Origin of the sequence: Amphritea atlantica (assembly GCF_900111095.1) — a bacterium.
Lineage (GTDB): Bacteria > Pseudomonadota > Gammaproteobacteria > Pseudomonadales > Balneatricaceae > Amphritea > Amphritea atlantica.
The window spans coordinates 88,883-145,005 of record NZ_FOGB01000007.1 but is presented as its reverse complement, the minus strand read 5'-3'; the positions used below and the strand labels follow the sequence as shown (position 1 = coordinate 145,005).

Below are 56,123 nucleotides of genomic sequence, written 5' to 3'. Positions count from 1 at the left end.
TAGAATGCGGGGAGGAATGGGAGTGCCTCATTTATTCCAAGCAGATCTACGTAAGTTTAATATATTGGTACCGCCTAAAAAAGAACAGCAACAAATCGCCAACTTCCTCGACCACGAAACCGCTAAGATCGACACCCTGATCGATAAGCAGCAGCAACTGATTAAACTGCTGAAGGAGAAGCGTCAGGCGGTGATCAGCCATGCCGTCACCAAAGGCTTAAACCCCAACGTCCCGATGAAAGATTCAGGTGTTGAGTGGTTGGGAGATGTGCCTGAGCATTGGGATGTTTCTCGTATAAAGCACCACACAAGGTTATTTGAACAAGGCTGGAGTCCTCAGTGTGACTCACGCCCAGCTGATGGTAATGAATATGGTGTATTGAAGGTTGGTTGTGTAAATAATGGCACATTTAACTCGATGGAGAATAAAGCCTTGCCTGCGGAGCTTACGCCTCAGCTGCAGTACTTAATTCGAAAGGGTGATTTGCTTATTTCAAGAGCAAATACGAAAGAGTTAGTTGGAAGCGCTGCCGTTGTAGAGGAATCACACAATAATCTAATTCTATGTGACAAACTATACAGGCTTCGATTTGATCAGAATGTAAATTCACAATTTATTTCATATTACTTGGCACTTCCAATCGTCCGACAGCAAATAGAACTGGGGGCAACCGGTGCAAGTCATTCTATGCAAAACATTGGTCAATCTACTATTAAAGAATTACCTGTTTTGATTCCACCAATTTCAGAAGCCAATGCGCTCTTTGAAGAGTTAAAGATAAAAACCAATAAATTTGACGACATTCTTTTAAAATCTGAAGCAAGCATCATACTGTTAAACGAGCGCCGCACAGCTCTAATCTCAGCCGCCGTCACAGGTAAAATCGACGTGCGTAACTGGACGCCTGAACAATCTCAACCCAGCATGGAAGCCACCGCATGAGCGATATCAAACTCTTCTCGATTAACGCCGACAGCGTTTATGAACTGGCGGGGCGCAGTGCGCTGCTGGAAAAAGAGCTGCAACAACTGATCGAAAGTCAGCTGGAAACCTTTCTCGGCGTGCGTTTTCTTGCCAGCGAATACAGTACCGGCAAGACCCACAAAGGGCGGATCGATTCGCTGGGGTTGGATGAAAACAACTGCCCTGTGATTATCGAATACAAACGCCATAGCAATGAGAATGTGATCAATCAGGGGTTGTTCTACCTCGACTGGTTGCTGGATCATCAGGCGGAGTTCCAGTTGCTGGTGATGAAACAGTTGGATAAAGAGGTGACCGAATCAATCGAGTGGAGCGGTACACGACTGATCTGCATCGCGGCGGATTTCAACCGCTATGATGAACATGCGGTACAGCAGATCAATCGGAATATCGAACTGATGCGCTACCGTTACTTTGGTAATGACCTGCTGTTGCTGGAACTGGTGAATGCGCAAACCGCCGATGCCAGCACCCCGAAGAAGGTTGCGTCTCAAAGCAGCAGGGCAACATCAAATACAGACAGCCGGGGCAGGTCAGGGGATAAATCCCAGGAAGAGCGGCTGGCTGAATCATCCCCGGAACTGATCAGCCTCTATAATCAGGTTTGCGAATACGCCAACGGTCTGGGTGACGAGGTGCAGCGGAAAGAGCTAAAACTCTACACCGCCTTTAAACGGATTAAGAACTTCGTCAGCGTCCTGGTATCGCCGCAAAACAAAGACCCCAGAATTCAGCTATTCCTCAAGCTCACCCCCACAGATGAGCTATTAAAACTCAATCCCACAGGCAAACCCCATGAACCTGAGTTTATCCGCGATGTATCCAACATTGGGCATTGGGGAACGGGTAATATTGAACTGAACCTACGCAGCGCCGCTGAACTCGAAACCGCCTTTGAGCTGATTTCACAAAGTTATCAGGCCAATTGAGCAGATGAAAACAACAGTATTTCAGCTGGTGAATCCAACTTTTGAAAAAGAGCTGGAAGTTTTTGGCCCTCAGGAAACTGTTTTCAGAATCCCTACACTCCCTGCTTATTCAATTATCGATTATTCCCTTGATGGAGACTATTCTCCCTATGAATCAGGAAACTATCGCGCAGTTTTTAGTCTTGAGGGCGATAGTATTCGTATCCAAGGGGTTCAAAACAAGCTCTTTCGTTCAGGTAAAGATCGCTTTGTAATTCATTACGCAGGTATTCGCGATTATTCTTTACTGTTCCCTCATATAAACGAGTCATCGTGTCGTGTGCGCTTGGGTCAATATGCTGAGGAAGCAGACATGTCATTTGAGTCTGGGGCATGGTTGTCTTTTATGATGATGGCAGGCGCTGTTATAGAGGGCTTGTTAGATAACTGCACACCAGCTTCTGCTGATTCATTTAACAAAATGATTATTAAAGCGAGACAGCTTGAAATTCTCTCAGAAGAAGATGAAACCCTCTGCCATAAGGTGAAAGAGGCAAGAAATTTAATTCACGCCAGCAAACACCCCAAAGAGTATGTAACCCGTGCTCTGGCAATGGATACATATGTTTTTTATGATGCATTAATAAAACGTCACTGGGATCACTGAAAGGCTAAGTACCTAAAGTCGTATCAAAATAATAGTAGGGATGCAGAACCAGATGAGCAGTGCTAAGGAAGTTCACTTTCAAAACGATATCATCGAACAGCTGATTGCTAACGGCTGGTTGCTCGGTCAGCCCGCTGGCTACAATCGAAAACTTGCGCTGTATGAAGAGGATCTGCTGGGGTTTGTACAAGAGACACAACCCCTTCAATGGCAGAAATACTGCAAACTCTACCCACAAAACCCTGAACAACAGTTTCTTGAGCGGGTCGCTTCTCAGCTGTCCAAAGCGGACCCGAATGCGGCGAGCAAAGAGTTGCGCACCTTTGGCACCCTGGGCGTGCTGCGTACTGAACTGAAAGACCGCGGTACGCGCTTTCGCCTCTGTCAGTTTAAACCTGATCATGATCTCAACCCCGATACGCTGGCACGCTATCAGAAGAACCGTCTGCGGGTAGTGCCTGAGCTGACCTATAGCCCCTATGCCACGGATGAGTATCTGACTGAAACAGGTAAGCAGGCAAAAAAATGGCGCATCGATTTAGTTCTGTTTCTTAATGGTTTGCCTGTTGCCACACTGGAACTAAAGTCAGAATTCAAGCAGGCCGTTGAAAACGCCATAAAACAGTACAAACTCACCCGTCTGCCGAAAGATCCGGTTACCAATAAACCAGAGCCACTGCTGACCTTTAAGCGCGGTGCTTTGGTGCATTTCGCTGTGAGTCAGTACGAAGTCTATATGGCAACAAAGCTGGAGGGGGAAGACACCTTCTTTCTGCCGTTTAACAAAGGCACTGCCGAGGGGGCTGCGGGTAACGATGTTCCCGCTGATCCGAATGAGTATGCTACGGCCTATCTGTGGAACGAGGTGCTTGCGCCCGATAATCTGCTGAAAATTCTGGCCAAATTTGTTCACCTTCAGATCGAAGACAGAGAGGACTGGCAGGGCAAGAAGACAAAGAAAGAGACGATGATCTTCCCCCGTTACCATCAGTGGGATGTGGTGAATAAACTGGTGGGGGATGCCCGTGATAACGGCCCTGGCCATAAATACCTGGTGCAGCACAGTGCCGGCTCGGGTAAATCAAACTCCATCGCCTGGACAGCCCATCAACTGGCGTCACTTTACGATACGGAGGGTAATAAACGTTTTCATTCCGTTATCGTGGTAACCGACCGCACCGTACTGGACGATCAGCTTCAGGACACTATCTATCAGTTTGAGCACGCCGATGGTGTAGTCGGGCGGATCAATAATAAAGAGGGGCAGGGATCTAAGTCAGAGAAACTGGCCAGCGCGCTGGAAGATGCGCAGCCGATTATTATCGTGACCATTCAGACCTTCCCCCATGTGCTGAAAGCGATTGAGAACAGTGTCAGCCTGAAAGCGCGCAACTATGCAGTGATTGCCGATGAAGCGCACTCATCGCAGTCGGGTTCAACTGCCCGTCAGTTGAAAGAGGTGTTGATGCTCGATGACAAAGAGGAACAGGAGGAACTAACCTCTGAAGATCTGTTAGATGCCACCATCGCCGCCCGTAAAAGCTCTAATAACCTGAGTTATTTTGCTTTTACCGCCACGCCTAAATCGAAAACCCTGGAACTGTTTGGCCGTTTACCCGATCCCGATCTGCCCGCGTCATCAACCAATAAGCCCGAGGCGTATCATGTTTACAGTATGCGCCAAGCGATTGAGGAAGGGTTTATCCTCGATGTACTGAAAAACTACACCAGTTACAAGGTCGCGTATCAACTGGCTGAAAAAGCACGGGAACAGGACAAAGAGGTTGATAGCAAGCGAGCTAAGGTAAAACTGAATCAGTGGGTGCGACTGCACGATTACAATATCGCCCAGAAAGTACAGGTAATCATCGAGCACTTTAAAGCTAATGTGATGGGTCTGTTGGGTGGTCAGGCAAAAGCGATGGTCGTCACCAGCTCCCGCAAAGAAGCGGTACGTTATAAGCTGGCGTTCGATAAATACGTTGCCGAGAACAAATATCAAAACATCACCGCAATGGTCGCTTTCTCGGGTGAGGTTGAGTTTAACAGTGATGATCCGAACTCAGCGGGGTTAATCGGTGAGAAATATACCGAAACCAGTATGAACCCAGCGCTCAAAGGGCGCGATATGCGCAAGGCCTTCGATTCCGATGACTACCAGGTGATGCTGGTTGCGAATAAATTTCAGACAGGTTTTGACCAACCCAAACTCTGCGCCATGTACGTGGACAAGAAACTGGGGGGCGTGGAATGCGTTCAAACCCTGTCCCGCCTGAACCGTACCTACCCGGGTAAAGCAGAATCAGGCACCTTTGTGCTGGACTTCTTTAATGACCCTCAGGAGATTCTGGACGCCTTTCAGCCCTATTATCAGACCGCTGAACTCACGGATGTTTCAGACCCGAATCTGGTCTATGACCTCTGTGAGAAGCTTAAAGCGCAGGGGATCTTCAACTGGAGTGAAGTCGAACAGTTCTGTACCGCTTTCTTTATAAAAAATAAGAGCAATGCTGCGATCGTTAATATCTGCAAGCCCGCAGTTGAACGCTGGCAGAAACGTTATGCTTCGGCTATTGATGCCTATAAGCAGGCCAAAGATATTTTTGAACGTACTAAAAATACAGGTGATGCCACGCTGATCGCCAATGCGGAAAACAGTTTCAGAGAGTGTAAGCAGGAAAAAGATGCCCTGGAAATTTTCAAAAAAGACCTGGGAAGCTTTGTACGCTTTTATGAGTTTATGTCGCAGATAGTTGATTACGATGATAAAGAGCTGGAAAAACTCAGCCTGTTTGCCCGCCACCTTCGGCCCATGCTGCGTGAAAAAATCGATCAGGATGATGATGTCGATCTGAGCAACGTGACTCTGAGCCATTATCGTCTGTCTAAAATTCGCCAGCAAGATCTGAAACTCAAAGAGGATGCGGCAGATTACACCCTCGACCCCAATACCGATATCGGCTCTGCGAAAGCCAAAGATAAAAAAGAGGAGTTTCTGTCGGTTATTCTGAGACGCCTCAATGAGCTGTTCATCACCGATAACCTGACAGATGATGACATGCTCAACTACGCCCGGACAGTGGCTGACAAAGTAGGGGAGAACGAGAAGGTGATGCACCAGATCAGAAACAACTCTTCAGAACAGGCTTTCCTCGGGGACTTTCCTATGGCGCTGGATGAAGCGGTGATGGACAGCTCAGATGCTCATCAGAATCAGATGATGCAGATACTCAGCAACCCGCAGGTGGCACAAGGGTTTGCCCGGGTAGTGTTCGATATGCTTACGAATATTAAGTCTTAATTATCAAAATATTGTATAAGTAATCTGACAATTCACATCACTAAAAACTGGCTGAAAAACTAAAGAAAGCGGGCTTTGACGTGCCTGCTAGATCAGCCAATAAGCCATCACTGCTGGGCGACTAGCATGCCAATATCACCACCATACAGCGCCGCCAGTGCATCGTGTTTACTCATGATCAGACCCGTTTTACTGTCGCATTAACAACTGTCACCCTGAAAGAGATTAAGCAGCTGGATTGGTGGTTAAGCGATATGCTGTTGAATACCATGCCTGCTGGAAATTTTGAAAGCCAACAGAAATCGATTGCTACAAGACAGTGTTTGCCATTCTAAAACTATGGTAATGTATACCACAGTTGGGGAGATTAATATCAGTGAAGATATATGTTACCGATGACTTTGATGATTTCATGGTCAAAGCACAGCTGGACGATAAGATCGTTTTAAAAGTCGCTAACGAACTTAACAATGGTCTGCATGATGGCGATCTGGATATGGGGAGACTGTTCAAAAAAAGAATACCTTCACCCAGGCAAAGTAAACGAGATTCTAACAGGAGCGTGGTAGCAATCCGTAAGGATAATCTCCTTTTTTTATTGATGGCTGGCGCAAGGCAGATGTTCCAAAGAAAGGTAAAGAGATCCCCGATAAGCTACTGGAAACATACAGACTATTGGGTGATAGCTTCCTTAATTTTACAGATAAACAGATCAGGCAAAACATAACAGCGGGTCTGCTGAGAGAGGTTAAAAATGGTTGATACACGTTTAGACAAAATGCACGCAATTGCAAAGCGTTTTAATGACAACGGTACTATCGATCAATTAACGATGCGTAAAATTGATGCATTAGCCATGAGCGCTAAAAATGAAGAGATGACAGCAGCTAGAATTAAATCAATAAGACAGCGAGAGCACATAAGCCAGGGGGTATTAGCGACCGTTCTTAACATGAGCAGTGAAAGTGTTAAAAAGTGGGAGCAAGGCAAAACCCAGCCTCAGGGAGCCGCTTTGCGCTTGCTCAATGTCATTGATAAAAAAGGGATTGAAGCGGTTATATAACTCGCCCTTAAAATTACCCTGAAGACAGGCTGATCGTGACTACTGACCAGTCAGGTTTCAACGTTACAACAGCTGTATCTGCATACTGCCCAGAGCGTTTTCCAGACACGTGTAAATCCAGCTAAGGGATTGTGTTGGGTCCTGTAGACGCTCTGCCTCAGTTAACCAATCGTCAACACCAGACGCTCTGATCCTGTGTATTGCCAGGCTTGCGTTACCTGATCCAGGGTCATCGCTTTGGTGTTGATCTTCAGGCCTGCCGGTTGGGCCCATTCGAATACCTGGCTGATACTTTTAATCAGGTTGCCCGGCGCAACGCTGCCAATGCCGCTGCCCATCAGTACAAGATTTTTGCTTCTGAGGGTGCCTGCATCGAGGGGGAGGTCTGCACCCGCCATCGAGCCAATATTCACATACCTCAGGGGGTTATCCGGCAAGGCGGGTATAGCCCTGAGCAGGCAGGCGGCGGGTATGCCCCATAAATAATCCAGGACGATATCCACGGGAGATGTTTCCAGCAGGTCGCGGAAGGCGGCAGTCAGTTGCTCTGCAGACTGGTTAAGGCTGATAAACTGATCTGCGCCTAATGCCAGCAGGGTGTCAGCATCATCAGGATTGCGGGCAGTGGCAATGATGGTGGAAGCACCCAGATAGCGCGCAATCTGAATAGCTAAACGACCTGATGCGCCAGCAGCACCATTGATCAGAACAGTTTCGCCGACGCTAAAGCTGGCCCGGTACTGCAGGGCTGCTATTGAGGACATTCCCGGGTTAGCAAGAGCCGCAGCGGAAATATCATCAAGGTCATCGGGTATGGGGACACAAAGCACGCTTCTGACGGCGGCCTGTTCAGCCATGCTGCCATCACGAGGAAAAACAAAGAATACCCGGTCACCATTTTCCAGCAGACCTACGCCATCCACACCGGGCACCATAGGTAAGGCAGTGCCGCTGCTGTAATGCAGGCCTGAGGCTTTGGCGCGCACCAGTTGGCTGATGGCAGTTGCACGGGGGAAAACCCTTTGCTCACCGGGCTGTAGGATGAGGTCGGCAATTTCACCGATAACGGGGGGCTGGTTGAAGTCAGTAATGACGGCGGCTTTCATTTAAGTCTCCTGAGTTGGCTGCTTGAAGTTCGTTAAGTCTGCCCATAAACTGATTGGCGAACATCTGAAAATAAGACAACTTATGCAGGAAACCCGACACGATTGGCTGCGTGTACCGTTAATCGTTTTTCCCGAAGGCAAACCCATCCGGCCGGTCAGCGTCCTTTATCGCCAACTTCAGGCTCAAACAGTGGTGGCCGCGCACACGCATAACTGGGGGCAACTGGTGTACTGCCGTCAGGGGGCTCTGGACGTTATTACACCTGCAGCCCGGTATCTGATTCCACCCGATCGGGCCGTTTGGGTCCCCCCCAATCAGCCTCATGAAATCTCATCACTGTACGGCGCAGAACTCACCAGTATTAACATTTTGCCGGTGGCGACAGCTGATTTAGCGCAGGAGTGTCTTGTCCTGGAAGTATCACAACTGCTTCGCGAACTGATTCAGGAAGCGCTTAAACAACCGGTAGATTATGACTGGCATAGCCCGGCTGGACGCTTGTTCCGTACCCTGAGAGATCAGATCTCGGTAGCGCCGCAGGCACCACTATATCTGCCATTACCGGTGGACTCGCGGTTGCGCAACATCTGCTATCAACTGGAAGAAGATCCGTCATTGCAACATACGCTGTCAGAGTGGGGGACGCTGGTAGGCGCATCCGAACGGACATTACAGAGACTGTTTCAGAAAGAAGCCCGTATGACCTTTCAACAGTGGCGTCAACAACTGCGCTTGCAGGTAGCACTGGAGCGACTGGTGACTAGCAGGGACTCCGTTACCATGATTGCTGCTGATATTGGCTATGAGTCCACATCGACCTTTATCAGCATGTTCCAAAAGTACTGCGGTATGACGCCGGGGGAATATCGAAAATCAAAGTCTGGCTGACAGCTATTTTACATTACGCTCTTATCATTCAGAGGGGGTTGCCGGGTAAAAGAGCAATGCGCTAAAAAAGCATGATGCTATTAAAGACCGGCGATCACTGTTGTGTTAAACCTCCAGGCCAGAACTGTCCGCTAATGGCTGATCATTGCAAACCCGGGAATTCATCCAACGGACACCGTCCTTAATACCGCCGAAAGGGTAGAGGTGGTATCCAATATCTCCCAGTTCCTTCTCTGCCAGGCCGCGGACAAGATCTGCCCAGAAGTGATCCGCGACAGACTTACGCAGCAAGGTCGCCAATGACAGCCCGTAACGCCCGGCAATTTCCGTGGATGCGACTACCCCAAACTGCTTTGCATATCGGAGCAGCTGGCTGATACTTGCTGGCCCTGGAACGCCGATATTAACAGGGGCATCGATGCCGCGATCGCGTAGTTGTCTGATCCAGCGCACGATAGCCTCAGTATCGAAACCAAACTGAGTGGTGATCTCCAGCGTGCAATGAGCATCTCGAAGCAATTGATATTTCCATTCCAGTGCGTGCCAGAGTTTATCTGTACTGATCTTCGGATGCCCATCGGGATAGCCGACGATCCCAACATGATGAATGTCATGGCGTTGTAATACCCCACTTGCGAGCAGGGCCAGCGAATCGGTGTATGGACCCGCTGGCGTAGCGGGATCTCCGCCGACGAAAATATAGCGGGACGGGCAGGCTGCGCGGTTTAGCTGCGTAATCAGACTGTTGAGATCCTCTTCCGAGCGTAAGCGGCGCGAAGAGATGATGGGGACAGGCTCAAAGCCGCATTCCCGAATGACTCTGGCGGCATTCACTCGCTGATCAGGGTTCTCATTGCCCAGAAACGCGATGTTGATCGGCGTGCCCGGTGGAATCAGTGGTGCAGCTATTTCGATCTGGCGGATCTCCTTGCCTGTCACTTCCAGCGTGTATGCCGCTGCGCTGGGACTCTTTTCAATGGCCGCTGTGTTGTCCGGTTGTACGATATGCATGAATCCACACTCTATGAAATATGATGTGACCGGCTAGCCCGGTATGAGCTGCGTAATATCAACGTCAGGATATAGGTTATCGGGACGCTGATGAGCCAAATCAACAGTAGCCAGAAAGCGCCTCTGATATTTGATTGGGGCAAGATTACGCCTGAACAGAAAACAGGATCAGGCATAAAAGGAATAATTATAATGAGTACAGATTGGTGGAGGTGGCGAGAGTAACGCGCACTTCACAAATGCGTAGTGCAGGCAGTCCGGGGCACTCCATTTTGCATGCATGCTTATGCCTGGATTGCGTCCGCCCGGCATATTTTCAGCCACTACTATTCAGCAACGACAACAATAAAGAGAGATGCTTTTCTGACAGAGTACTTTAAGAAGAATGAATAACTCGATGTATTATTGATGAATTATACCTCCTGATTTTTAGCACTCGAAGCCCGCTCCATATTATCCGAATCCACATAAAGCTCATCGGTGGTTCTGATGCTGCCATGCCCCAGGTCGGCCTGAACGTGTGCAAGGTTACGACCTGCGGCCACTTCCATCGATGCACCCGTATGCCGCAACCAATGAGTTGTTGCGGCTTGCAGTTCTGATGCTTCGACCTCAAAACCATCCCGTAATAATGATTCACAGCTTTCAATAAAGGCGACTTCTACGATATTACGCAGCTGTCGGGTACCGATACCGCGATTGCGGACTCTGGACTCGATCACAGGTTCTGAAGAGTCTTTAGAGGGAAGGGGGGTTAAGCCCCGGAACTCACGATAGCGCTTTAAGAACTGCAGGTATTCGTTTGAGATGGAGACATCTCGTTCTTTAGAGCCTTTACCGTAGGTACGATACCACCAGTTACCTTCATGGTCTCGATGAAAATGGGACATCACAGGTAACCAGTTAGAACGTTCAGCCAGCTCAGAGATGCGCAGTTTAAGTGACTTTAAGGTGGCGATGACAAACAGAGTTCGTTCGTGCTGTGGATCGGTAGCGGCCATCGATGTTGCCGTGCTCAGGAGGTATTCCCATTGCAGTTCAGAAAGTCGCTTGGCAGTACTGATACCTGTTTCGTGACGGAGGTATGGACAGTTTTTCTTCACAATCGGAACCTGATTGCCCGGCGCATAATCTTCAGCCATAAGGTAATTGAAATAGACACTCAGATTAGAAAACAAACCTTGCCATGATTTTGTATTTAAGCGGCCTTTACCTGCACCGGCTGCCCGAAATGGACGCCAGCGTTCATTAGGCACACGTATCCCGGCAACGGTCAGAAAACGTCTTTCTGTATTGTCTGCCTGCCAGTTGGAGTCAGGCCTGGCGACAAAGTCAGTGTATTCTTCAAGATCCCGCCGGCGGAGCGCTACCACGGACTTACGCTTAATCAGCCAGGACCATAACAGCAGGCGCTCAGAATCGCCACGGAACTTATCGTAAGTATCCTGGCTTTTCTTGCTGTAACTGGTGAGAAAGTCCTTGGTATAGCGATAGTCATCCAGAGCGTCTTCAATGCCGAGGCTGAGTACGAATGCTTCAACGGCGGGTGATTGATCAGGGAATACAGCGTTTCTGGAAATCTGATTGAAATACTTAGCTGAGTCAAAGAGAGGGATGCCAGGAAAGGATTTACTCGACACGGTTAAAGGCCTTAAGCAGATTCAGAATAGTGTCATAAGTATAAGATTCATAAGTGCCAATTACCAGTAGTGTCTACTACTGGTAATTAGATAGAGCACACGTACAACCCCATTAAGAGCGCTAAGCTGCTTTTAATTGCTGCTTTTAGTCATAGTTACTTTACATAGCTACTTTTAATCACATAACTATCTCAACGCTCACGGCATACATCACTGAATTTACATAACAACCACTGGCTTCGCTTTGCTGGACGATACCAATATAGCTACTGTCGAAGATCAACGGCATGTCATGTAGATAGTCCTGTCGCATCAACCAGGCCAAACACTAGGCAGCAATGTCATTTATCCTTTTCACGGGTCAGCCCTTGACGAGATGACAATGAGATCAACAAGACACTGTCAGAGGCTCATCTGAAGCGAACCTGCCGGTTAGATTTCACGGAGTGGCAGAGTCACCCTGAAAATTTAAATCAACGGTACTGTCCGCACGCAATTATCCAAAAAGGAGCTAAGCATAAGGAACTAAGCATTTTGCTTTGATAGAACAATCGATGGAATAACCGGGGAATAATGTCCGGATTGAGAAAACCGTTCGCATTCATGTTTCCGGAACAGAGCATCAAACGCTCCTGGTTTCAGATCGCTCTTCGAATCTCATTTAATCAGATCTCATTTCAGGAGGAAGTGGTGACATGAATCTACGCGTTTGATCATCGCAGGAGATTTCACGCAGCGACAGGATTACCCACAAAACTAAATTCTTCGACGCTCTCCGCACGGTCTGTTTTCACGCTTAAGATCTCAAGTTTCAGACGCGATCTGGCAGCAGGAGATACGACATCAAGAGATCAATCTGAAAGACCAGGTAGTAAGCCTTTTTCATTTCAGGCAACACAACTGAAGCCTGAACAGAGCCTGGTGCAGGGTGATGCTCATCGCAACCAACCAGAACCCCTGTCTCATTTCGAACCACGCTTTCGATCCATACCTTCAAACCATTCTATGGACAGGCTGTGCCTCCAACATCCATCCCCTTAAAAATATCATATTTAACATAATATACATTATACGAAGTGATATATTTATAGAGATTGTCGCTATTCAGGACATTCCAAGCTAGCTAAGGCTTACTACTGGTTTAATAAAAGACGGTGAAATTTGCGTGCGCTACGTGAAAAATCTAACGATCTTTAAGGTAAACACTGCCGAACGCGAGTCTGCGCACGACAAAAAACAGGCGGATAAAAATCCGCCTGCTCTGCTGTGTACTGCTTACGTTAAGAAGGAAAATCCGGGAAAGTCTGGAGAAGAAAATCGCTGATCAGGAGATCAGTATCGGCTGTTCAGGTGATTCATAACTGCACACAAGGAATGGTGAAACCGCAACCAGTTCATGGGTTTGATATGACTGAACAATCAGCTCCTGCGCGCCGCAGGTTTTATCTATTTTGGCCAGCACCTGGTAAGGTGCGCCCCGGCATAGCAAACGCCGGTTGCTGCTGTAAAAGTCAGCATCAAGATAGATCTCATCTCCAACGCGAATTTCACGCCAGAGAAAATCCGCTTCAAGAATAAGCTCAGACTGGTCCTGATCGTACATAGATTACGCCTCAAATTGGCACGCGATTATTGTGCGGTCTGAATGAAATACTCAGGCCTCTACAATACTATGACGGATAGCGATATGTACAAGTTCAGAATTGTTATTGATACCCAGTTTGCGCAGGATATTGGCACGATGGGCGTGTACAGTTTTAGGGCTCAGAAACATCTTTTCAGCGATCTGAGCTGCCGATTGCCCCTGAGCGAGGCATGAGAAAATCTGAAACTCACGCTTAGTGAGCTTGTTGAATGGGGAATTACCGTCCGCTGCGCCCGGAGCCAGCATCTCACGAATACTTTCTGCATAGTATGTGCGCCCTTCTGAGACCTCATACACGGCCTTCAGAAGCTCGTCAGGGGCGCAACGCTTGGTCAGATAACCTGACGCACCCGCCTGAACAACATGCGCGGGGAATGGCTCACTTTCCATAACCGTCAGCACCAGGACTTTGGCTTCAGGATCTTTGGCCCTGATCACCCGTATGGCTTCAAGACCACCATAATTCTGAATTCCATCACCTTCAGAGCCATCGGAAGGCATAGAAAGATCCATGATCACCACATCCGGACAAACGGAAAAGTACTTTTCTACCGCTTCCTGGCCACTACTGGCCTCAGCAATGATATCAATCCCGCTGTCATTATCGAGCAGACGCTGAAACCCCGCTCTGACAACAGGATGATCATCAACCAACAATACCTTGATAGCTCTCATGTATAGCTCAGATCCCTTTGAATATTCTATCTATGGGCCAATTATACCGATCAACGATCAGTAATGCAGTGTCTTGATTAAATGTTGTCGTTATTGTTAATCACACTATCAGCCCCGAAATAGACACCGTGTGTATCAATATCCAGTGCTACAGCGGGAGACACATCATCAGAACTCACCACGACAGGCATAGCAACCAGCTCATCACTGTATCCAATAAGCTTGATGCCTTCCTTTTTACAGTGCTGCAGCACTTTTTCAAGCGCTCTGATAACTGCCGTCTGGCGAGTACTCAGATGGCTGTCGCTTGGCTGATCGTCGGAGGGCTTTTTACTGGTAACCTGGCGGGTAGCATACCCCTGCTCGTCAACCAGCTGCAGAGTAATACCAACCAGTTTCTCCTTAACAAGCACCACCTTGGCAAGATTGAAAACAGGCTCATCAGTACAGCAAACAGCACCGTCAGGATCACAACTTTTAATCCCTTCAAGAATCTCTCCGTACGATGAGCCCTTCTCCAGATATGTATCCATAGTCTCAAATATTCAAGTAGTTATGACTTTAACTTAATGTTTTCCAATAGGGAGTGAAGCCGTTCAACCTCACGCTCTTTTTCTTGTAAACGTACCTCAAGCAATGAATCTACACTGCCTGAATTCAGCTTCTGCTCCATCTCACGATAGCGCATATCCTGCTGACTGATCACCTGTTCCAGCTGATGTTTCTCTTTAAAGCTTTGCCGCTCAACGTCGAGCAGCGCGTCTCTCAACTGACGGTTTTCATCCTGCAGAACCTGATTATGTTTTTCAAGCCTTGAAGTCTCCCCTTCAAGGTACTGATTTTTATGCGGATACTCCAGCACTTCCTGCTGATGATTGCCACCACCACTTCGCTCGAGCTGCTCAAGAGTGATCTCAAACTCTTTTATCTGGCGCCGCAGATCCCGATTTTCGGATTCGAGGCGCATCTCTCGTTCATCCTGCGCCAGCTGCTTTTTTTGCAGCTCTGCGATAGCCGCCAGGCTCTGCTGGTTTTCACTCAGAAGCTTATCAGACAAATCCTGCAGGCGGCGCAAGTCATTATGACTCTCGGTATTACGCCCTTCCAGCTCAGCTTTTAGCGCCAGATAACGCTGTTCAAGCTGCTCCCGCTGATCAGACAGCTGGTGCTCAGCATAAGCCAGCGCCTGCTGCCACAGCGTGTTAGCACTATTAAATACCGGCTCAGGAATATCCGGTCGGGCATTCAGTTCAATCAGCCGCTTACCCAGGCCCTGCCACCAGTCATTCAATGCTTTATTAATGGTCGTCAGGCTGCCAACCCCTAACTCATTGCGCACCATCTGCTGGGTGGGCTTTCGCCCCTCAGCAAGCAGATTGTCGGCTATTTCAAATACTTTGTCGTAGGTCTTGGGTGTCATTGTCATGATATTAAAAATACATAATACATATTAGATACTTATCTTATATGAGCAATCCCGACACTACCAGCTGAATCAGCAGAGACACACAAAATAGTGAACTCTCTCCCCGACGACAACGGTTGTTACTTTGACTTCAGCCATTATCGTCTTATGCTGAAACAAAGCCAATGCAGCAGAAGGAGCATGCCATGACAATCAGAGTAGCGATTAACGGGTATGGTCGTATAGGGCGCAATATTCTTCGCGCCCTGTATGAATCAGGTAAGAATAGTCAGATTGAAATTGTTGCCATCAACGACCTGGGGGATAGCCGGGTTAATGCACACCTCACCGAATTCGATAGCGTACATGGTCATTTCAATTATCCGGTCAGCGCCGAAGGCGATACTATGAAGGTGGCTGGAGACAGTATAAAGATCCTCAGCGAAGCCGACCCTCACTCACTCCCCTGGGCCGAGCTTGAGATCGATATCGTTTACGAGTGCACCGGCCGCTTCACCAGCCGCGAGGCCGCCGCGGTCCATCTGGACCAGGGTGCACAGCGGGTACTGGTATCCGCACCAGCCAAAAACGCTGATGCAACCATTGTTTATGGTGTTAACCAGTCGATTCTTAAACCGGAACACAAGGTGATCTCAAACGCCTCCTGCACCACCAACTGCCTGGCACCGGTGGCGAAGATTCTCAATGATCACATCGGTATCAAAGAAGGCATTATGACCACTATCCATGCCTATACCAATGACCAGCATCTTTCCGATGTTTACAGTAACGATATCTATCGGGCCCGGGCCGCCACCCTGTCAATGATCCCTACCCGCACCGGCGCCGCTGAAGCGGTCGGCATCGTTATGCCTGAACTGAAAGGCCGGCTGACCGGAATGGCGGTAAGGGTGCCGACAGCCAATGTATCACTCGTTGATCTCTGCTTTGTGCCACAAAGAAAGACCTCTACAGAAGAGATCAATCAGTTGATGCTGGACGCTTCAAAAAACAGCCTGAAAAACATTCTGGAATATAATGAGCTGCCACTGGTCTCTGTCGACTTCAACCACCACTCAGCCTCATCGATTTTTGACAGCACTCAGACACGGGTAATGGATGGCCTGGTGAAAGTATTTGCCTGGTATGACAACGAATGGGGCTTTTCCAACAGAATGCTGGATACGACCTTAGAGCTGTTCAGAAACAGAGAGACTGATTGAATCAGAGATACAGAGAGATAAGGAGGAATGTGAAACTGGAGCGGAATATCGGGCTCGAACCGACGACCTGAACCTTGGCAAGGTTCCGCTCTACCAACTGAGCTAATTCCGCTTCACTTACCTTTTTTACACCAGATCGGACGATCTGTAAATGGTGCCCGGAGCCGGACTTGAACCGGCACGGCCTTGCAGCCGGGAGATTTTAAGTCTCCTATGTCTACCGATTCCATCATCCGGGCAAAGCAAATATGGAGGCGCGGGTCGGAATCGAACCGGCGTTCACGGAGTTGCAGTCCGCTGCATGACCACTCTGCCACCGCGCCTTTAGGTAAACCATATTACCCTCAACCCTGCCTGAGCAGGATTGGAGCGGAATATCGGGCTCGAACCGACGACCTGAACCTTGGCAAGGTTCCGCTCTACCAACTGAGCTAATTCCGCATGCTTCCGAAGAAGTGGTGCGTATTATAGACAGCTCACTCTTTATGTCAACAACTTTTCCGCTGTAAAAAAGTGCAATCAGATTAATAAGTTAGATCTGTCTACCGATTGATCAGATATCGTCCGTCAGGTCTGGCCAGGCGGCTTTCAGATAGACATACATCGACCAGAGCGTCAGTACTGACGCAATATAGAGCGCCCCGATACCAATCCAGGAAAACAGTGTATAAGGCACAAAAGCGAGCATGATGAAGATCGACAGCATCTGCAACGCTGTTTTCAATTTGCCGATATAGGAGACGGCGATATTGGCGCGCTTACCCAGCTCAGCCATCCACTCACGCAGCGCTGAGATAACAATCTCCCGGCCAATTATGACGATGGCCGGAGCGGTAATCCAGAAAACGGAATAGGTATCAACCAGCAGTACCAGGGCGGTCGCCACCATCAGTTTGTCAGCGACCGGGTCGAGAAACGCTCCAAAGGGCGAAGTCTGATCCAGCCTGCGGGCCAGATAGCCATCAAACCAGTCAGTAACAGCCGCCAGGGCAAACACCAGGGCAGCCGCCATCGGCCCCCAGGCATAGGGCAGATAATAAACCAATACAAAAACAGGAATCAGAACTATGCGCAGCAAAGTCAGGATATTGGGTATTTTCATCGACGTTCAGCTTTCCTGTAAATACGGGACAGAGTTGGCAGTGAATATTTTGCCATTAAGGATCAGGATGCAGGGTAGCATAAATATCTTCGGCAATTTTGCGGCTTATAGTAGAGACTTTTCCAATTTCTTCAATACTTGCGGTTTCAATCGACTGCACACTGCCAAAATGTTTCAGCAGCTCACGGCGCCGCTTAGGTCCAACCCCGGGTATCCCCTCAAGGGATGATTTCCGCCGGGCTTTACCTCTCCTGGCCCGGTGGCCTGTGATAGCAAAACGGTGTGCTTCGTCGCGGATATACTGAATCAGATGCAGCGCCGGTGAATCCGCACGCAGGGCTACTTCAGCACCGCTATCGCCCATAATCAGGGTTTCCAGTCCGGCCTTCCTGTCGCTACCCTTGGCAACCCCGACAATCAGAACCTCATCAATCTGCAGTTCCGCCAGCACTTCAACCGCCTGAGTCACCTGCCCTTTACCACCATCGATCAGCAGAATATCCGGCAGCTTACCCTCGCCTTTTTTCAGCCGGGTATAGCGCCGGGTGAGCGCCTGATGCATCGCGGCATAATCATCACCGCCGGTAATACCTTCGATATTGAAATGTCGGTAATCGGACTTCAGCGGACCATTGCGATCGAATACAACACAGGACGCTACTGTAGCTTCTCCTGAACTGTGACTGATATCAAAGCACTCCATCCTTTGAGGAATAGTATCCAGTTGCAGTACATCCTGTAGCGCCAGATAGCGGTTGTAGATGTTCTGCTTGCTGGCCAGATGGCTTTTCAGATTCTGCTCCGCATTTGTTTGTGCCAGTTTTTGCCAGCCCGATTTATCTGAACGAACCTTGTGCACCAGCGTGACTTTACGGCCACTGCGTTCACTCAGCGCCGCTTCAAGAACCTCACGATCAGCCGCCTCGTCCACGGTGATCAGCAGCGGCGGGATCTCCCGGCCGCTTGCCAGATACCACTGAGCGATAAACGCCGCGAGCAGCTCCTGTGGCGTCTCTTCAATACTGAATTTCGGATGATAGACCTTACTACCGATAATCCGCCCCCCGCGGACAAACAGCATATGCATACAGACTGCGCCCGATTGCTGAGCACAACCAATCACATCGGCATCACCGCTCTGACCGCTGACATGCTGCTGCTCCTGCACCTGCTGCAGACTGGAGATCTGATCACGATAGATGGCTGCGTCTTCAAAATTGAGCGCCTGAGAGGCCTGGTCCATCTGCTCAGCCAATTCATCCATGATGGTATTGTTTTTGCCCTCCAGAAACATCATTGCATGGCGGATATCCGCCTGATACGCCTCCGGCGTTGGAATGCCTACGCAGGGGCCGCTGCAGCGTTTGATCTGATATTGCAGGCAAGGCCTGGAACGGTTTTTGAAGAAACTTTCCTCACACTGACGAATACGAAATACCTTCTGCATAATTGCCAGGCTATCACGCACCGCTCCACTGCTGGGAAAGGGGCCGAAATAGCGTCCCTTTTGCCGCTTTGCCCCCCGGTGAAAGCGGACAGCAGGATACTGCTGCTCGGTAGACACGAAGATATAGGGGTAAGATTTATCATCACGCAGCAGGATGTTATAGGGAGGACGGTTGGTTTTGATCAGATTCTGTTCCAGCAACAGCGCCTCGGTCTCACTGTTGGTGACCGTTACCTGTATATCAGCAATACGGCTGACCAGCGCCTGAGTCTTAATGTTGAGGCCTGTGGAACGGAAATAGCTGCTGACTCTGTTTTTCAGGTTTTTAGCCTTGCCAACATAGAGTATCTCGCCGTTGCTGTTGTACATCTGATAGATACCCGGCCTGCGGGTCAGCCGGGAAAGAAAACTTTTACTGTCAAAGGATGAGCTACCACCCTGCTGATCCTGCTTATTCAGTTCCGCCAGGGAATCGCCATCATCAACAGCGACGCTGTCAGAAGTGCTTTCAGAGCTGCTGTCATCAGACTCTGCACGGTTCAGATCAGGGCGGTTAGTGTCATTATCAGGAATCTCATTCATCCGCGTATTCTAACTGTGCGCCCTTCTATTCCTCAAGGATATTCAATAGCTTATTGGCATCCATATGGTAATGGGTTGCCTCTGTATGAATTTTTTCCAGCTGTTTACGGGTACCATCGGCGATACCCGCCCCACGGGACAAACTAACTTCAAGGTAGACGCTGATCTCAGCATAATAATAGAGCCTGGCATCGAAGCTGCGTGCACGCTTTAACTTAGAGAGCGAGATTTTAGCGCCATTCAGCATAATGGTGTTGATGTCAGAATCACTCATTAGTGGGTGACGATCTTTTTCATTAGGCAGAAGTTGCTGTTGATTCGCGCGTGTACGTGTATTTGCTGCCATAAGACATCCTGATAAAAGTAGAGTAAAGTTATTGGTATCGTATCACTTTATGAGCTTTTCACATCAATGTGAATATATGATTTATGGGCAAAAATCGCAGCCATAACATCGGTCACTCAGCGAAGGGTTCCATTTCGAAATCCACCATCCTTGAGTCAGGCTCAGTGTATCAGCAGGAAGTGATCCGCGATCTGCACTGGCTGATCTACAGCCCTTCACTAATGACTCCTCCGGACAACGAATCTTCCGACTGGCTTTTCAATATCCCAGAGATCGATTCACACCTTGCCAGACTGGATCAAAACCCTCAGCCACTGATAGATGAGTTGCGCCAACAGGCGCAGTTCAGGCTCGGCTATTATTTCGAAGATCTGGTAAGATTTTACATAAAAACTTTCACTCAACCCATTGAACTTAAATACAATATACAAGTATCAAGAGAGAAAGCTACCGTCGGTGAATATGACTTCCTGATGGCTTTGCAGAACAGCATCAACGTGCATATTGAAGCCGCAGTAAAGTTTTATCTGTGCACAACCACTGATGTAAACCACTGCAATCTGAAGGACTTCATCGGCCCTAACCGCTCTGACCGACTGGATCGTAAATGGCAACGGCTCACCGAACATCAGCTGCAGCTGTCGAAAACCGATGCCGGAAAAACTCAGGCGATGGAGCTGGGGCTTCTGCCTGACCGACACTCACTCTTACTACGGGGCTATCTGTTTTACCCCTTCGCCCAGTGGCAGGCATACAACCCTCCTGCCCCGGTCAACCCGGATCATCTTAAAGGCTGGTGGATCAGAGCTTCTGAAACGGATGCTCTGGGGGACCATTATCAGTATATTGTTCTGATGAAGCCCCGCTGGCTGGCCCTGGCCCGCTGCTGTTTTCAGGAAACCCTGTCGCGTGCTGAGCTTGCAGAGATAACTGATCGTAGCATTACCACACCGATGCTGATCGCCCGCCTGGTGTTTAAAGAGAGTCGCTGGCATGAAGCTGACCGGGGTTTTATTGTGCCTGATAACTGGAACTTGCAGATCTGACCCCGATCTGCACTACGTACCCCCACCCGACAGAAAACAGCAGGCACAAAAAAAGCAGCCAGGAGCTGCTCTTTTCAAAAAGACGGCTTATTATTCAGCGCGCTGAGCGGCTTTAGCAGCGTCTTTGGCAATGCATTTACGCAGGTAGTAAATAGCAACGAAGGTTCCAACAACCATTGCAGCAACAATTGCCATGCTGGGTGCGAAAGAGATCATAGTGTATTTATCGGCCATAGAACTGTCCTCATGGGTTATCGTAATCAATGATTACGTATAATTTCAGGTTTATCTGTTTTAGTTATAGGGCGCGATTATAGAGCATCCACCCTCAGGCACAATAGTCAAAAAGATCTATTAATAAATTTCAGGCAGACGCCTATCTACCCAACCCTGGTTTTGAAAACCGCCTGGCAGCTAAGGTTTCGGGACAGATTAAGAATCGAGCCGTTTCACCAGACTGGAGGTATCCCAGCGATTGCCACCCATCTTCTGCACCTCTGAATAGAACTGATCAACCAGCGCAGTTACTGGCAACTGAGCACCATTACTGCGTGCTTCATCCAATGCAATTTTCAGATCTTTACGCATCCAGTCGACGGCGAAGCCGAAATCAAACTGATCATCAATCATAGTCTGATGACGGTTAACCATCTGCCATGACCCCGCAGCTCCATGCTGAATAACATCAAACACAGCGGCGGCATCAAGGCCAGCCTGTTTTGCAAAATGAACTCCTTCAGCCAGCCCCTGGACCAGCCCCGCAATACAGATCTGATTAACCATCTTGGCCAGTTGACCACTGCCTGCCGGGCCGAGTAATTTGGCAGATTTTGCATAGCAATCAATAACCGCCGCCGCTCGTTCATACACCGCGGGCTCGCCACCAATCATGATACTGAGAACACCGTTTTCAGCCCCGGCCTGGCCACCGGATACCGGAGCATCGAGAAACTGAAGCCCTTTGTCGGCAGCGATAACCGCCAGTTCACGGGCGACTTCGGCAGATGCCGTCGTGTGATCAACCAGAATGGCATTCTGAGCCATGCTGCTGAATACCCCCTGAGGCCCTGCAACCACCTGCCGCAGGTCGTCATCATTGCCAACACAGGTAAATACAATCTCTGCATTGCGCGCCGCTTCAGCCGGAGTGGTTGCCCGGTTTCCCTTATACTGCTGACACCACTGCTCAGCTTTTGTCGCTGTGCGGTTGTAGACAGTGACATCATGACCCGCATTGGCCAGATGACCAGCCATCGGATAGCCCATCACTCCCAGACCGATAAATGCAACTTTCATACGTTTTCCTCTCCACCCAAGGGCTGACTATTGCTATGATCAGGGTATTCTATGCTAATGGTATATATTGAAACACCTCTAATTTTCAGGGTCATGTGATGCAATCTGACAAATATACTCGGCGACCAGCAACCCTTTTCATCGGCACGCTTTTGCTATTGCTGTGCACGCTGGCACCGCCGGTATCGGCCACAGAATCATTTTACGACAAACTCAGGGTGACCGATCTTGAGGGTAATACGGCCAATCTGAATCAGCATAAGGGCGGCCTGGTACTGGTTAACTTCTGGGCGACCTGGTGCCCCCCCTGCGTTAAAGAGATGCCTTCATTACAGCGACTACAGCAGCAATTTGACCCCAGTGAATTCAAAGTTGTACTGATTAATCTGGGACAAACCGCAGCCACAGTTAACAGTTTTCTAGAGGAGCAAACTTTCGATTTCGACCTGCCCGTCTATCTTGATGATAAAGGCAGTGCCTTTACTCAGCTGGGCATTGAGGGGATGCCTTCCAGCTTTCTGCTTGATGCCAGCGGCATGCAGATTGAAACCATTAGCGGCGCGCGGGAGTGGGATCACCCGGAAAATATTAAAGCGGTACGCCAACTGATGAGCAGCCTGATGACCGAACATTAAAACAGCTTTCCCGCCGTTTCGGATTACGGACAAGCGCAGCGTTCAGGCATCGGGCTTCTGCTGTTAAATCAATTCGCGTTATAGACCGCTTGTGCTGCCGCAATCGCCTTGCCTGTAGGGATATCTGCCCCCATCGCCGACAAGGTATTTTCCAGCGCACTCAGACAGAGCAGTACATTCTTCTTATTGCACGCAGCCCCCATCAGACCGATACGCCATACCTTACCAGCGAGAGCTCCAAGCCCGGCTCCGATTTCCAGACTGTAATCGGCTAACAGACGGCTACGCACCTCCGCTTCGTCGATCCCCTCAGGCACAAAGACCGAGTTAAGCTGTGGCAGGCGGTAAGGCTCTTCTACGAGGAATCCGATGCCCATCGCTTCCAGACCATCGCGCAACGCATTATGGTGATGACGGTGACGTGCCCAGGCATTCTCAAGCCCCTCTTCTTCCAGCATCACCAGCGACTCATGAAAAGCGTATAACGCATTAACCGGAGCCGTGTGGTGGTATGCTCGTTTCGCACCGCCACCCCAGTAACCCATCACCAGTTTCTGATCCAGGAACCAGCTGGGAGTTTTAGTCTGACGCTTTTCAATCACTTCGATAGCACGCTGATTAAAGCTGATGGGGGAGATCCCTGGCGGACAGGAGAGACATTTCTGAGTTCCGGAATAGACCGCATCGACGCCCCAGCCATCAACATCCAGCTCACTGCCGCCCAGCGATGTCACCGTATCGACAATCGTCAGTGCACCATGATGCTGTGCGATCTGACACAGCGTTTTCGCATCAGACAGAACGCCGGTAGAGGTCTCTGCATGAACAAAAGCCAGAATTTTAACATCAGAATGCGCTGCAAAAGCGGCTTTCACTTTGGCTGGATCCACCGGCTTACCCCAGTCATCCTCAACCATAATCGCTGTGCCGCCGAAGCGCTCAACATTCTCTTTCATCCGCCCGCCAAACACACCATTCTGACAGACGATCACCTTATCACCCGGCTCGACCAGGTTTACAAAACAGGCCTCCATACCGGCAGACCCTGGCGCTGAGATCGGCATTGTCAGCGGGCTTTCGGTTTTGAAAGCGTACTGCAACATCTGCTTTACCTCGTCCATCATGCGAATAAACTCAGGATCGAGATGGCCGATGGTTGGCCGGGAAAGTGCCGCCAGAACCCGCGGATGTACATCAGAGGGGCCGGGCCCCATCAGCGTTCGTTGGGGGGGATAGAAAGAGGTGGTCATAGTCCGTTGCCTTTTGTAATTACTGTACTGAGTGTCTGTTTACCTGTTATTCCAGCGGAACGATCAGGCTGCTTCATCCGCAATGGTTTGAACAATCGCCATAACCATCTCCGCCGAGTGCTTCGCAGCAACCACCAGAAACTGATCAAACGACAGGTTAGACTCTTTACCGGCGATATCGGACAGTGCCCGAATCACAATAAAGGGAACATCAAACTGATAACAGGTTTGTGCAATCGCTGCGGCTTCCATCTCAACCGCCTTCATGGTCGGAAAATGCTCGCGGGTTTTGGCGACCCGCTCAGGGCAGTTCATAAATGAATCGCCGGTAGCAATCAACCCTCTTACGGTTTTAATGTCCGCCATGCGGGAGATACAGCGCTGGGCAACATCCGACAGAAAATTATCGGGAATAAAAGCGGCGGGCAATCCGGGAACCTGACCATGTTCGTAGCCAAACACCGTAACATCCACATCATGGTGACGGACTTCAGTTGAGATCACTACATCACCCACATCCAGCTCAGAAGCAAAACCGCCGGCAGACCCGGTATTGATCACACAGGTAGGTTGAAACTCCTGCAGCATCAGCGTTGTGCCGATCGCAGCATTGACCTTGCCAATTCCAGACTTGAGCAGGACTACCTGGATACCATGCATAGTGCCGGTGTAGAGGCTATAGTCGGCAATCGTATGCTCCTGACGTCCCTCCAGTGTTTGTTTCAGTAGTTCGACCTCTTCGTCCATAGCGCCGATAATACCGATTTTAAGCTGATCAGACTGAGCGTGCAGGCGCTCAGCAAAGGAGGTGTTGTTGGTCATTCAGGTGATTCCATCACGGCTAGTGTAAAAGTGCGTATTTTTAAGGGTTAAGGATACGCAAATTAAACCGGTGGACAATAGTCAAAAAGCAGAAAAAGACAATAAAACCATCAGTATTATTCGAGTCTTGCTGCCACTGAACGACACAACGCCAATTCGCACAGTTTCAGGACACCGTTCAGCTACCAAAAACGGGGTTCACTTTCAGGGACACTGGCCTCCTGGCTTGAATTGGCGGCTGCCGGATAGTGCCCCTGCCAGCCAAACTGTGTAAAGAGCTGATCCACCCAGGGCGACACCGGCGCATTGATCTCAATATTCTCATCAGTAAAGGGGTGAACAAACTCCAGTCTGGTGGCCATCAGCAACAACCGATCCAGACCAAAATGGTGACGAAACAGCGCGTTATGTTTGCCATCGCCGTGCTGCGTATCCCCCACCAGAGGGTGAAATATATGTTTCAGATGACGACGAATCTGGTGTTTGCGTCCGGTTTCCGGTTTAACTTCAACCAGCGAATAACGCGCCGCAGGGTATTTGCTGACAGGAATAGGCAGCTCGACAGTGGCCAGGCGACGATAGCGGCTTACGGCATCTTTTGCTGGCTTATTCGGATTAGCCATCTTGTCAGCCACCTTATCAATAATCTCTTTCAGGGGATAATCGATTACCCCCTGCTCCTCTGTATACCCCCGACAGACGCACAGATAGGTTTTCTGCACCCGGCGTTCAGCAAAACAGAGATTGAGCTTATTCGCAGCCTCTGAGGATTTAGCAAAGATCAGCACTCCGGAGGTCGGCCGGTCGAGACGGTGCACCGTAAAGGCTTTAATCCCCAGCTGTTCGCGAATCAGCGCAACCGCATTGGGGGCACGGCGCTCGATAGGACTGGGGTGTACCAGCAAGCCGGCGGGCTTATCGATTGCGAAAAAGTGTTCATCTTCAAAAAGAATATGGATGGGATACATCGTGATACTTACCTGATCTGATCAAGGCGCGCAGCTTAACAATAAATCATCTGATTGCCTATGAACCTATATAAGATGATCCAGTCATACCTATTAACACGTAATACCTGTATGGTTGAAATACCGAAAAAAACCTATATATATACAGTATCCTATAACTTTAAACGGCACCTAAAGCCTTAATATTCAGAGGGATAAAATGCGTAATATCGATACAATGACCGTCCGTTCAGAACAGTCGGTTCTGGCAACCAATAAGGTGATAAGAAACACCTACCTGCTGCTTGCCATGACTCTGGTATTCAGCGCGATGACCGCCGGTATCTCCATGGTCATTAATCCGCCGATGATCTTAGCTTTGGGGGCGATGATCGTGGGTATGATCCTCACCTTTGTTATCGCTAAAAAACAGAATAGTGCGGCGGCACTGCCGCTGGTGTTTGTATTCACCGGCCTGTTTGGCTTTGCCCTGGGTCCGATCCTGAATGCCTATCTTGCCATGAACAATGGCGGCCAGATCGTCATGACTGCGATGGGGATGACTGCAGCGACCTTCCTGGGTCTTTCAGCCTATGTCCTCACCAGCAAGAAAGACTTTAGTTTTATGGGTGGTTTCCTGGCTGCAGGCTTAATGGTTGTGCTGGTATCCATGGTAGTGCTGATCGCCCTGCCATTCTTCGGCATCCACATCCCTGCGCTTAACCTGGCGTTTTCCGCTGCGGTTGTACTGCTGATGTCCGGCTTCATTGTCTATGACACCAGTAACATAGTGAATGGCACCTATACCAACTACATTATGGCCACGGTCAGCCTGTACACAAGCATCTTCAACCTGTTCATCCACCTGCTGCAACTGGTAGGCTTTCTGAGCGACGACTAAGCGTTTCTGTTTAGTTTTCACCTGCTGAAAACAACACACAAAGCCCTGCAATCCTGATAAGATTGCAGGGCTTTTTAGTTTACAGACATCACTATTATGATTTTTTCAATCGTTGTTACCGGGGCTCCCTATAGCTCCCAGGCGTCAGCCAGCGCTTTGCAGTTTTGCAGAAGCGTTTTAAAACTCGGACATAGGATACATCGGGTGTTTTTTTACGCGGATGGTGTTCACAGTGGTTCAGCGTTGGCTGCCCCGCCGCAGGACGAAATCAATATCCCGACCGAATGGACGGCGCTGGCCCGCGAGCATGAACTGGACCTGGTGGTCTGTATCGCAGCCGCAGTCCGGCGTGGGGTTCTCGATGAAAATGAAGCCCGACGCTATGAAAAGAGCGGCCATAATCTCAGTTCCGGCTTTACTCTCTCAGGATTGGGTCAGCTGGCTGAAGCGGGTATCCTCTCCGACCGTGTCGTCACCTTTGGAGCCTGATAATGAGTGAGACTAAAAAATCATTTCTGATTATCAATCGTAAGGCTCCCTATGGTAGCAGCGCCGCCCGGGATGCCCTGGATGTCGCGCTAACAATCTCAGTCTTTGAACAACCCCTGAGCCTGCTGTTTATGGGCGACGGCGTATTGCAACTTTTGCCTGAACACAACGCCTCTGAGATTGGTCAGAAAAACCTCTCTGCAAACCTTGCAATGCTGGAGATGTATGATATTGACAGACTCTATGTTTGTCGCCAGGCACTGGAACAACGGGGCATCTGTCCTGCTGATATACGATTAAATATTACCCTGCTGGATCAGAACGGTATTACCGCTCTGATCAAACAACAGGACCAGGTTCTGAGCTTCTGATTATGACACTACACCTGATTAACAAAACCCCATCGGAGAGCAGCGCCCTCATCGATAGCCTGTCAGCCGTAAGCGAGGGTGATGCCCTGCTGCTGATTGAGAACGGCGTTTATGCAGCACTACAGGGTTATGCCGAACTTTTCACCCGCCTGCCTGGCTCGGTGCAATGCTATCTGCTGGAGAATGATGCCGAAGCCCGGGGCCTGAAACAGCTCAATCAGGAATTTCGCCCTATTGACTATGACGGTTTCGTCGAACTGAGTTGTCGTTATGGCAAAGTGGTGAGCTGGTTCTGATGGAAAATCTCGATGTAAACGGCCAGGCCATCGCCATCGACAACGAAGGCTACCTGCGCAATCTGGAAGACTGGAGCAAAGAGGCGGCTATGCAGCTGGCTCAGCAGGAAGGGATTGAGCTAACTGACGCCCATTGGGAGATTCTGCACCTGTTGCGTGAATTTTATCAAACCTATGAGATGTCCCCTGCCATGCGCCCTCTGATCAAAGCGGTCGCCGCACAACTGGGCAGCGATAAAGGTAAAAGTATCTATCTGATGTCTCTCTTTCCGGGAAGCCCGGCAAAACTTGCCAGCAAGATAGCCGGCTTGCCAAAACCAACTAACTGCTTATAACGGAACCCTGCCGATGAAAATAGCGTTTCTCGGAACAGGCCTGATGGGCCGGCCAATGGTTATCAATCTGCTCAATGCGGGTTATAAACTGACGCTCTGGAATCGCACCCGCAGCAAGGCTGAAGCCCTGATCAGTTATGGTGCGGAGGTTGCGGACACGGCCGCTCAGGCGATCGCTGATGCGGATATTACCATTACCATGCTGGAAAATGGCCCGATCGTGGATCAGGTGCTGTTTAATACCGGGCAACCTGCCAGTTTTAAACGCGGTAGTACGGTTATCGATATGAGCTCTATTCCCCCGGAACTGGCCAAACAACACTTCGCCCGCTTTAAACATATCGGCGTCAACTATCTGGATGCCCCGGTATCGGGCGGTACGGTGGGCGCACAACAGGCCTCCCTTGCCATTATGGCGGGTGGAGAGAAAACGGTTTTCGATCGCTGCCACACCCTGTTTACAGCCCTGGGCAAAGCGACCTATATCGGCCCCGCAGGCTCGGGCCAGTTGGCCAAATGCGCCAACCAGGCGATTGTTGGCATTACCATCGGGGCAGTTGCTGAAGCGCTGCTGTTGGCTGCACAGGGGGGAGCCGATCCCGCCGCTGTGCGTGAAGCCCTGCTGGGAGGCTTTGCCAGTAGTAGGATTCTTGAACTGCATGGTCAGCGAATGATAGACCGGGAGTTTAATCCCGGCGCCACCTCCCGGGTGCAACTGAAGGATCTGCGCACTATTCTCGATACGGCCCAGGCCGAAGCGCTATATCTGCCGCTGGTGCAGCAGACCTATGACCAGTATCAGAATCTGGTTAACAACGGTCTTGAGGAGGTCGACCACAGCGGCTTATTACTGCAACTTGAGAGACTCAACGGCAACCGCACACTGAATAATAAGGCTACAACCTCACCCTACGATTCAGCTGATCACACCTGACCCGGACCCAATAACCCGAACGCTTAGCAGGAAGATATACCATGCCCGATTTTGCCGTTAACCTGAGTATGCTTTTCACTGAGGTTCCCCTGACTGAGCGCTTCGCCGCTGCGGCGGCAGAAGGATTCAGCAAGGTCGAAATTCAGTTTCCTTATGAACTGCCCGCTGATCATATTCTTGATCTTTTAGAGCAACATAAACAGCAACTGATCCTGCTTAACGCCCCCGCCGGCGACTGGCTTGCCGGTGATCGGGGCATCGCATGTCATCCAGACAGAATCGCCGAGTTTCGTCAGGGTGCAGCGCTCGCTATTGAGTATGCAGATAAATTAAAGTGCCGTAATATCAATATATTATCCGGCATAGTTCCTGAAAATTGTGACTATGCTTTGGCTGAAAAAACCTTTATCGCTAACCTCCGCTTCTGTGCCGAAGAGTGCGACAAGGCGGGAATTCAGCTGCTCACTGAAGCGATCAATACACAGGACATTCCCGGGTTTTTCCTCAACAACAGCCGTCAGGCATTTGCACTTTTTGAGGCCGTTGGCCATACCAATATCAAGCTGCAATACGATATCTATCATATGCAGATAATGGAGGGAAACCTGATTCAGACCCTGCGCAAAAACCTGCACAGAATCGGCCATATACAGTTTGCTGATGTTCCCGGAAGGCATGAACCCCAAACTGGTGAACTAAATTTCAGCAATATTTTTAAAGCTCTGGATGATATGGGATACTCTGGTGTAACAAGCCTTGAATATAATCCCTCTGTCAGCACGACTGAAAGTCTTAGCTGGCTAGAACAGATAGCATAAGAGAGTAATCTATGGGTCTTGAAGACGCAGCTAAACAACTACAGCAGATTCAGGCAGAGCTCAGTAACAATGTTTATGAGCAGCATAAGAAAAATGGTGAAACTCAGGAGGCTTATCGCAAATGGGCAACCTTTTCGATAGCCGATGAACTTTATGCCATCGATGTTATGCAGGTTAAAGAGGTATTGCGCTTCACCGATATAACGCCGGTTCCAGGTGCTCCCGCGGGCATTCTCGGCATCATCAATCTGCGCGGCAGCGTCGTCACTGTGATTAACTCACGTACACTGTTTAAGCTTGAAGACAAAGAGATCGATCACAACACCCGCATCGTGGTGGTTGAGTTCGAAGATCAGGAAGTACTCGGGATTCTGGTCGATGGTGTAGATGAGGTTCTCAACCTGCCCGAAAGCGAAACCGAGAGAGCCCCCGGAGTCTTACGCGAAGACAGCCAGCGCCAGTTTGTCCAGGGAGTCTGTTATCGGGAAGAACAGTTAATCATTCTGTTGGATCTTGACCGCATGCTGGCAGGCTTTAAGGCCGTTCAGCCAGAGCAGGAACAGTAGCGCAACCACCACTTTCACAGATAAGCTGGAAAGAGTGCACGCATAAAAAACCCCGGATATTCCGGGGTTTCAACAGTACGATGATCGTCCAGACTTATACGGTCACTTCCCTTTCAACAAAACCATCCTCGACCATTTCAGTCGCGATAATCTCTCCCTGATGCTCCCACATAAGGCGCTCAGCATCAGTCGCTTTAGGTGAAAATAAACCTGTCTGTGCGTAGATCAGACCTATAACAGGCGACACCCAGCAAGCAAATGCCAGTGGGATATACAGCAGGTTTTCTACATGACCATCCGCAATGCCCAGCCCCAGCGCACTAATCACAAACGCACCACCGGCATTCCACGGAATCAGCGGCGAAATAAGCGTACCACCTTCCTCAATTGCCCGGGAAAGATTAAGGGTTGAATAGCCCATTCCCCGGTAGATCGGCGCATACATGCGACCCGGCAGAGCAATTGACAGGTAGGGATCCCCGGCAACAAGGTTGGTCGATATAGAAGTGCAGACCGCAGCAGTCTGGACCCCTTTAAACCCTTTAACCTTCGTCATAATGGCGGCAATAATCGCCTCCAGACAACCGGTTTTCTCAAGCGCACCACCAAACCCCAGGGCGATAAGCACCAGCGAGATGGTCCACATCATTGACTGGATGCCGCCACGGTTTAAAAGACTATCAATGGTACTGATACCCGTATCAATGGAGTAACCACTATTGGCAAAGGTCAGCAACTGATGGATGCCAGCCCCCTGAGTGATCATCGCTGCAACAGCCCCCGCCAGAACACCGGCAAACAGCGAAGGAATCGGCGGCATACGCTTAACAGCCAGGACGATAACCAGTAGCGCTGGAAGCAGCAGCCAGGCCGAGATGGTAAAGTTAGCGTCAAGTGCTGCCGTAATCGCATTGATCTTTTCAAAGGATGCTCCCTCACCATCTATCAGGGTAAAACCTGCAATTAAGTAAATAGTAAAAGCGATCAGCATTGAGGGTATAGTGGTCGGCATCATGTTTTTGATATGTGAAAAAACATCCGTGCCGGTAACAGCGGGTGCCAGATTAGTGGTGTCTGAGAGAGGTGAAACTTTATCGCCGAAAAAAGCTCCGGAAACGACTGCACCTGCAGTCCAGTACACCGGAATATCAAAACCTGCACCAATCCCCATCAGGGCGAGCCCCACAGTTCCAACTGTTCCCCAGGAAGTGCCGAGGGATAGGGATACTACTGAGCAAAGTACCATAGCCGCGGCCAGGAATATCTGAGGAGACAACAGCGTCAGGCCATAATAGATCAGCGTTGGCACCGTACCACTGGCAATCCAGACGCCGATAATCATCCCCACGCATATCAGCACCGAAACCGAGGGCAACGAAACATGAATGACATGAAAAACCCCCTCCTCTATATCTTTCCACTTAAGGCCCAGCCTGATGCCCACCAAACCAGTTATCGCTAAACCGATGGCCAGAGGAATATGAGGGGTAAAATCACCAAAATAGAACAGCTGTATACCCAGCACCATGAGAGTCAGAACAACGGGAATCAGAGCTAATCCCAGCCCGGGTTTTTTCACGTCAGAAACTTGCAGATGGTCATTCATGAGCGTATCTCTCTTCTGACAGATATCACAACACTCCACCAATCAGGCTAAGAGTCTTTTAGACTGGTGTTTATGAGGCTTTTCTGTTGATCAAATCTGAATATTATTTTTGTTAGCCCGACCTGTTTAATTATTAGACAATTAGACTAGGATATGGCTCTAAAAACCTATATTCATTTACATTTATGACTATATATAAGCTTTTATTGAGAGATACAGACTATTTGTAGGAAAATAGACGAAAATAACAATACTCGCTTCGGTTCAAAGCGTGGCAACCAGAATGACATCAGAGCTGACAGATGGCTAACCGATATGTACCGCAACAGATCTGATCTGCCGGTCATGACGATGCTCCCAGCAATACACTCCCTGCCAGGTTCCAAGCAGCAAACGCCCCTCACTAACCGGAATCGATAAGGTAGTTGCGGTAAGTGCGGCTTTGATATGGGCCGGCATATCATCCCGCCCTTCAAATACATGGGTATAGAGCGGATCGCCCTCGGGCACCAGACGGTTCAACCAGTTTTCCAGATCCTGTTGTGCGCTGGGGTCGGCATTTTCCTGAATCGTCAGACTGGCACTGGTATGTTGAATCAGCAGAGTACATAACCCCTCCCGAACCCCACTGCTGTTCAGTAGCTGCCTCAGCTGATCCGTAAATTCATATAATCCCTGACCCCGGGTTTCTATCCTGATTATCTCGACCATAGTGAAATATCCATCATAAAAAAGCCCCACCAGTGTAATTCTGGCAGGGCCTGGAGTCGCTTTAAACCGATCTTATCAGGATCAAAGCACCCGGTTATTGCTCATAAACTTACTTTCCTGACTAGGCCCTGTGCCATCGGCGTATAGCGTGACACCCGATTTCAGACAGATAGTCAGGTTCATGTGAGACTCTTCAGTCTCTTTCGGCAACAGATGCTCAACGACCGCTTTTTCTTCCAGTAACTCAAGCTCGGTGGCGGTGAGTTTCTTACGGCTGAAATCACTGATCTCAAGTCCATGAACAATCTGATAACGGCCATAGTTACAACGCACCGGGAAGGAGAAGAAAACCCCCTTTTCAATGCCGTAACTACCATCACTCAGTATGCCCATGCTGACGATTTCACCGGGATCAGTCCCCTGAGTCCAGTTATGCATCTGATCAACAATTGCCTGCGCAGCCGATGCAGCACTGGATAATCCACGTGCCTTGATGATCTCGCTACCCCGCTCCTGCACACGGGGAATAAACTCATTGCGATACCAGGAGGTATCGATCTGCCCCATAGCAGGCTCACCAAAGACAGTTGCATGATGCAGATCCGGGTACTGAGTCGGAGAGTGGTTACCCCAGATAATGATATTCTGAATATCACGGGCGGTAACACCACACTGGCTGGCCAGCATACCTTTAGCGCGGTTATGGTCCAGGCGTGTCAGACAGGTAAACTGCGAGGGGCTGAGCTTGGGTGCGTTACGGCTGGCAATCAATGCGTTAGTGTTCGCCGGGTTGCCGGTGATCAGAACTTTAACGTCACGGTTGGCAAAATCATTCAGCGCCTTACCCTGACGGGCAAAAATCTCTGCGTTAACTTCCAGCAGATCGCTACGCTCCATACCGGGTCCCCGGGGACGGGCACCTACCAACAGCGCATAGTGGCAATTGCTGAAACCCTCTTCGACATTATCGTGAAGGGTTATGGTATGCAGTAATGGATAAGCGCAATCCTCCAGCTCCATCGCCACACCACGAAGCGCCTCCATGGCATCAGGAATCTCAATCAGTTGAAGGATAACCGGCTGATCGCGGCCCATCATTTCCCCTGCAGCAATTTTAAACAACAGGTTGTAACTGATTGCACCTGCCGCACCAGTAACAGCAATCCGTACGGGTCTTCTCATGGCTTATTACCTTTTGTTATATACTTATGAGAGCTAACTCTTATACAAAAGTATAAATCAATGGGTTTCGGATGTAACTACTACCCAATGAGGATTATTTATAACAGATAGATATATAGTTAGAATACCGCAAAAATTTGCTGCAAGACTGCCAGAAAACGACTCCAATGCAACACTAAAGAGTCACTCTTGAGGAAGCAAAGACCAACGCTTCAGTGCTGCTCTTTAAGCCGGGCCCAATTCCCCATCAGGCAAATAAGCGTCACAACACAAAACCCTGCCCCGACATAAAATGTTACCGATGCGCCGTAATGATCCCATAGCAATCCAGCGATAACACTGGCCAGTAACATCGCAACACCGCCAACCAGATTAAATATACCAAAGGCGGTGCCGCGCAGTTCAGCATGCGCGGTATCGGCAATCATGGTAGAGAGCAGCCCCTGAGTAATCCCCATATGCAGCCCCCAGAGTGACACCCCCAGCAACACAACTACCCAGTGCCCACCACTCGCCAGCACCAGGTCGGCAGCAATCAGCACCAGCAACCCAATGGTCAGTAACCGGGTATGACTGATCCGGTCAGATAACTTGCCAAACGGATACGCTGACAGTGAATAAACCAGACTCATAACCACCATCACCAGAGGTACGAATGCTACAGGGATATCCGCCTGCAACGCCCGCAATACCAGAAACGCCTCGCTGAACCGGGCCAGGGTAAATAACCCGCCAATACCCACCACCCACCAATATGACTGACTGAGTCGCTGAAGACTGTCCCGGCGGATCGGATTGCGGCGTGGTTTGGTATCGGTGGGGGCTGGTTCATGTAAGCCAAAAATCAGCAGCCCCACGGCGGCAAACGCAGGAATAGTCGCGACCCAGAACACCGCCCGGAAGTCATTGGCCCACAACAGCATGAGGCCCACCCCCAGCAGCGGTCCAAGAAAGGCCCCTACCGTATCAAGGGACTGACGCAAGCCAAAGGCAGAACCCCGAAGATGAGCAGGCGATATATCGGCAACCAGAGCATCCCGTGGCGCGCCACGAATCCCCTTGCCAAGCCGATCCAGCAGGCGAGCCGACAGCAATACACCTATTCCCGGAGCCAGCGCAAACAAAGGTTTGGAGAGCGCCCCCAGACCATATCCGAGTACAGCTAACCCTTTTCGTTTGCCCAGATAATCACTCAGGGAGCCGGAGAAAATTTTGACGATCAAAGCCGTGGATTCGGCCAGGCCTTCGATCATGCCGATGGCAAACGCGCTGGCCCCCAATGTTGTCACCATAAACATCGGCAACAGGCTATGGATCATTTCGGATGAAAAATCCATCAACAGACTGACGAAACCGAGTATCCAGATCCCGCGGGGAATCTGCCTCAGTGACGAACCTCTGGCTTCAGTGTGCATAGGCCTGCTGTCTTCCTGGCGCTATTAATTTGATGTTTATATCAGCTAGCGTGGACCACCGCAGGAAAACGCGCTTATAGTCCGCGCTGATAATCCTGCCGCAGAAATACCCTGTCAGGTGTTTCTATCGCGGCGCGCAACTGCCTTAATAGTGCATCAAGATCGCGGTTTAGCACACCCTTTAAGACCAGAAAGTTTGACGCGTGATCACTGCGGAAAACAGTCTTCTCCAACGTCAGGTTTGACAGAAACACCTCCATCTCCTGAAACAGCTGGCGTTGAGTTAACGGGGTAAAGTCACCATTAAAGCCTTCAGCGACGCGCTGATTGCCGCGACGGGAAAACAGCACCAGTGTTGCCAGGTAATCCGGCTGCACCGCATTTACCAGGCGCGCAGAAGCCAGCGCATGCTGCTCACTCATTCGCTCGCCACCCAGACCATTGATCAGCATAACCGAGGTTTTAATACCCGCCTGCTTTGCTTTGAGTAAACCATCCCGTGTGGTGGCAAAGGTTTCACCTTTATCAATACAGCGCAGAACCTCATCATCTCCACTTTCAGCCCCCACGTAGATCAGTTTCAGACCCAGCTCACGCAGCACCTGAAGCTCCTCAACGGTTTTGTGTTTAAGATTGGCAGGCAATGCATAGGTTGAAACCCGTGTCACGGAGGGCATATAGGTGCGGATAGCTTCCAGGATAGTCTTCAGGCGCCGGAATGACAGCACCATTGGATCACCATCCCCGAGAAAAACACGCCTCACACCGGGCAGTTGCTGGCCGCAACGGATGATCTCCCCGAGCAGCTGATTTTCACTTTTAGGCTTAAATTTTTTCTGCGGATCGATATACATCTCGCAGAAGGTACAGCGATTCCAGCTGCAACCATTGGTGACCTGGAGAATAAGGGAGCTGGCTTCACTGGGAGGCCGGAACACCGGCTCGATATAACTCACGGGAGGGGCGACTGGAGGCCAGTTCATTGTCAGCCACTGACCGCTTTACTGAACAGACGGTCGAAGTTGTTGCTGGTGATCTCGGCCACCTCTTCTATCCGAAGACCTTTAATATCCGCAACACACTGTGCCACTTCAACGACATATTGAGGCTCATTTGGCTTACCACGATAGGGCACTGGCGCCAGGTAGGGAGAATCTGTTTCGATTAACAGATTCTCCATCGGCACCTGACGGACAACCTCCCGCAACTCAGCAGCATTACGGAAGGTAATGATCCCGGAAAACGAGATCATAAAGTTCAGATCCATCGCCTGCCTTGCCATCTCCCAGTTTTCGGTAAAGCAGTGCAACACGCCACCAACAGCCGTATCAACATGCTGACGCAGTATGCTAATGGTATCGTCGCGGGCATCGCGGGTGTGCACGATCACCGGCAAGCGCGACTGTGCTGACGCTTGCAGATGGTTAACAAAACTTTCCCTCTGCTGCGTTACTGTATCTTTCTGGTAATAGTAATCCAGGCCCGTTTCACCCAGGGCGATCACTTTCGGCTCAGCAGCATAACCCAGCAAAGTAGCAACATCCGGCACACCATCGGATACATGAAGTGGATGAACCCCCGCCGACGCATAAACATTATCGAAGCGATTAACCTTTTCAAGCATCCCTGGGAGGGTTTGCATATCGATAGCGACACACAGCATCCGGGAAACATTTTTCTCGGTGGCGGCATCAATAACGGATTGAAGCTGATTATTTCGGGCAGACAGGTCCAGCCTGTCGAGGTGACAGTGAGAATCTACAAACATGAGGGTAACTCTGAATTACATTGTATTGGTACGTCTACCCGAATTCATCAGTGTCGCAATATAGGTTTCGATCTTTGAGATCAGCGTCGCGTCATCCTGCGAGAGCTGAATACCGATACCGGGGACTCGCCCCCCCTGAGCAGCCCGGGGAGTAACCCAGACAACTTTGCCGGTGACCGGGATCTTGTCGTCCTCATCGATCAGACTCAGCAGCATGAAAACTTCTTCGCCCAACTGATAGGTACGGGTAGTAGGAATGAATAACCCACCATTTTTGATAAATGGCATATATGATTTATAGAGATCTTCCTTGGTCTCAATTGCCAGGGAAAGAATCCCATGACTCATGCGGGGTACAACTGACATAGGCCGTATAGCCTCCCTAGTACTTATTTCATCCTAAACTCAGACTGTCTATATATTACTATTGCTTTGTGCTGCTGTATATCCTGTCAGGTCAGTTAGTTAGCTCTTGGAAGAGCATACCAGTCACTGAGCAGCTTCTCCATCAACAACTGCTTGTTTGGGTTGCGCCTGAACATCAGATCCTTACGTGCGGCCTGTACCTGATCAGAAAATTGATAGAGTTTCTTGCTGCTGACCTTACGGGCCAGCGCCAGTAACATATTTTTAGCATCGGTATGTCGCAACAGTTCAGGGTCGGCCTGGTTTTCTGCAGAGCGGGCAATATCTACAACCCAGCTGTAGATCCAGCCAAGTACCAGTTCCAGATCCTCTTTATAAAGCGACTGCGCCACCTCCACTGCACTGCTGCGACTCTTGAGAATATCCGCCAGCCCTTTGAGTACTTTAGCCCGCAACCCCAGAAGATCATCCTGCTTATACGCCAGCGCCTGCAGGGGGGAGTTATGGGCGATCACTAACAGCTGCGCAGCTTCCGCAGCATCGACTTCAAGCTGAGTCGCCACCCACTGAATTGCCATTGAGTTATCCGCCGGCGGCATATCGACCCGCTGACAACGACTTTTGATCGTCGGCAGCATCTGCCCCAGACGATGCGTCAGAAGCATTAACAGGGTGTTAGAACCCGGCTCTTCCAGCATTTTTAACAGGGCGTTGGCCGCATTAACATTCATGCTATCGGCGGGATCGATGATCACCACCCGGTAGCCACCCTGCTGTGCGGTTGAGTAGATAAAGTCTGTCAATTCCCGGATCTGATCAATTTTGATCGGCTTTCCCGGTTCTTCGGGCCTGAGCAGGTAGAGATCCGGGTGCCCACCACTACTGGTCAGCTCGCAACTGCGACAGCGACCGCAGGCAACGCTCCCCTGAGGGTTACGACAAAGAACATAGTTAGCCAGTGCCAGTGCAAAGCAGGCCTTGCCGATCCCCTCAGGCCCGTTAATCAACAGCGCATGAGGAAAACGGTTCTGTGCTTTCAGCTCGTGCAGATATTCCCAGCGCGGTTTCAGCCATGGCAATACTACCGGTCGGTCTTCCCAGATTGAATCACTCACCTGCCTGCTCCTGAAGATACTGTTCCAGCACCCTCCTGATCTGGTGCTGCACCTGCTCCAGTGTGCCTGAAGCATCGATCACAGCAAAGCGTTCCGGATCAGCAGCGGCCCGCTCAAGATAAGCGTTACGTACCTGCTCGAAAAAAGTGATGCGTTCATTTTCAAACCGATCCAGTGCTCCCCGCTGACTGGCCCGGGCGAGACCAACCTCTACCGGCAGATCCAGCAGAATCGTCAGATCAGGTTGCAATCCCCGCTGCACCATCGTCTCAAGCTGACTAATCATCGCTTTGCTGAGCCCGCGCCCACCGCCCTGATAGGCAAAAGTGGCATCGGTAAAACGGTCACACAACACCCATCTACCCTCGGCAAGTGTTGGCCGTATCACCCTTTCAAGGTGTTGCGCTCGCGCGGCGAATACCAGCAGCAGCTCCGCATCATCAGCAACCACTTCATCCCGATTGGCCAGCAGCAGTTCGCGCATCTGCTCCGCCAGCGGAGTACCGCCAGGCTCGCGGGTTAACTGATAACGGATCTGATGCTGTTGCAATACAGATTCAATGAACCTCAGATTAGTTGATTTGCCAACCCCTTCGGTACCTTCCAGTGTAATGAAACGGCCTGAACTCATACTATCCAACTCATCTAATCAAACTTAATCGTACCCGGCGTTATTGATCCGGACTCGAACGATAATCACTGCGACGCTTTAGCTGATACTGCTTAACCGCCCGATTGTGTGCTTCCAGGGTTGCTGAAAACTGATGACTGCCATCACCCTTTGCCACAAAGTATAACCACTTACTCTGATCTGGATGCAGAGCCGCCCGGATCGCTTCCCGCCCGACCATCGCGATCGGTGTCGGCGGCAGCCCAGCGTTAGTATAAGTGTTATAAGGGGTGGGACGGCGCAGATCCGCACGACGGATATTGCCTTTATAACGATCTCCCATTCCGTAAATCACAGTGGGATCGGTCTGCAACTTCATCCCTTTTTGCAGACGCTGAACAAAAACACCGGCGATAGTGGGTCTCTCGCTGCTCAACGCCGTCTCTTTTTCAACGATAGAGGCCATAATCAGAGCCTCGTAGGCAGACTTGTAAGGCAGCTCTTTAGCCCGTTCCCGCCAGGCGGTATCCAGTTCAGTCTGTAGCAGAGCATGGGCGCGTTTAAGCAGATCGACATCGCTCATTCCACGATGGAACTGATAGGTATCAGCCAGGAACATCCCCTCCGGGTGCTGCCCATCAAGCCCCAGAGAAGCCACTAATTCATTATCACTGAGACTATCCAGGGTATTTTTTACCTGTTTATTTTCTCTAAGTTGCTCTCGTAACTGATTGAAAGTAGAGCCTTCTATAATCGTAAAGTTATAGGTAATAATTTTACCAGACACCAGTTGCACCAGCAGCGTTCTGGGAGTTGTACCAGGAACCAGCTCATACTCACCCGCCTTAAGAAGATGCCCCACTTTTTTCAGACGAACAAAAAAAGCAAACCAGTCAGGTTTTTCCATCACCCCTTCAGCGGCCAGTTGCCCCGCAACACGTTTAAAGCTACTTCCCTGTTCAACCAGAATGGTCCGCGACTGGGACAGGGTCAACGGTGTGTCCAGATAGCTCTGCAGTGATCGCCAGCCAGCATAAGCAAGCGCAACAACAACCATCAGAGTAATAACAAAAGAGACAACAACTTTACGCACTAATATATTCCTTCAGCGGCCAACCGGGATTGCAACAGACGGGTTAGCGGCCCAACCGGCCACTCAGGATAGCAGCCCTGATCAGCGATAAGCCGGGTGACTGGCCAGATTGCAATAACACTGTTGCAGACAAAAACCTCATCGGCAGCAGCCAGAGTATCTGCAGCATACAGCCCTTCACATACCGTCACCCCTGTCTGTTCAGCAAGCGTGAGAATAGTTTGACGGATAATGCCCGCGACACCACAACGATCAAGTTGCGGAGTATAAAGCTCCCCATCCTGCACCCAGAACAGATTACTCATGGTTCCTTCTACCAGAAACCCCTCACTGTCCAGCACGAGACCTTCGCGAATTCGGCTATCGTCCCACTCTGCCCGCGCCAGCACCTGCTCAAGACGATTAAGGTGCTTAATGCCGGCCAGCAGCGGCGATAACGCCAGGCGAGTCTGACACAGCCTGACAGAAACCCCCTTTATAGCAGGTTGATCAGGATAATCAGGAAAGGGGGTCAGCTGCACAATCCGGTTGACAGACACCTTGTCATCGACCGCATATCCACGCCCCCCGCACCCCCGGGTGATGGTTATTTTCAGTACCTGACGGGTGTCAGAGGTTGGCTGCAGTTGCAGCAGCTTTGCCAGATCCGCTTCAAGCAATGCCTGAATATTCACCGGAAGAGGAATGCCAAGACGGCCAGCCCCCTTGCGCAGTCGATCAAGGTGCGCCTGCCATACAACCGGCTGAGAACCGTTCAGAGTAATGGTTTCAAAAAGGCCATGACCATAAGCAAGCCCCCGATCAGTTACCGGGATTGACTGCTCTGACTGACCATTTATCAGGATATAGGATCGCATAGGGAGAACGGGCGTGCACAGAGCACGCCCGTATACTCAGATCTTACGGAATACCAGGGTACCGTTGGTACCACCGAAACCGAAAGAGTTGGATACCACAGCGTCTACGGCTGCTTCCTGAGCGGTATGAGGGACATAGTTCAGGTCACAACCTTCAGAGGGGTTATCCAGATTGATCGTGGGTGGCGCCACCTGATCACGGATAGCCAATACTGAGAAGATCGCCTCAACCGCACCCGCAGCCCCCAGCAGATGACCAATCATCGACTTGGTTGAGCTCATACGCACGGTTTCAGCAGCACTGCCCAGCACCAGCTTGGCAGCATTTGACTCAGCAATATCCCCCGCAGGGGTCGATGTACCATGGGCGTTAATGTAATTAACCTGATCGGGGTTAATCCCCGCATCTTTAATCGCATTAGCCATCGCCATCGCAGCACCCGCTCCATCCTCAGGAGGTGAAGTCATGTGATAGGCGTCATCACTCATACCAAAACCAACCAGTTCGGCATAGATGGTCGCACCACGGGCTTTAGCGGCCTCATATTCCTCCAGCACAACTACACCGGCACCATCACCCAGAACAAAACCATCACGGTCCCGGTCCCAGGGACGACTGGCAGCCTGCGGATCATCATTACGGGTTGACAGCGCTCGGGCAGCAGAGAAGCCGCCAACCCCCAGCGGAGTTGTTGCCATCTCGGCACCGCCAGCAATCATCACATCCGCATCGCTGTTCTGAATCATTCGCGCAGCAAAACCAATATTGTGAGTACCGGTCGTACATGCCGTAGTGATGGCAATGTTCGGGCCTTTAAAGCCATATTTAATGGCCAGATTGCCGGCGATCATATTGATGATGCTACCGGGTACAAAAAACGGCGAAATGCGACGCGGGCCACTGTTGTTAAGTGTATCGTGGGTCGCCTCAATCATCGGCAAGCCACCAATACCTGAACCAATTGCAACACCGATACGGGGAGCATTTTCTTCAGTGACTTCCAGTCCGGAATCTTCAACAGCCTGAATTGCTGCAACCATACCGTACTGAATAAACAGATCCATCTTCCGTGCATCTTTCGGGCTCATATAGCCACTGAGATCCAGCTCTTTAACAGAGGCGGAAAAACGGGTGCCAAACGGCGTAGGGTCAAAGTGGGTGATTTCAGCCGCACCACTTTTGCCGTTAAGAATATTGGCCCATGTCTCCTGGACAGTGTTACCTACCGGGGTCAGCATCCCCATACCCGTAACAACGACTCTTCTGCGAGACATCAAAATCCTCCTGCTTTACCGGGCGAACAAAAGAAAAGCCGCACTATATCACTATAGTTGCGGCTTCTCGGTAATCTGGTTGAGTCGATTACTGATGTGCGTTGATGTAATCGATTGCCAGTTTAACAGTCGTGATTTTCTCTGCCTCTTCATCAGGAATTTCAGTTTCGAATTCCTCTTCCAGAGCCATAACCAGCTCTACAGTGTCCAGAGAGTCGGCACCCAGGTCTTCAACAAAAGAAGCTTCGGTGGTCACCTCTTCCTCTTTAACACCCAGCTGTTCAGCAATGATTTTCTTTACGCGCTCTTCGATGTTGCTCATAACTCTTCCTATTATTTATCGACATCCACACCCGAAGATGTGAACAGGGATTTTATTAGAATCCGCCGCTATGGATCAAGCCTGACGGCGATATTTCTCCAGTGAGCTGCGGCTCATTATCAACACTTTTGCAAAAAAAACAATTCCCTAGGGGAAATCTTTACGACATATACATCCCACCATTGACATGAATCGTGTCTCCGGTGACATATCCGCCGGCATCACTGGCTAAAAAACCAACAACAGCAGCAATCTCTTCAGGCTGCCCTAAACGCCCCATTGGGATCTGTTTTTGCAGCGTTTCTTTATGTTCCTCTGGCAGACCACTGGTCATATCAGTATCGATAAAACCGGGTGCTACACAGTTAACCGTAATATTCCGGGAAGCAACCTCACGTGCCAGCGCCCGACTGAAGCCCTCCATCCCAGACTTAGCAGCAGCATAGTTTGCCTGCCCGGCGTTGCCCATTGAAGCAACCACCGATGATACATTGATGATGCGACCCCAGCGCGCTTTTGTCATGCCACGCAAACAACCTTTCACCACCCGATAAACGGATTTCAGATTGGTATTCAAGACTGAATCCCACTCATCCTCTTTCATGCGAAGCATGATATTATCCCGGGTAATACCTGCATTATTGACGATGATCGTTACAGATCCAAACTGATCCTGAACTGCCTTCAGCACCTCATCAACCGAGTCGTTCGAACCTACATCAAGACATAATCCGGTTCCGGAAACGCCCGCTTCTTTCAGGTATGCCGCAATAGAAGCGGCACCATTTTCACTGGTCGCAGTACCCACAACAACCACACCCTGACGCCCCAGCTCCAGCGCAATCGCTTTACCGATTCCCCGAGTAGCACCGGTAACCAGAGCCACTTTGCCTTCGATACTCATATTCTGTTTCCTATATTTCAGAGATTAAGCGCTCAGCGCCTTCTCAAGACCCGCAGGATCGTTGATCGCAGCAACCGCCAGGGTGCGTTGAACTTTCTTATTCAGCCCGGACAACACTTTACCAGGGCCGCACTCTACGGTGCTCTCAATACCCTGCTCTATCATATTCTGCACCGAGTCTGTCCATAAAACAGGGCTATATAGCTGTGCCAGCAGATTTGCGATCAGCTCATCAACACTCTCAGGCGATTTCGCAGTAAAGTTCTGGACTACCGGAATAACAGGCATCTGCACTGAAATTTTTTGCAGCTCAGCCTCCATCTGCTCAGCAGCGGGTTTCATCAGCACACAGTGCGAGGGAACGCTGACAGGCAGAGGTATCGCCCGCTTAGCTCCCGCAGCCTTACAGCCTTCAATAGCACGCTCAACGGCGGCCTTATTGCCCGCAATCACAACCTGCCCCGGACAGTTAAAGTTTACCGGGGAAACAACCTCGTCACCGGCAGCCGCTTCACAGGCCGCCTGAATAGCATCATCGGCAAGACCGAGAATAGCAGCCATTGCACCAGTTCCTGCCGGAACCGCCTGCTGCATAAACTCGCCCCGCAACCGGACAAGGTTTACCGCATCTTTAAAGCCGATAGCACCGGCACAGACCAGCGCTGTATACTCACCCAGACTATGCCCTGCCATCAGCGCAGGCGACTTACCACCCTGCTGCTGCCACAGACGCCAGAGGGCAACTCCAGCAGTGAGTAGTGCGGGCTGCGTACGATCAGTCTGATTCAGATCCTCTTCAGGACCATTCTGGGTCAGCGCCCATAGATCATATCCAAGAACCTCAGATGCTTCAGCGAAAGTTTCCTGAATAACAGAGTGTTCGGTGGCCAGTTCGGCCAGCATTGCCAGGTGCTGAGAGCCCTGACCGGGAAAAACAAAAGCGAGGGATTGTGGCATTGTTACCTCAATGTACAGATAAACGCATAACAATTTAAAGGTCGTAGTTTACAGGATTCGCGATGAATTAAAACGTTTGTCTTATAGATCAAATATTTCCGCCCTGCTTCAGCTGATCTGAGATTCCAGCTGGCGATTAATACTACCTGGAACATCCATCTGGACCTCTGCAACAGCCTGATCAATGGCATAGCCAAAGCACTGTCGATTAGCTGAGCCATGACTTTTCACAACAATCCCCTGCAACCCCAGCAGGCTTGCACCATTGCGACGAGCCGGATCAATATGGGCGCGTATCTCTTCCAGCACAGGGCTGACAAGCATCGCCATCATTTTACGCCACAACGAGCGGGTAAAACTCAGACGCAGCTGACGACCGATGAGGCGCGCGACCCCTTCACTGCTTTTGAGCGCGATATTACCAACAAAACCATCACAGACCACGACATCCACCTTACCGGTAAAAATATCGTCACCTTCGATAAAACCTATGTAGTTCAGACCACCATGCTCGCGTATCAGCCGGGAAGCCAGCTTGACCTGTTCATTTCCCTTTATCTCTTCAGCACCAACATTGAGTAGCCCGATGCGAGGCTCCTCAATCCCTTCAACGGCACGAGTCATCACCGAACCCATAATGGCAAACTGCAGCAAGTGCTCGGCGCTGCAATCGACATTTGCCCCCAGGTCCAGCATATAACTGATGCCGTTAACAGATGGAATGGCGGTAATGATAGCCGGGCGGTCTATCCCCGGAAGCATTTTAAGCGTAAAGCGCCCCAGCGCCATCAGGGCCCCGGTATTACCGGCACTCACACAAGCCTGCGCCTGACCTTCTGCCACCTGTGTGATGGCGCGATACATAGAGGTGTCGCGACGCTTACGAAGTGCATGAGAGGGCCGCTCATCATTGGCGATAACATTCTCTGCATCAATAATCGAGATACGAGAAGAAAGACTTTTATCGGAGCGTTTTTTCAGAGAGTCAGCAAGCAGAGGGGCAAGAACGGTTTGTTGACCAACCAATTGCAGGGTCAAGCGGGGGTGACGCTTCAGGGCGTCCACTGAGGCAGGAATAACAACGCGGGGACCGAAGTCCCCGCCCATCGCGTCTATGGCGATGCAAATGCTGTCAGACAAGTTTACTCGTCGTCTTGCTGTGCAACAACCTGCTTACCACGGTAGAAACCGTCAGCACTGACGTGGTGACGACGGTGAGTTTCACCAGTAGTTGCTTCTACGGAAAGAGTTGGGTTGCCCAGTGCATCGTGTGAACGACGCTGTCCGCGACGTGAACGAGTTACTTTGCTCTTTTGTACTGCCATGGGTATATAGCTCCTATTTCACTTATCAGCCTTCAGTGAGGCTAATACACTGAAAGGGTTCGGTTTATCAGTTTCATTGTCAGTCGTAGCCGCTTCACCGAAGGAAGTCTGCACACTGCAATCGTCATGAAATGGTACAATCGGAAGCGTCAGAATCAGCTCCTCTTCCACCATCGGTAACAATTCCAGCTCATCTCCCGCTACAATCAGATGATCATAGTACCTGGGTAGATTCTTTGCATGCTCCTCAGTGGGAGCAATAGCCAAATTGAACTTCGCTTCGATGTCGATCTCAACTGGCTCAAGACAGCGCTGACAGGCCATTTTCACCTGAGTAACAGCAGTGCCTTTTATTGTACGGATACGCAGCTCATCAAGATCAAACTGCAGATCAACAGCAACCCTGCCCTGCGAATCAGTCAGCATTGTGACCAGATTTGGCAGCAGAGCAAGCTCAGCGTCACCTTCAATCCGTACTCCCCGATCAGCAAGCTTACGCGGGTCAATTTTCTTTGGTAATGGGGCGTTCGACATAAGCGCGCAATTCTAGGGATCAAAACCCGGTCTGTCAAAGGAAATAAGGCTTTAAAAGCGAAAAAAACAGGCTAATATCTGCACCTTATCGCAACCGCTCACTATTTGGAGAAAATCAGGTATGTCCCGGCTGATTCTGGCATCCAGCTCACCTTTCAGAAAAGCGATTCTGGATAAACTCAATATTGTTTACGAAGCAGTTTCTCCCGATATTGATGAAACACGATTCGATTCTGAAACACCACAACAGTATGTAGCCCGGCTTGCCCGAGAAAAAGCGGAAGCGTTGCAGACGGATTACCCCGATGCGCTGATCATCGGTTCAGACCAGACCGCTATTATCAACGGTAAAACGATCGGCAAGCCAGGAAGTTTTGACAACGCCTGTCAGCAACTGCGTGACGCATCCGGAAAGAAGATTACCTTCCTGACCGGACTCTCACTGTTGAATAGCCAAACCGGTAGCTGTGAAACGGATGTTGTTCCGTTTCATGTCTACTTTCGACACCTGACTCCGACAATGATTGAGCACTACCTTAAGGCTGAGCAACCTTATAACTGTGCGGGTAGCTTTAAATCTGAGGGGTTGGGAATCGCTTTGTTTGAAAAACTGGAGGGGGATGACCCAAACACCCTGATCGGTCTGCCACTGATCCGTCTGATTCGGATGTTGGAAAACCAGGGCACCATTATTATATGAAACAACATCCGCCAACACCTCTGATCTGCTCAGGGGGCCAGTGAAACTCAACATACTCAATTGGTTAGCTGCACCTCAAGGCAGCACATAGTGATACTCTTTGTCTTTGGCGAGAAGAAGCGTACCACTGTCAACAGTTGACCTCCTCTTTCTCTTTAATAAAAAGTGTCAAACTTATCATATGAACCCCCGGACGCCATGACCGTCCGGCTCCAACAGCTTAACCACTATCGCCATAAATTAAGGCCTCGGCTAGCCATCTGACCCGAGACTTAGGGGCGGTTTTATTAATGATTAATAACTAATTAACAGTATTCCAGATGAATCAGGTTAATCCTGTTTGAATCCTCTTTTTGTGAGGATAGAATTGCGCCAATTCTGAATTAACCTGATGAAAGTGCTATGAGCAAAATTACAATACTTGATGGTGGGATGGGCAGAGAGCTTGAGCGTCGGGGTGCCCCTTTTCAACAACCGGAATGGTCCGCACTGGCGATGATGAAAGCCCCAGAGATTGTTAAAGAGGTGCACAAGGCTTACATTGATGCGGGCTCTGAAATTATCACCACTAACAGCTATGCACTGGTACCTTTTCATATCGGTGAAGCCTGCTTTAAAGAACGCGGTGTAGCACTGGCAGAACAGTCGGCAATCGTCGCCCGTGAAGCCATTAATGAAACCGGTCAGGAAGGTGTACTGGTCGCCGGGTCGGTAGCACCTCTGTTTGGCTCATACCGTGCGGATCTGTATCAACCTGAACGGGTTGAAGAGATTGCTATCCCGCTGATCACAGCCCTTAACCCCCATATCGATCTCTGGCTCAATGAGACTCAAAGCCTGATTGCAGAACCCCTGGCTATCAAAGCACTGGTCGACCGTATCGATACGGATCACAAACCATTCTGGGTAGCCTTCACCCTTGAAGACGCTGAAGCCACAGAACAGCCTCTGCTCCGTTCCGGTGAAACCGTCATTGCGGCGGTTCAATCAATGGCACAGGCAGGCGTTGATGCCATCCTATTTAACTGCAGCCAGCCCGAGGTCATTGCCGAAGCGATTGAGATGACCAAACAGGAACTGGCTCACTATGCCAAAACGATTAAAATTGGCGCCTATGCAAACGCATTCCCACCTCAGCCTAAAAATGCTACTGCAAATGACAACCTTAATGAGCTACGGGCCGACCTGTCCCCTACAACCTATCTGCAATGGGCGCAAAAGTGGCAAGCTCTCGGTGCTGAGTTAATTGGTGGCTGCTGCGGTATCGGTCCTGATCATATCCAGGCATTGAGTGAAACACTCACACAATAACGCGTTGACTCAACGGCAATATTCAGGCTTTAACAGGGCCGGTACTGAAAGGTAGCGGCCTTTTTTACTACTTCCGACGACAGTACCCCCCGATAAACCGTATATCTGTACCGTTAAGTATTAATATTTAATACTTTTCAGCATCAGATTCATAATACGTCTGGAATCTCTCAGAATCAGCTCCATCGAACTGCATAATAGCAACGGAGCTGAACATGAAACACTACCACCTTAATGCATTGGAACAACAAGTTGCTGCCTCGCTTCAGGAAGGCGACATTCTGTTTATCTCTATTGATGCCTTCCTTTATAAGCAGGTTGCCAAAGGTACCGGAAGCTGGTGTTCCCATGTGGGTTTTGCCATTAAAGAAAATGGCCAGTGGCTGGTCGTTGAGAGCAAAGTCCCCTTTGTCAGCAAAACCCCATTGCGTAAATTTCTGAGTCGGACCTGCAACGGTGAAGTGATGATTCGCCGCCTGAAGCAACCTCTTTCAACAACAGAGATTGAACAGCTAAAACAATCGGCAGATAAACTGTCCGCAACCCTCCCAACCACACTCTATCATCTGGGATTTGATTTCGATTCACAGCGTCAGTTCTGCTCTAAGTTTGTCCACCTGGTTTATAAAGATGCCTTAGGCATTGAGCTGGGCAAGGCGCAAACGCTGGAACAACTGCTACAGGAAAACCCTCAGGCATCAGTTCGCTTCTGGCGCTGCTGGTTTTTAGGCTTCATCCCCTGGAAGCGCCAGACACTTACTCCGGCCAGCCAGATTAATGATCCACAGTTAAGCACCATTTTCTCTACAGTGGACTAATATGATGAGCTGATATGATGAGCTGATATGATGAGCTGATATGATGAGCTGATATGATGAGCTGATATGACTCAGCGGCACTCAGGACGGCTTAGCATTATCTAACATACAGTTTTGTTCCGCCGTGGAGGATTCAATCTGTATCGTGGAATGCTCGATGCCAAAATAATCGTGAAGGTATTGCTGCTGATCCCGCAGAAACTGGTTATTCAGCTCACACTGATCGACCACCAGATGCACGGTCAGCGCGATCTCCGTTGTACTTAAAGGCCAGACATGCAGATCATGAATACGCTCCACTGATTCCAGGCCATTGAGGTATTGCTTTAAGGCAGGGATATCGACGCTATCCGGCACCGCATCCAGTGCATAGTTCATCGAATCCTTAAGCAATCCCCACGTACCAACCAGAATAACCGCGACGATAACAAGGCTGATCACCGGGTCGATCCATACCCACCCCTTAAACAGGATAAACAGGCCAGCGATCACCACGCCCAACGATACCACTGCATCCGCCGCCATATGCAGAAAAGCGCCCTTGATATTCAGATCATCTTTCTGTCCGCTAAAAAACAGCAGCGCTGTGACAGTATTGATGACCACCCCAATGGCAGCCACTACTATGACAGTCATCCCTGCGACTGGCGCTGGATTGGAAAAACGGTTTAGTGCTTCCCAGGCAATACCACCGAGCGCAATCAGTAACAGAATAGCGCTGCCTAGTGAAGCCATCACCGTCGCCTTACGCAAACCATAGGTACGCTTTTCGGTGGCCGCTTTTTTGGCAAGCACACTGGCTCCCCACGCAAGAATCAGACTGAATACATCACTGAGATTGTGTCCTGCATCTGCGATCAGTGCCAACGATTCTGACAACGCCCCATAGATCACTTCAACCACCACAAACATAAGATTAAGAGCGATGCCGATGGCAAATGCCCGGTTATAATTGGTGACCTGATGGCTATGGCTATGGCTATGGCCCTGGTGATGGCTGTGATGGTGTCCCATAGAGTTCCTTAGTGTATCCGCTGAACCAGCACACTGACGAAAAAACTGCTTCAATCGATAATAGCAATTGAGTGACTGGATGTTGTTAATTACTCATCAGGAAATATGAGCGTTATGGTAACCTGTTGAAGTAATTCCGGCATTTGTTAATCTGTCGGTCCAATTAGAGTGACATAAAACAGCGAATGAAAAAACCAGTACAGGGAAGAACCTACGCAAGTGTTATTTTTGTCGTCGGCATTTTATTCTTGTTCTCCGATAATGATCGACAGGCTGAACAGGTTAAACCCCGGGTTATTACCGCGACACAAAGTTACAGTTTCACCCAAAATATCCGCCCGATACTGGACACTAAATGCCTCGCATGTCATTCATGCTATGACGCGCCCTGCCAGCTGAAACTGGAATCATTTCAGGGGCTGGAACGTGGTGCCTCCAAAGCCCGTGTTTATGATGGTGGCCGACTCAAGGACAGCCCTCCAACCCGCCTCTACATTGATGCTCAAACACCAGAAGAGTGGCTAAAAAAAGGTTTCTATTCGGTGCTTTCCGAGTACAGTGATAAAGCGGATAACACCACTCCACCACTCATGCAGCAGATGCTGGATCTTGGCCAGAACAACCCGTTAACGACAAACACCCGGGTACCGGATACGATTGAGCTGGGCTTTGACCGGGTCAACTACTGCCCCGCGCCGGGAGAGTTCAACGACTATGTCGATAAGTTTCCCCATGGAGGGATGCCGCTGGCGGTGTCCGGGCTGGATAAGCAGGAGTACCAGACTCTCTCCACCTGGCTGAAACAGGGGGCGAAAATCGACACACCGCCAGTCGCCATCAGTGATACCGATCAACTGATGATCAGCCGCTGGGAGGATTGGCTAAACCGGAGAGATAAACGTTCGATACTGCTATCGCGCTATCTCTACGAACATCTGTTTCTCGGCCATCTGTATCTCAACAGTGCCGACCAGTCTGACGGCCAGAACCACCCAACAACCCGGTTTTACCAACTGATACGTTCCTATACCCCTGCGGGAGAGAAACCGGTTATTGTACCAACGGTGCGACCTAACGACCGCCCTGACAACACCCCGCAACAGCGGTTTTATTATCGACTAATACCACTACCAGGCACCGTCGTACATAAAACCCATATCACCTACCGTTTTGATTCTCAGAGACTTGAGCAGTACCAAAAGCTGTTTTACAGCACTGACTGGCAAGTTGACTCCCTGCCCGGCTATGGGTACGAGGAACGCTCCAACCCCTTTATCACGTTTGCAGCGATACCGGCGAAACTACGCTACCGCTTTCTGCTCAATGATGCCCGCTTCTTTGTCAGAAACTTTATCCGGGGGCCGGTGTGCCGTGGACAGATCGCAACCAACGTTATCCGTGACCAGTTCTGGGTGATGTTTGAGTCCCCTGACACTGAGCTCTATAGCAATAATCCTGAGTATCAGTTATCGGTCAACGACTATCTGGGCCTGCCGGGCGAAAAAAGCTCACTACTGGACTTTGGCAGTCAGTGGTTCACCTACAGCGACAAGCGCAACAGCTATCTGGACATGCGTCAGAAAGCCTATCAGCAGGCATATCCATCCGGCGCAGTACTGCAGCAGATCTGGGATGGCGATCAAACCAATGACAACGCTTTTTTAACCGTTTTCCGTCACCACAACAGCGCATCGGTCACTAGCGGCTGGCAGGGGGAGATCCCCCTCACCGCTTGGGTGATGGGCTACCCCTTGCTGGAGAGAACCTATTACGAACTGGTGGTTAACTTCGATGTCTTTGGCAGTGTGTCCCATCAGGCGCAGACCCGGCTCTATTTTGATCTGATAAGAAACGGCTCGGAAACCAATTTTCTGCGTTTCATGCCAGCAGCTTCAAGACAGACCATCTACTCTGACTGGTATCAGTCCTCCGCCAGAATTAAGGCCAAAATCACCTACCACGATCTGGATACCCGGACCCCCAGCAATATCGCCTTCAGCAGCGATAAGCCAAAAGAGGAGTTACTACGAACCCTGCTAGAACGATATCCGCAACTGACCGGCACCGACAACATCAACCGCTGCAACGATTGCAAACAGCGTATACCGGGCTCAGCCAATGAAAACGACACTCTCGCGCTGAGTAATATTGCCGCTAAACCTGCTGCCGATTTAACCGCTATTAAGTGGCTGCCTGAAGTTACCTTTGTAAGGATCAATCTGGACAAAACAACTACAGACAGTGATAGTGCAACTGCAGATAAACAGTTTAAGGTCTTTACTCTGCTACGTAACCGTCGTCACAGCAGCGTCGCTTTCCTGCTGGGGGAATCACTGCGCTATCAGGAAGATCTCGATACCCTGACAATTCTGTCGGAACCGGTTGGCAGCTATCCCAACCTGATTTTGCAGCTTAAGCAATCACAACTGGATGATTTTGTGAGTTCCTTCGAAGCTATCGACTCGGATAGCGCATTTGATCAGTTCGTCGAACGCTGGGGTGTGGGCCGGATGAATCCGCAGTTCTGGCAGGTATTTCACAGTTTCACTGCGTATATGGAGGCAATCCACCCGCTGGAAGCGGGCGTGTATGATATGAATCGCTATGGGCACTGGTGAAGCCAGAAACGGATAATCCGGAACGGTTTTACCCTGCTCCAGTCTCCCGGTGAAAAGACTGGAGCACTCTGCCTTTTATTGCCCTTACGCAGTCGCGATATCAGGGCTGTTTATCAAACACTTTCACGCCTTCCGGTATAGTGAACCAGTCCTGCTTTTCACTGACCCAGACATGGGCGGTCGGCTGGATAATACTGGTATCGGAGAGATTCGATGGTTTGAGCTTAATCTTATCAGGCTCAGCGGGATTAAAATGATAGATCCGGTTACCACAGGTCGGACAAAATTTAGCGCCACTGGTGTTGCCGCTGTCCGCTAACCGGCTCCATTCAGCCATCTCACCTTCAAACTCCAGATCAGACGTATTTACCATGGCGGTGATACTGAAAGCACTGGTTGAAAGTTTCTGGCACTCTTTGCAATGGCAGGCGACTACCATCTGCGGCGCAGCTAACAACCGGTACTTAACGCCACCACACTGGCAAGAACCCTCAATTGGATAGGTCATACTGTTCACCCTGTTTGTCATCAATTAATAAAACCACCTACACCCCGCAAGCCTTGCGATAAGCAGGTAGTGTCAGCCGGTAATACAGCTGCACAAACGGTTTGTCTTCAACCGCTTTATTCTCTTTATGTGAGTAGATTGCCCCGAGCTTTTCAACGGCTTTAACCGAGCGGATATTCTCCTCCGCTATATGAAACCAGACCGTATCAACATACTCAAAAATATGATTCAGCATCAGCGCTTTCATCTCGGTATTCACGCCCTTGCCCCAATAAGCCTGCTCGATAAAAGTAAAGCCTATCGCTACTTCGCGTTGCTCAGGATTCCAGTCATAGTAACGGGAAGAACCGATCATCCGGGCCGTGCGATTATCAATCACCGCCAGGGCGCCGCCACTACTGATCGCGCTGTTAAAAAAACGCTGCTCAAAAATATCCCGCTCGTAGCGAAGGGAGTCTGGATGCATTGCCCAGATGACGGGGTCCGAGGCAGCCTCATAAAGAGCCTCAAAATCTTCGTCCAGCAGTGGCCGAAGGGTTATCATCTTGCCGGTCAGCGTTGGCTGAAGATAGATTCCTGTCATAGTCATCGTTCCTTTTGATTGTATGCGAGACGGTCTCTGCCAAGCATCCGGGGGTTACTAACTAACCGCAACCACCTCTGATTCTGTGACCGTATTTGCCTCAGCCCGTTCAATGATTTTCAATAGCGTGGTCTGGACAACTTCATCCTTCCTGATATCCGTTTTTGCGGCAAACCGCTGTTCCTGAGGTTCAGCGCCCTCTGCAGCAATAAACTGAATCACAACCTGTGTTGCACACTCTGTCGTTTCTCCTGAATAACACAGAGAGATCATCGGATACCCCCTGAAACCTTTCTTCACATGCTTCTCGATCCGCTTTCTCGCTTTATCCAGATTCATACCACGCCCTTGTGTTATATACGTCAGAATAGATTTTCTAGCTGTGACATATCTCTTTGCTCCCGTCTGCCCGGAACAAATGCTGTTATATATTGCCCCTCAAGCCAACAACATGAAACTTGTTTAGCAACAGCTAACCAGTCGCTCATAATATCAACCTGCACATGCAAAAGAGATGTTCATTGTTGATCTGCAAAACCTGAGAGGTGCGCCACGGAGACGCTCTTCACCCTGCGAATCTACGCTGAAATAATGGGAGTCGCCACAAAAATCGACACAGACAAACGCAATCGATAATAATATATAGCACAGGACAAAACCGACCGTTTGAAAGTCGATACCAGATAGCAAAGCTCTTTAAGAGGGTTATTTGAGAGCTCTTTGATCAGACTCTTTAATCGAACTCTTTGGCTAACGCAGAAAGCAGAGGCTAATCACCTCTGTTAGTTACAGCTATGCCAGCATCTTGCAGGGATGTAACACGCCCCTCTGCTGTACGTATCCGAACGGTATTGATAATCGACACCAGCACAAAACTGAGCAACATCAGCAAGAACCATGAACTGAGCTTAGCGACCGACACCATATGCCATTCGTCAACCTGATTAGGGTAGATCCAGATATTGGCATAGGTGGCGATATTTTCAGCAAACCAGATAAACAGAGCGACCAGAAACCACCCCAGCAGGATCGGCATCTTGCGGTGGGTTTTACGAACCCTGAAATAGATATCGGTCTTATAAAACAGCGCCACAGTGACTCCCAGCAACAGCCAGCGCATATCCCAGATGTAGTGATGGCTGAAGAAGTTCGCATAGACCAGAATTACCAGCAGAATAGTCACCCATTTTGGCGGATAGCTGGAATACTCAAACTCGAAGATTCGCCAGACACGGGCGATATAACTGCCGACCGCGCTATACATAAAGCCGGTAAACAGTGGGACATTGCCAACCCCAAAGATATACTCTTCGGGATAAACCCAGGAGCCGATAGCGTCAGAGGTTTTGAATAGCTCCATCAGGGTCGCTACAAAGTGAAACACAATAATAACAACCGACTCGCGCAACGTTTCCAGCTTAAAGGCTAACAAAAACAGTTGAAAAGCGATCGCCGCAAGAAAGATAAAATCATAACGATGCAGACTTTCTAACGGATACCATAGCCGGGTAACAATCATTACTCCCAGCAGGAAGCCGCCAAAAACAGAGGCATATGCCTGTTTAATCCCGAACAGCCAGAACTCATGGATAAAGTGTTTAACGTTCATATTGTCTGGTTGCTCATGTTGCTATCTCTTCAGAGGACACCAAGACTACGAAGAAAGCTCATATCTTTTCTCTACAGCCTCATGAGATAAAGACTATCTGTTTTTGAAGGTGTACAAAGCCTGAATAGCCGGAACTCATCGATAGACTGTTTAACAAACGACTGAATTTGATTTCACCACAGAGAACACCGAGGGCACAGAGAAAAATCATATGCTGGAAT

Annotated in this window: 61 protein-coding genes and 4 tRNA genes (1 of these 65 cut by a window edge); 23 read left to right on the top strand and 42 right to left on the bottom strand. The window is 49.8% G+C overall.

Annotated features, from left to right (window positions below; translation table 11 throughout):
* From BMY09_RS13120 to BMY09_RS13095, 7 genes are all read left to right on the top strand, one after another.
* Window positions 1-943 carry the 3' portion of a restriction endonuclease subunit S gene (locus BMY09_RS13120; protein ID WP_091358973.1) on the top strand. 455 nt of this gene lie to the left of the window's left edge, so 943 of the gene's 1,398 nt are visible here — the last part of the coding sequence; its start codon lies off the left edge, out of view; the stop codon is at window positions 941-943.
* Window positions 940-1,914: a DUF5655 domain-containing protein gene (locus BMY09_RS13115; protein ID WP_091358971.1), complete on the top strand. Its 975-nt coding sequence runs from the start codon at window positions 940-942 to the stop codon at window positions 1,912-1,914. Before BMY09_RS13120 ends, BMY09_RS13115 begins: the two co-directional genes overlap by 4 nt.
* A gap of 4 nt (window positions 1,915-1,918) precedes the next feature.
* Window positions 1,919-2,560: a hypothetical protein gene (locus BMY09_RS13110; RefSeq protein ID WP_091358968.1), complete on the top strand. Its 642-nt coding sequence runs from the start codon at window positions 1,919-1,921 to the stop codon at window positions 2,558-2,560.
* Between the two features lie 52 nt (window positions 2,561-2,612).
* Window positions 2,613-5,861 (top strand): type I restriction endonuclease subunit R, encoded by a 3,249-nt coding sequence (locus BMY09_RS13105; RefSeq protein ID WP_091359200.1) that lies wholly within the window; start codon window positions 2,613-2,615, stop codon window positions 5,859-5,861.
* A 134-nt stretch (window positions 5,862-5,995) separates the two neighbouring features.
* Complete coding sequence (locus BMY09_RS22530; RefSeq protein ID WP_376787868.1) at window positions 5,996-6,196, top strand: DUF6933 domain-containing protein; 201 nt, start codon at window positions 5,996-5,998, stop codon at window positions 6,194-6,196.
* Window positions 6,197-6,237: 41 nt separating this feature from the next.
* Window positions 6,238-6,588, top strand: a complete 351-nt coding sequence (locus tag BMY09_RS13100; RefSeq protein ID WP_091358965.1) for a type II toxin-antitoxin system RelE/ParE family toxin — start codon at window positions 6,238-6,240, stop codon at window positions 6,586-6,588.
* Between the two features lie 27 nt (window positions 6,589-6,615).
* Window positions 6,616-6,924: a helix-turn-helix domain-containing protein gene (locus BMY09_RS13095; protein WP_091358962.1), complete on the top strand. Its 309-nt coding sequence runs from the start codon at window positions 6,616-6,618 to the stop codon at window positions 6,922-6,924.
* Window positions 6,925-7,085: 161 nt separating this feature from the next.
* Here the strand turns inward: BMY09_RS13095 and BMY09_RS13090 are convergent, their stop codons facing one another.
* Entirely contained in the window at window positions 7,086-8,030 is a 945-nt protein-coding gene (locus tag BMY09_RS13090; RefSeq protein WP_091358959.1) for a quinone oxidoreductase family protein, read from the bottom strand.
* Window positions 8,031-8,052: 22 nt separating this feature from the next.
* Between BMY09_RS13090 and BMY09_RS13085 the strand changes: the two genes are divergently transcribed.
* On the top strand, window positions 8,053-8,919 hold the full coding sequence (locus BMY09_RS13085; RefSeq protein ID WP_091358956.1) for an AraC family transcriptional regulator: 867 nt from the start codon (window positions 8,053-8,055) through the stop codon (window positions 8,917-8,919).
* Between the two features lie 105 nt (window positions 8,920-9,024).
* Here the strand turns inward: BMY09_RS13085 and BMY09_RS13080 are convergent, their stop codons facing one another.
* The 6 genes from BMY09_RS13080 to BMY09_RS13050 form a co-directional block, all read right to left on the bottom strand.
* Complete coding sequence (locus BMY09_RS13080; protein ID WP_091358953.1) at window positions 9,025-9,930, bottom strand: methylenetetrahydrofolate reductase; 906 nt, start codon at window positions 9,928-9,930, stop codon at window positions 9,025-9,027.
* A 413-nt stretch (window positions 9,931-10,343) separates the two neighbouring features.
* Complete coding sequence (locus tag BMY09_RS13075; RefSeq protein WP_091358951.1) at window positions 10,344-11,570, bottom strand: tyrosine-type recombinase/integrase; 1,227 nt, start codon at window positions 11,568-11,570, stop codon at window positions 10,344-10,346.
* A 1,324-nt stretch (window positions 11,571-12,894) separates the two neighbouring features.
* On the bottom strand, window positions 12,895-13,173 hold the full coding sequence (locus BMY09_RS13065) for a hypothetical protein (protein WP_091358946.1): 279 nt from the start codon (window positions 13,171-13,173) through the stop codon (window positions 12,895-12,897).
* Between the two features lie 51 nt (window positions 13,174-13,224).
* Window positions 13,225-13,890, bottom strand: coding sequence for a response regulator (locus BMY09_RS13060; protein WP_091358944.1), 666 nt, complete (start codon window positions 13,888-13,890; stop codon window positions 13,225-13,227).
* Between the two features lie 77 nt (window positions 13,891-13,967).
* Window positions 13,968-14,423 carry a response regulator gene (locus BMY09_RS13055; RefSeq protein ID WP_091358942.1) on the bottom strand — a complete coding sequence of 152 codons (456 nt, stop codon included), beginning with the start codon at window positions 14,421-14,423 and terminating at the stop codon, window positions 13,968-13,970.
* 20 nt (window positions 14,424-14,443) lie between these two features.
* Window positions 14,444-15,316: a DNA-binding protein gene (locus tag BMY09_RS13050; protein WP_091358940.1), complete on the bottom strand. Its 873-nt coding sequence runs from the start codon at window positions 15,314-15,316 to the stop codon at window positions 14,444-14,446.
* Between the two features lie 185 nt (window positions 15,317-15,501).
* On the opposite strand from BMY09_RS13050, the gene gap reads away from it, so the two are divergent.
* A complete protein-coding gene (gap, locus tag BMY09_RS13045; protein WP_091359197.1) occupies window positions 15,502-16,518 on the top strand; it encodes a type I glyceraldehyde-3-phosphate dehydrogenase in 1,017 nt (338 codons plus the stop codon).
* 36 nt (window positions 16,519-16,554) lie between these two features.
* On the opposite strand, the gene BMY09_RS13040 is transcribed toward gap, so the two are convergent.
* From BMY09_RS13040 to BMY09_RS13010, 7 genes are all read right to left on the bottom strand, one after another.
* Window positions 16,555-16,630 (bottom strand) — tRNA-Gly (locus BMY09_RS13040).
* 40 nt (window positions 16,631-16,670) lie between these two features.
* Window positions 16,671-16,757 (bottom strand) — tRNA-Leu (locus BMY09_RS13035).
* 10 nt (window positions 16,758-16,767) lie between these two features.
* Window positions 16,768-16,841 (bottom strand) — tRNA-Cys (locus BMY09_RS13030).
* A 42-nt stretch (window positions 16,842-16,883) separates the two neighbouring features.
* A tRNA-Gly gene (locus BMY09_RS13025) sits at window positions 16,884-16,959 on the bottom strand.
* Window positions 16,960-17,071: 112 nt separating this feature from the next.
* A complete protein-coding gene (gene pgsA, locus BMY09_RS13020; protein WP_091358938.1) occupies window positions 17,072-17,620 on the bottom strand; it encodes a CDP-diacylglycerol--glycerol-3-phosphate 3-phosphatidyltransferase in 549 nt (182 codons plus the stop codon).
* 55 nt (window positions 17,621-17,675) lie between these two features.
* A complete protein-coding gene (gene uvrC, locus BMY09_RS13015; protein ID WP_091358936.1) occupies window positions 17,676-19,649 on the bottom strand; it encodes an excinuclease ABC subunit UvrC in 1,974 nt (657 codons plus the stop codon).
* 25 nt (window positions 19,650-19,674) lie between these two features.
* A complete protein-coding gene (locus tag BMY09_RS13010; RefSeq protein ID WP_091358934.1) occupies window positions 19,675-19,995 on the bottom strand; it encodes an excinuclease ABC subunit C in 321 nt (106 codons plus the stop codon).
* A gap of 83 nt (window positions 19,996-20,078) precedes the next feature.
* On the opposite strand from BMY09_RS13010, the gene BMY09_RS13005 reads away from it, so the two are divergent.
* The gene (locus BMY09_RS13005) at window positions 20,079-21,041 is read left to right on the top strand and encodes a DUF1853 family protein (RefSeq protein WP_091358933.1); all 963 of its coding nucleotides are present in this window, start codon (window positions 20,079-20,081) and stop codon (window positions 21,039-21,041) included.
* 90 nt (window positions 21,042-21,131) lie between these two features.
* On the opposite strand, the gene BMY09_RS22195 is transcribed toward BMY09_RS13005, so the two are convergent.
* Both BMY09_RS22195 and BMY09_RS13000 read right to left on the bottom strand, forming a co-directional pair.
* Window positions 21,132-21,275: a hypothetical protein gene (locus BMY09_RS22195; protein ID WP_175483535.1), complete on the bottom strand. Its 144-nt coding sequence runs from the start codon at window positions 21,273-21,275 to the stop codon at window positions 21,132-21,134.
* Between the two features lie 198 nt (window positions 21,276-21,473).
* Window positions 21,474-22,337 (bottom strand): NAD(P)-dependent oxidoreductase, encoded by an 864-nt coding sequence (locus BMY09_RS13000; RefSeq protein WP_091358931.1) that lies wholly within the window; start codon window positions 22,335-22,337, stop codon window positions 21,474-21,476.
* 98 nt (window positions 22,338-22,435) lie between these two features.
* On the opposite strand from BMY09_RS13000, the gene BMY09_RS12995 reads away from it, so the two are divergent.
* Window positions 22,436-22,972, top strand: a complete 537-nt coding sequence (locus BMY09_RS12995; RefSeq protein WP_091358929.1) for a TlpA family protein disulfide reductase — start codon at window positions 22,436-22,438, stop codon at window positions 22,970-22,972.
* A gap of 68 nt (window positions 22,973-23,040) precedes the next feature.
* On the opposite strand, the gene BMY09_RS12990 is transcribed toward BMY09_RS12995, so the two are convergent.
* The 3 genes from BMY09_RS12990 to BMY09_RS12980 all read right to left on the bottom strand — a co-directional run bounded on the left by BMY09_RS12990 (window position 23,041) and on the right by BMY09_RS12980 (window position 26,012).
* Entirely contained in the window at window positions 23,041-24,222 is a 1,182-nt protein-coding gene (locus tag BMY09_RS12990) for a pyridoxal-phosphate-dependent aminotransferase family protein (protein WP_091358927.1), read from the bottom strand.
* A gap of 63 nt (window positions 24,223-24,285) precedes the next feature.
* Complete coding sequence (mtnN, locus tag BMY09_RS12985; protein ID WP_091358925.1) at window positions 24,286-25,044, bottom strand: 5'-methylthioadenosine/S-adenosylhomocysteine nucleosidase; 759 nt, start codon at window positions 25,042-25,044, stop codon at window positions 24,286-24,288.
* A gap of 182 nt (window positions 25,045-25,226) precedes the next feature.
* Window positions 25,227-26,012, bottom strand: coding sequence for a pseudouridine synthase (locus tag BMY09_RS12980; protein WP_091358923.1), 786 nt, complete (start codon window positions 26,010-26,012; stop codon window positions 25,227-25,229).
* 199 nt (window positions 26,013-26,211) lie between these two features.
* On the opposite strand from BMY09_RS12980, the gene BMY09_RS12975 reads away from it, so the two are divergent.
* From BMY09_RS12975 to BMY09_RS12940, 8 genes are all read left to right on the top strand, one after another.
* Window positions 26,212-26,892, top strand: coding sequence for a Bax inhibitor-1/YccA family protein (locus tag BMY09_RS12975; RefSeq protein WP_091358921.1), 681 nt, complete (start codon window positions 26,212-26,214; stop codon window positions 26,890-26,892).
* 96 nt (window positions 26,893-26,988) lie between these two features.
* The gene (tusD, locus tag BMY09_RS12970; protein WP_091358918.1) at window positions 26,989-27,381 is read left to right on the top strand and encodes a sulfurtransferase complex subunit TusD; all 393 of its coding nucleotides are present in this window, start codon (window positions 26,989-26,991) and stop codon (window positions 27,379-27,381) included.
* 2 nt (window positions 27,382-27,383) lie between these two features.
* Window positions 27,384-27,752: a sulfurtransferase complex subunit TusC gene (gene tusC, locus BMY09_RS12965; RefSeq protein WP_091358916.1), complete on the top strand. Its 369-nt coding sequence runs from the start codon at window positions 27,384-27,386 to the stop codon at window positions 27,750-27,752.
* A 2-nt stretch (window positions 27,753-27,754) separates the two neighbouring features.
* Window positions 27,755-28,048 carry a sulfurtransferase complex subunit TusB gene (gene tusB / locus BMY09_RS12960; protein WP_091358915.1) on the top strand — a complete coding sequence of 98 codons (294 nt, stop codon included), beginning with the start codon at window positions 27,755-27,757 and terminating at the stop codon, window positions 28,046-28,048.
* Window positions 28,048-28,383 carry a TusE/DsrC/DsvC family sulfur relay protein gene (locus BMY09_RS12955; RefSeq protein WP_091358913.1) on the top strand — a complete coding sequence of 112 codons (336 nt, stop codon included), beginning with the start codon at window positions 28,048-28,050 and terminating at the stop codon, window positions 28,381-28,383. The genes tusB and BMY09_RS12955 overlap by 1 nt, the downstream gene beginning before the upstream one ends.
* A gap of 13 nt (window positions 28,384-28,396) precedes the next feature.
* Window positions 28,397-29,317 (top strand): NAD(P)-dependent oxidoreductase, encoded by a 921-nt coding sequence (locus BMY09_RS12950; RefSeq protein ID WP_091358911.1) that lies wholly within the window; start codon window positions 28,397-28,399, stop codon window positions 29,315-29,317.
* A 41-nt stretch (window positions 29,318-29,358) separates the two neighbouring features.
* Window positions 29,359-30,135, top strand: a complete 777-nt coding sequence (locus BMY09_RS12945; protein ID WP_091358910.1) for a hydroxypyruvate isomerase family protein — start codon at window positions 29,359-29,361, stop codon at window positions 30,133-30,135.
* Between the two features lie 11 nt (window positions 30,136-30,146).
* Window positions 30,147-30,701, top strand: coding sequence for a chemotaxis protein CheW (locus BMY09_RS12940; protein WP_091358908.1), 555 nt, complete (start codon window positions 30,147-30,149; stop codon window positions 30,699-30,701).
* A 94-nt stretch (window positions 30,702-30,795) separates the two neighbouring features.
* Here BMY09_RS12940 and nhaC read toward each other — a convergent pair whose 3' ends face one another.
* From nhaC to BMY09_RS12850, 18 genes are all read right to left on the bottom strand, one after another.
* Window positions 30,796-32,307 (bottom strand): Na+/H+ antiporter NhaC, encoded by a 1,512-nt coding sequence (gene nhaC, locus BMY09_RS12935; protein WP_091358906.1) that lies wholly within the window; start codon window positions 32,305-32,307, stop codon window positions 30,796-30,798.
* Window positions 32,308-32,613: 306 nt separating this feature from the next.
* Window positions 32,614-33,018 carry a secondary thiamine-phosphate synthase enzyme YjbQ gene (locus tag BMY09_RS12930; protein ID WP_091358904.1) on the bottom strand — a complete coding sequence of 135 codons (405 nt, stop codon included), beginning with the start codon at window positions 33,016-33,018 and terminating at the stop codon, window positions 32,614-32,616.
* 81 nt (window positions 33,019-33,099) lie between these two features.
* Window positions 33,100-34,200 (bottom strand): malate dehydrogenase, encoded by a 1,101-nt coding sequence (locus BMY09_RS12925; RefSeq protein WP_091358902.1) that lies wholly within the window; start codon window positions 34,198-34,200, stop codon window positions 33,100-33,102.
* Between the two features lie 212 nt (window positions 34,201-34,412).
* Window positions 34,413-35,615 (bottom strand): MFS transporter, encoded by a 1,203-nt coding sequence (locus BMY09_RS12920; protein WP_091358900.1) that lies wholly within the window; start codon window positions 35,613-35,615, stop codon window positions 34,413-34,415.
* Window positions 35,616-35,689: 74 nt separating this feature from the next.
* Window positions 35,690-36,598 carry a radical SAM protein gene (locus BMY09_RS12915; RefSeq protein WP_091358898.1) on the bottom strand — a complete coding sequence of 303 codons (909 nt, stop codon included), beginning with the start codon at window positions 36,596-36,598 and terminating at the stop codon, window positions 35,690-35,692.
* A gap of 2 nt (window positions 36,599-36,600) precedes the next feature.
* A complete protein-coding gene (locus tag BMY09_RS12910; protein WP_091358896.1) occupies window positions 36,601-37,383 on the bottom strand; it encodes a TatD family hydrolase in 783 nt (260 codons plus the stop codon).
* Window positions 37,384-37,398: 15 nt separating this feature from the next.
* The gene (locus tag BMY09_RS12905) at window positions 37,399-37,749 is read right to left on the bottom strand and encodes a PilZ domain-containing protein (protein ID WP_091358894.1); all 351 of its coding nucleotides are present in this window, start codon (window positions 37,747-37,749) and stop codon (window positions 37,399-37,401) included.
* A gap of 95 nt (window positions 37,750-37,844) precedes the next feature.
* A complete protein-coding gene (locus BMY09_RS12900) occupies window positions 37,845-38,864 on the bottom strand; it encodes a DNA polymerase III subunit delta' (RefSeq protein WP_091358892.1) in 1,020 nt (339 codons plus the stop codon).
* Window positions 38,857-39,495 carry a dTMP kinase gene (tmk, locus tag BMY09_RS12895; RefSeq protein WP_091358890.1) on the bottom strand — a complete coding sequence of 213 codons (639 nt, stop codon included), beginning with the start codon at window positions 39,493-39,495 and terminating at the stop codon, window positions 38,857-38,859. Before tmk ends, BMY09_RS12900 begins: the two co-directional genes overlap by 8 nt.
* Window positions 39,496-39,535: 40 nt before the next feature.
* A complete protein-coding gene (gene mltG / locus BMY09_RS12890) occupies window positions 39,536-40,567 on the bottom strand; it encodes an endolytic transglycosylase MltG (protein WP_245756580.1) in 1,032 nt (343 codons plus the stop codon).
* Entirely contained in the window at window positions 40,567-41,424 is an 858-nt protein-coding gene (gene pabC, locus BMY09_RS12885) for an aminodeoxychorismate lyase (RefSeq protein ID WP_091358888.1), read from the bottom strand. Before pabC ends, mltG begins: the two co-directional genes overlap by 1 nt.
* A 36-nt stretch (window positions 41,425-41,460) precedes the next feature.
* Window positions 41,461-42,699, bottom strand: a complete 1,239-nt coding sequence (gene fabF, locus BMY09_RS12880) for a beta-ketoacyl-ACP synthase II (protein ID WP_091358886.1) — start codon at window positions 42,697-42,699, stop codon at window positions 41,461-41,463.
* An 88-nt stretch (window positions 42,700-42,787) separates the two neighbouring features.
* Window positions 42,788-43,021, bottom strand: coding sequence for an acyl carrier protein (gene acpP, locus BMY09_RS12875; protein ID WP_091358884.1), 234 nt, complete (start codon window positions 43,019-43,021; stop codon window positions 42,788-42,790).
* A 160-nt stretch (window positions 43,022-43,181) separates the two neighbouring features.
* Entirely contained in the window at window positions 43,182-43,925 is a 744-nt protein-coding gene (gene fabG / locus BMY09_RS12870; RefSeq protein ID WP_091358882.1) for a 3-oxoacyl-ACP reductase FabG, read from the bottom strand.
* A 24-nt stretch (window positions 43,926-43,949) separates the two neighbouring features.
* The gene (gene fabD / locus BMY09_RS12865; RefSeq protein ID WP_091358880.1) at window positions 43,950-44,882 is read right to left on the bottom strand and encodes an ACP S-malonyltransferase; all 933 of its coding nucleotides are present in this window, start codon (window positions 44,880-44,882) and stop codon (window positions 43,950-43,952) included.
* Window positions 44,883-44,990: 108 nt separating this feature from the next.
* Window positions 44,991-46,022, bottom strand: a complete 1,032-nt coding sequence (gene plsX, locus BMY09_RS12860; RefSeq protein ID WP_091358878.1) for a phosphate acyltransferase PlsX — start codon at window positions 46,020-46,022, stop codon at window positions 44,991-44,993.
* Between the two features lie 2 nt (window positions 46,023-46,024).
* Complete coding sequence (rpmF, locus tag BMY09_RS12855) at window positions 46,025-46,207, bottom strand: 50S ribosomal protein L32 (protein WP_091358877.1); 183 nt, start codon at window positions 46,205-46,207, stop codon at window positions 46,025-46,027.
* An 18-nt stretch (window positions 46,208-46,225) separates the two neighbouring features.
* The gene (locus tag BMY09_RS12850; protein WP_091358874.1) at window positions 46,226-46,741 is read right to left on the bottom strand and encodes a YceD family protein; all 516 of its coding nucleotides are present in this window, start codon (window positions 46,739-46,741) and stop codon (window positions 46,226-46,228) included.
* A 121-nt stretch (window positions 46,742-46,862) separates the two neighbouring features.
* Here BMY09_RS12850 and BMY09_RS12845 point away from each other — a divergent pair, with 121 nt between their 5' ends.
* From BMY09_RS12845 to BMY09_RS12835, 3 genes are all read left to right on the top strand, one after another.
* Window positions 46,863-47,441 (top strand): Maf family protein, encoded by a 579-nt coding sequence (locus BMY09_RS12845; RefSeq protein ID WP_091358872.1) that lies wholly within the window; start codon window positions 46,863-46,865, stop codon window positions 47,439-47,441.
* Window positions 47,442-47,843: 402 nt separating this feature from the next.
* Window positions 47,844-48,752: a homocysteine S-methyltransferase family protein gene (locus BMY09_RS12840; protein WP_217647438.1), complete on the top strand. Its 909-nt coding sequence runs from the start codon at window positions 47,844-47,846 to the stop codon at window positions 48,750-48,752.
* A 215-nt stretch (window positions 48,753-48,967) separates the two neighbouring features.
* Window positions 48,968-49,570, top strand: coding sequence for a YiiX/YebB-like N1pC/P60 family cysteine hydrolase (locus tag BMY09_RS12835; protein WP_091358870.1), 603 nt, complete (start codon window positions 48,968-48,970; stop codon window positions 49,568-49,570).
* A gap of 81 nt (window positions 49,571-49,651) precedes the next feature.
* Here the strand turns inward: BMY09_RS12835 and BMY09_RS12830 are convergent, their stop codons facing one another.
* On the bottom strand, window positions 49,652-50,584 hold the full coding sequence (locus BMY09_RS12830) for a cation diffusion facilitator family transporter (protein WP_091358868.1): 933 nt from the start codon (window positions 50,582-50,584) through the stop codon (window positions 49,652-49,654).
* 185 nt (window positions 50,585-50,769) lie between these two features.
* On the opposite strand from BMY09_RS12830, the gene BMY09_RS12825 reads away from it, so the two are divergent.
* A complete protein-coding gene (locus tag BMY09_RS12825; protein WP_091358866.1) occupies window positions 50,770-53,202 on the top strand; it encodes a fatty acid cis/trans isomerase in 2,433 nt (810 codons plus the stop codon).
* Between the two features lie 100 nt (window positions 53,203-53,302).
* Here the strand turns inward: BMY09_RS12825 and BMY09_RS12820 are convergent, their stop codons facing one another.
* The 4 genes from BMY09_RS12820 to BMY09_RS12805 all read right to left on the bottom strand — a co-directional run bounded on the left by BMY09_RS12820 (window position 53,303) and on the right by BMY09_RS12805 (window position 55,902).
* Window positions 53,303-53,710: a GFA family protein gene (locus BMY09_RS12820; protein WP_091358864.1), complete on the bottom strand. Its 408-nt coding sequence runs from the start codon at window positions 53,708-53,710 to the stop codon at window positions 53,303-53,305.
* 37 nt (window positions 53,711-53,747) lie between these two features.
* Window positions 53,748-54,293 (bottom strand): GNAT family N-acetyltransferase, encoded by a 546-nt coding sequence (locus BMY09_RS12815; protein WP_175483534.1) that lies wholly within the window; start codon window positions 54,291-54,293, stop codon window positions 53,748-53,750.
* 57 nt (window positions 54,294-54,350) lie between these two features.
* Window positions 54,351-54,632, bottom strand: coding sequence for a hypothetical protein (locus BMY09_RS12810; RefSeq protein ID WP_091358857.1), 282 nt, complete (start codon window positions 54,630-54,632; stop codon window positions 54,351-54,353).
* Window positions 54,633-55,062: 430 nt separating this feature from the next.
* Window positions 55,063-55,902 carry a DUF817 domain-containing protein gene (locus BMY09_RS12805; RefSeq protein ID WP_091358854.1) on the bottom strand — a complete coding sequence of 280 codons (840 nt, stop codon included), beginning with the start codon at window positions 55,900-55,902 and terminating at the stop codon, window positions 55,063-55,065.
* Between the last annotated feature and the right edge of the window lie 221 nt (window positions 55,903-56,123).

What these genes read in the sequence shown, in the direction of transcription:
- BMY09_RS13115 (WP_091358971.1), top strand. Translation starts at nt 940, where the DNA reads ATGAGCGATATCAAACTCTTCTCGATTAACGCCGACAGCGTTTATGAA.
- BMY09_RS13110 (WP_091358968.1), top strand. Translation starts at nt 1,919, where the DNA reads ATGAAAACAACAGTATTTCAGCTGGTGAATCCAACTTTTGAAAAAGAG.
- BMY09_RS13105 (WP_091359200.1), top strand. Translation starts at nt 2,613, where the DNA reads ATGAGCAGTGCTAAGGAAGTTCACTTTCAAAACGATATCATCGAACAG.
- BMY09_RS13095 (WP_091358962.1), top strand. Translation starts at nt 6,616, where the DNA reads ATGGTTGATACACGTTTAGACAAAATGCACGCAATTGCAAAGCGTTTT.
- BMY09_RS13090 (WP_091358959.1), bottom strand. Translation starts at nt 8,030, where the DNA reads ATGAAAGCCGCCGTCATTACTGACTTCAACCAGCCCCCCGTTATCGGT.
- BMY09_RS13080 (WP_091358953.1), bottom strand. Translation starts at nt 9,930, where the DNA reads ATGCATATCGTACAACCGGACAACACAGCGGCCATTGAAAAGAGTCCC.
- BMY09_RS13065 (WP_091358946.1), bottom strand. Translation starts at nt 13,173, where the DNA reads ATGTACGATCAGGACCAGTCTGAGCTTATTCTTGAAGCGGATTTTCTC.
- BMY09_RS13060 (WP_091358944.1), bottom strand. Translation starts at nt 13,890, where the DNA reads ATGAGAGCTATCAAGGTATTGTTGGTTGATGATCATCCTGTTGTCAGA.
- BMY09_RS13055 (WP_091358942.1), bottom strand. Translation starts at nt 14,423, where the DNA reads ATGGATACATATCTGGAGAAGGGCTCATCGTACGGAGAGATTCTTGAA.
- BMY09_RS13050 (WP_091358940.1), bottom strand. Translation starts at nt 15,316, where the DNA reads ATGACAATGACACCCAAGACCTACGACAAAGTATTTGAAATAGCCGAC.
- gap (WP_091359197.1), top strand. Translation starts at nt 15,502, where the DNA reads ATGACAATCAGAGTAGCGATTAACGGGTATGGTCGTATAGGGCGCAAT.
- pgsA (WP_091358938.1), bottom strand. Translation starts at nt 17,620, where the DNA reads ATGAAAATACCCAATATCCTGACTTTGCTGCGCATAGTTCTGATTCCT.
- uvrC (WP_091358936.1), bottom strand. Translation starts at nt 19,649, where the DNA reads ATGAATGAGATTCCTGATAATGACACTAACCGCCCTGATCTGAACCGT.
- BMY09_RS13010 (WP_091358934.1), bottom strand. Translation starts at nt 19,995, where the DNA reads ATGGCAGCAAATACACGTACACGCGCGAATCAACAGCAACTTCTGCCT.
- BMY09_RS13005 (WP_091358933.1), top strand. Translation starts at nt 20,079, where the DNA reads ATGGGCAAAAATCGCAGCCATAACATCGGTCACTCAGCGAAGGGTTCC.
- BMY09_RS22195 (WP_175483535.1), bottom strand. Translation starts at nt 21,275, where the DNA reads ATGGCCGATAAATACACTATGATCTCTTTCGCACCCAGCATGGCAATT.
- BMY09_RS13000 (WP_091358931.1), bottom strand. Translation starts at nt 22,337, where the DNA reads ATGAAAGTTGCATTTATCGGTCTGGGAGTGATGGGCTATCCGATGGCT.
- BMY09_RS12995 (WP_091358929.1), top strand. Translation starts at nt 22,436, where the DNA reads ATGCAATCTGACAAATATACTCGGCGACCAGCAACCCTTTTCATCGGC.
- BMY09_RS12990 (WP_091358927.1), bottom strand. Translation starts at nt 24,222, where the DNA reads ATGACCACCTCTTTCTATCCCCCCCAACGAACGCTGATGGGGCCCGGC.
- mtnN (WP_091358925.1), bottom strand. Translation starts at nt 25,044, where the DNA reads ATGACCAACAACACCTCCTTTGCTGAGCGCCTGCACGCTCAGTCTGAT.
- BMY09_RS12980 (WP_091358923.1), bottom strand. Translation starts at nt 26,012, where the DNA reads ATGTATCCCATCCATATTCTTTTTGAAGATGAACACTTTTTCGCAATC.
- BMY09_RS12975 (WP_091358921.1), top strand. Translation starts at nt 26,212, where the DNA reads ATGCGTAATATCGATACAATGACCGTCCGTTCAGAACAGTCGGTTCTG.
- tusD (WP_091358918.1), top strand. Translation starts at nt 26,989, where the DNA reads ATGATTTTTTCAATCGTTGTTACCGGGGCTCCCTATAGCTCCCAGGCG.
- tusC (WP_091358916.1), top strand. Translation starts at nt 27,384, where the DNA reads ATGAGTGAGACTAAAAAATCATTTCTGATTATCAATCGTAAGGCTCCC.
- tusB (WP_091358915.1), top strand. Translation starts at nt 27,755, where the DNA reads ATGACACTACACCTGATTAACAAAACCCCATCGGAGAGCAGCGCCCTC.
- BMY09_RS12955 (WP_091358913.1), top strand. Translation starts at nt 28,048, where the DNA reads ATGGAAAATCTCGATGTAAACGGCCAGGCCATCGCCATCGACAACGAA.
- BMY09_RS12950 (WP_091358911.1), top strand. Translation starts at nt 28,397, where the DNA reads ATGAAAATAGCGTTTCTCGGAACAGGCCTGATGGGCCGGCCAATGGTT.
- BMY09_RS12945 (WP_091358910.1), top strand. Translation starts at nt 29,359, where the DNA reads ATGCCCGATTTTGCCGTTAACCTGAGTATGCTTTTCACTGAGGTTCCC.
- BMY09_RS12940 (WP_091358908.1), top strand. Translation starts at nt 30,147, where the DNA reads ATGGGTCTTGAAGACGCAGCTAAACAACTACAGCAGATTCAGGCAGAG.
- nhaC (WP_091358906.1), bottom strand. Translation starts at nt 32,307, where the DNA reads ATGAATGACCATCTGCAAGTTTCTGACGTGAAAAAACCCGGGCTGGGA.
- BMY09_RS12930 (WP_091358904.1), bottom strand. Translation starts at nt 33,018, where the DNA reads ATGGTCGAGATAATCAGGATAGAAACCCGGGGTCAGGGATTATATGAA.
- BMY09_RS12925 (WP_091358902.1), bottom strand. Translation starts at nt 34,200, where the DNA reads ATGAGAAGACCCGTACGGATTGCTGTTACTGGTGCGGCAGGTGCAATC.
- BMY09_RS12920 (WP_091358900.1), bottom strand. Translation starts at nt 35,615, where the DNA reads ATGCACACTGAAGCCAGAGGTTCGTCACTGAGGCAGATTCCCCGCGGG.
- BMY09_RS12915 (WP_091358898.1), bottom strand. Translation starts at nt 36,598, where the DNA reads ATGAACTGGCCTCCAGTCGCCCCTCCCGTGAGTTATATCGAGCCGGTG.
- BMY09_RS12910 (WP_091358896.1), bottom strand. Translation starts at nt 37,383, where the DNA reads ATGTTTGTAGATTCTCACTGTCACCTCGACAGGCTGGACCTGTCTGCC.
- BMY09_RS12905 (WP_091358894.1), bottom strand. Translation starts at nt 37,749, where the DNA reads ATGTCAGTTGTACCCCGCATGAGTCATGGGATTCTTTCCCTGGCAATT.
- tmk (WP_091358890.1), bottom strand. Translation starts at nt 39,495, where the DNA reads ATGAGTTCAGGCCGTTTCATTACACTGGAAGGTACCGAAGGGGTTGGC.
- pabC (WP_091358888.1), bottom strand. Translation starts at nt 41,424, where the DNA reads ATGCGATCCTATATCCTGATAAATGGTCAGTCAGAGCAGTCAATCCCG.
- fabF (WP_091358886.1), bottom strand. Translation starts at nt 42,699, where the DNA reads ATGTCTCGCAGAAGAGTCGTTGTTACGGGTATGGGGATGCTGACCCCG.
- acpP (WP_091358884.1), bottom strand. Translation starts at nt 43,021, where the DNA reads ATGAGCAACATCGAAGAGCGCGTAAAGAAAATCATTGCTGAACAGCTG.
- fabG (WP_091358882.1), bottom strand. Translation starts at nt 43,925, where the DNA reads ATGAGTATCGAAGGCAAAGTGGCTCTGGTTACCGGTGCTACTCGGGGA.
- fabD (WP_091358880.1), bottom strand. Translation starts at nt 44,882, where the DNA reads ATGCCACAATCCCTCGCTTTTGTTTTTCCCGGTCAGGGCTCTCAGCAC.
- rpmF (WP_091358877.1), bottom strand. Translation starts at nt 46,207, where the DNA reads ATGGCAGTACAAAAGAGCAAAGTAACTCGTTCACGTCGCGGACAGCGT.
- BMY09_RS12850 (WP_091358874.1), bottom strand. Translation starts at nt 46,741, where the DNA reads ATGTCGAACGCCCCATTACCAAAGAAAATTGACCCGCGTAAGCTTGCT.
- BMY09_RS12845 (WP_091358872.1), top strand. Translation starts at nt 46,863, where the DNA reads ATGTCCCGGCTGATTCTGGCATCCAGCTCACCTTTCAGAAAAGCGATT.
- BMY09_RS12840 (WP_217647438.1), top strand. Translation starts at nt 47,844, where the DNA reads ATGAGCAAAATTACAATACTTGATGGTGGGATGGGCAGAGAGCTTGAG.
- BMY09_RS12835 (WP_091358870.1), top strand. Translation starts at nt 48,968, where the DNA reads ATGAAACACTACCACCTTAATGCATTGGAACAACAAGTTGCTGCCTCG.
- BMY09_RS12830 (WP_091358868.1), bottom strand. Translation starts at nt 50,584, where the DNA reads ATGGGACACCATCACAGCCATCACCAGGGCCATAGCCATAGCCATAGC.
- BMY09_RS12825 (WP_091358866.1), top strand. Translation starts at nt 50,770, where the DNA reads ATGAAAAAACCAGTACAGGGAAGAACCTACGCAAGTGTTATTTTTGTC.
- BMY09_RS12820 (WP_091358864.1), bottom strand. Translation starts at nt 53,710, where the DNA reads ATGACCTATCCAATTGAGGGTTCTTGCCAGTGTGGTGGCGTTAAGTAC.
- BMY09_RS12815 (WP_175483534.1), bottom strand. Translation starts at nt 54,293, where the DNA reads ATGACAGGAATCTATCTTCAGCCAACGCTGACCGGCAAGATGATAACC.
- BMY09_RS12810 (WP_091358857.1), bottom strand. Translation starts at nt 54,632, where the DNA reads ATGAATCTGGATAAAGCGAGAAAGCGGATCGAGAAGCATGTGAAGAAA.
- BMY09_RS12805 (WP_091358854.1), bottom strand. Translation starts at nt 55,902, where the DNA reads ATGAACGTTAAACACTTTATCCATGAGTTCTGGCTGTTCGGGATTAAA.